Annotated in this window: 43 protein-coding genes (2 of these 43 running past the window's edge); 25 read left to right on the top strand and 18 right to left on the bottom strand. The window is 32.8% G+C overall.

Features of this window, described 5'->3' with window-relative positions; translation table 11 throughout:
- Positions 1-493, bottom strand: partial view of a RagB/SusD family nutrient uptake outer membrane protein gene (locus tag F0000_RS01735; RefSeq protein WP_149622970.1) — the start only. The gene continues 851 nt to the left of window position 1, outside the view; only the first 493 of its 1344 coding nucleotides appear in the window; its start codon is at positions 491-493; its stop codon lies beyond the left edge, outside the window.
- Positions 494-503: 10 nt separating this feature from the next.
- The gene (locus tag F0000_RS01730) at positions 504-3545 is read right to left on the bottom strand and encodes a TonB-dependent receptor (protein WP_149622969.1); all 3042 of its coding nucleotides are present in this window, start codon (positions 3543-3545) and stop codon (positions 504-506) included.
- An 830-nt stretch (positions 3546-4375) separates the two neighbouring features.
- Here F0000_RS01730 and F0000_RS28550 point away from each other — a divergent pair.
- Complete coding sequence (locus F0000_RS28550; protein WP_149622968.1) at positions 4376-4726, top strand: IS3 family transposase; 351 nt, start codon at positions 4376-4378, stop codon at positions 4724-4726.
- Between the two features lie 192 nt (positions 4727-4918).
- Here F0000_RS28550 and F0000_RS01720 read toward each other — a convergent pair whose 3' ends face one another.
- The 3 genes from F0000_RS01720 to F0000_RS01710 form a co-directional block, all read right to left on the bottom strand.
- Positions 4919-6370 (bottom strand): T9SS type A sorting domain-containing protein, encoded by a 1452-nt coding sequence (locus F0000_RS01720; RefSeq protein ID WP_223148863.1) that lies wholly within the window; start codon positions 6368-6370, stop codon positions 4919-4921.
- 617 nt (positions 6371-6987) lie between these two features.
- Positions 6988-9681, bottom strand: coding sequence for a M56 family metallopeptidase (locus F0000_RS01715; RefSeq protein WP_149622966.1), 2694 nt, complete (start codon positions 9679-9681; stop codon positions 6988-6990).
- Positions 9681-10040: a BlaI/MecI/CopY family transcriptional regulator gene (locus tag F0000_RS01710; RefSeq protein WP_149622965.1), complete on the bottom strand. Its 360-nt coding sequence runs from the start codon at positions 10038-10040 to the stop codon at positions 9681-9683. Before F0000_RS01710 ends, F0000_RS01715 begins: the two co-directional genes overlap by 1 nt.
- A 407-nt stretch (positions 10041-10447) precedes the next feature.
- Here F0000_RS01710 and F0000_RS01705 point away from each other — a divergent pair, with 407 nt between their 5' ends.
- Positions 10448-10894, top strand: coding sequence for a hypothetical protein (locus F0000_RS01705; protein ID WP_149622964.1), 447 nt, complete (start codon positions 10448-10450; stop codon positions 10892-10894).
- Between the two features lie 767 nt (positions 10895-11661).
- Here F0000_RS01705 and F0000_RS01700 read toward each other — a convergent pair.
- On the bottom strand, positions 11662-12597 hold the full coding sequence (locus F0000_RS01700; RefSeq protein WP_149622963.1) for a pyridoxal-phosphate dependent enzyme: 936 nt from the start codon (positions 12595-12597) through the stop codon (positions 11662-11664).
- Between the two features lie 224 nt (positions 12598-12821).
- On the bottom strand, positions 12822-13106 hold the full coding sequence (locus tag F0000_RS01695) for a hypothetical protein (protein ID WP_149622962.1): 285 nt from the start codon (positions 13104-13106) through the stop codon (positions 12822-12824).
- Between the two features lie 630 nt (positions 13107-13736).
- Here F0000_RS01695 and F0000_RS27585 point away from each other — a divergent pair.
- The 5 genes from F0000_RS27585 to F0000_RS01675 all read left to right on the top strand — a co-directional run bounded on the left by F0000_RS27585 (position 13737) and on the right by F0000_RS01675 (position 21865).
- A complete protein-coding gene (locus F0000_RS27585; RefSeq protein ID WP_188111994.1) occupies positions 13737-13883 on the top strand; it encodes a hypothetical protein in 147 nt (48 codons plus the stop codon).
- A gap of 332 nt (positions 13884-14215) precedes the next feature.
- Positions 14216-14533 carry a helix-turn-helix transcriptional regulator gene (locus F0000_RS01690; protein WP_149622961.1) on the top strand — a complete coding sequence of 106 codons (318 nt, stop codon included), beginning with the start codon at positions 14216-14218 and terminating at the stop codon, positions 14531-14533.
- 65 nt (positions 14534-14598) lie between these two features.
- Positions 14599-15159: a carboxymuconolactone decarboxylase family protein gene (locus F0000_RS01685; protein WP_149622960.1), complete on the top strand. Its 561-nt coding sequence runs from the start codon at positions 14599-14601 to the stop codon at positions 15157-15159.
- Positions 15160-15798: 639 nt separating this feature from the next.
- Complete coding sequence (locus tag F0000_RS01680; RefSeq protein WP_149622959.1) at positions 15799-16893, top strand: serine hydrolase; 1095 nt, start codon at positions 15799-15801, stop codon at positions 16891-16893.
- Positions 16894-18091: 1198 nt separating this feature from the next.
- Positions 18092-21865 carry a T9SS type A sorting domain-containing protein gene (locus tag F0000_RS01675; protein ID WP_149622958.1) on the top strand — a complete coding sequence of 1258 codons (3774 nt, stop codon included), beginning with the start codon at positions 18092-18094 and terminating at the stop codon, positions 21863-21865.
- Between the two features lie 284 nt (positions 21866-22149).
- Here F0000_RS01675 and F0000_RS01670 read toward each other — a convergent pair whose 3' ends face one another.
- The 7 genes from F0000_RS01670 to F0000_RS01640 form a co-directional block, all read right to left on the bottom strand.
- Entirely contained in the window at positions 22150-23466 is a 1317-nt protein-coding gene (locus F0000_RS01670) for a T9SS type A sorting domain-containing protein (protein ID WP_149622957.1), read from the bottom strand.
- A gap of 580 nt (positions 23467-24046) precedes the next feature.
- Positions 24047-24502 (bottom strand): GyrI-like domain-containing protein, encoded by a 456-nt coding sequence (locus F0000_RS01665; RefSeq protein WP_149622956.1) that lies wholly within the window; start codon positions 24500-24502, stop codon positions 24047-24049.
- A gap of 45 nt (positions 24503-24547) precedes the next feature.
- Positions 24548-25276, bottom strand: coding sequence for a YafY family protein (locus F0000_RS01660; RefSeq protein WP_149622955.1), 729 nt, complete (start codon positions 25274-25276; stop codon positions 24548-24550).
- Positions 25277-25354: 78 nt separating this feature from the next.
- The gene (locus F0000_RS01655) at positions 25355-26548 is read right to left on the bottom strand and encodes a DUF1501 domain-containing protein (RefSeq protein ID WP_149622954.1); all 1194 of its coding nucleotides are present in this window, start codon (positions 26546-26548) and stop codon (positions 25355-25357) included.
- A gap of 11 nt (positions 26549-26559) precedes the next feature.
- On the bottom strand, positions 26560-27954 hold the full coding sequence (locus F0000_RS01650; RefSeq protein ID WP_149622953.1) for a DUF1800 family protein: 1395 nt from the start codon (positions 27952-27954) through the stop codon (positions 26560-26562).
- Between the two features lie 251 nt (positions 27955-28205).
- Entirely contained in the window at positions 28206-28673 is a 468-nt protein-coding gene (gene coaD, locus F0000_RS01645; RefSeq protein WP_149622952.1) for a pantetheine-phosphate adenylyltransferase, read from the bottom strand.
- 74 nt (positions 28674-28747) lie between these two features.
- Entirely contained in the window at positions 28748-29737 is a 990-nt protein-coding gene (locus F0000_RS01640; protein WP_149622951.1) for a D-alanine--D-alanine ligase, read from the bottom strand.
- Positions 29738-29831: 94 nt separating this feature from the next.
- Here F0000_RS01640 and F0000_RS01635 point away from each other — a divergent pair, with 94 nt between their 5' ends.
- The 3 genes from F0000_RS01635 (at position 29832) to F0000_RS01625 (ending at position 31807) form a co-directional block, all read left to right on the top strand.
- Positions 29832-30419 carry a PASTA domain-containing protein gene (locus F0000_RS01635; RefSeq protein ID WP_149622950.1) on the top strand — a complete coding sequence of 196 codons (588 nt, stop codon included), beginning with the start codon at positions 29832-29834 and terminating at the stop codon, positions 30417-30419.
- A 26-nt stretch (positions 30420-30445) separates the two neighbouring features.
- Positions 30446-31492: an RluA family pseudouridine synthase gene (locus F0000_RS01630; RefSeq protein WP_255452591.1), complete on the top strand. Its 1047-nt coding sequence runs from the start codon at positions 30446-30448 to the stop codon at positions 31490-31492.
- Positions 31493-31615: 123 nt separating this feature from the next.
- Positions 31616-31807: a cold-shock protein gene (locus F0000_RS01625; RefSeq protein WP_034244160.1), complete on the top strand. Its 192-nt coding sequence runs from the start codon at positions 31616-31618 to the stop codon at positions 31805-31807.
- A gap of 84 nt (positions 31808-31891) precedes the next feature.
- On the opposite strand, the gene F0000_RS01620 is transcribed toward F0000_RS01625, so the two are convergent.
- Positions 31892-33259, bottom strand: a complete 1368-nt coding sequence (locus tag F0000_RS01620; protein WP_149622948.1) for a glycoside hydrolase family 71/99-like protein — start codon at positions 33257-33259, stop codon at positions 31892-31894.
- Between the two features lie 491 nt (positions 33260-33750).
- On the opposite strand from F0000_RS01620, the gene yaaA reads away from it, so the two are divergent.
- On the top strand, positions 33751-34512 hold the full coding sequence (yaaA, locus tag F0000_RS01615; RefSeq protein WP_149622947.1) for a peroxide stress protein YaaA: 762 nt from the start codon (positions 33751-33753) through the stop codon (positions 34510-34512).
- Positions 34513-34866: 354 nt separating this feature from the next.
- Here the strand turns inward: yaaA and F0000_RS28175 are convergent, their stop codons facing one another.
- Positions 34867-38352 carry an Ig-like domain-containing protein gene (locus F0000_RS28175; RefSeq protein ID WP_255452590.1) on the bottom strand — a complete coding sequence of 1162 codons (3486 nt, stop codon included), beginning with the start codon at positions 38350-38352 and terminating at the stop codon, positions 34867-34869.
- Positions 38353-38597: 245 nt separating this feature from the next.
- On the opposite strand from F0000_RS28175, the gene F0000_RS01595 reads away from it, so the two are divergent.
- From F0000_RS01595 to F0000_RS01580, 4 genes are all read left to right on the top strand, one after another.
- The gene (locus F0000_RS01595) at positions 38598-39101 is read left to right on the top strand and encodes a TRAP transporter small permease subunit (protein ID WP_149622946.1); all 504 of its coding nucleotides are present in this window, start codon (positions 38598-38600) and stop codon (positions 39099-39101) included.
- A complete protein-coding gene (locus F0000_RS01590) occupies positions 39101-40447 on the top strand; it encodes a TRAP transporter large permease subunit (RefSeq protein WP_149622945.1) in 1347 nt (448 codons plus the stop codon). The genes F0000_RS01595 and F0000_RS01590 overlap by 1 nt, the downstream gene beginning before the upstream one ends.
- An 18-nt stretch (positions 40448-40465) precedes the next feature.
- Positions 40466-41608, top strand: a complete 1143-nt coding sequence (locus tag F0000_RS01585; RefSeq protein ID WP_255452589.1) for a TRAP transporter substrate-binding protein — start codon at positions 40466-40468, stop codon at positions 41606-41608.
- 169 nt (positions 41609-41777) lie between these two features.
- Positions 41778-45230 carry a pyruvate carboxylase gene (locus tag F0000_RS01580; RefSeq protein ID WP_149622944.1) on the top strand — a complete coding sequence of 1151 codons (3453 nt, stop codon included), beginning with the start codon at positions 41778-41780 and terminating at the stop codon, positions 45228-45230.
- A gap of 95 nt (positions 45231-45325) precedes the next feature.
- Here F0000_RS01580 and F0000_RS01575 read toward each other — a convergent pair whose 3' ends face one another.
- Positions 45326-46114: a M57 family metalloprotease gene (locus tag F0000_RS01575; RefSeq protein ID WP_149622943.1), complete on the bottom strand. Its 789-nt coding sequence runs from the start codon at positions 46112-46114 to the stop codon at positions 45326-45328.
- 432 nt (positions 46115-46546) lie between these two features.
- On the opposite strand from F0000_RS01575, the gene F0000_RS01570 reads away from it, so the two are divergent.
- On the top strand, positions 46547-47188 hold the full coding sequence (locus F0000_RS01570; RefSeq protein ID WP_149622942.1) for a peroxiredoxin-like family protein: 642 nt from the start codon (positions 46547-46549) through the stop codon (positions 47186-47188).
- Positions 47189-47396: 208 nt separating this feature from the next.
- Here F0000_RS01570 and F0000_RS01565 read toward each other — a convergent pair whose 3' ends face one another.
- Complete coding sequence (locus tag F0000_RS01565) at positions 47397-47597, bottom strand: hypothetical protein (RefSeq protein WP_149622941.1); 201 nt, start codon at positions 47595-47597, stop codon at positions 47397-47399.
- 619 nt (positions 47598-48216) lie between these two features.
- Here F0000_RS01565 and F0000_RS01560 point away from each other — a divergent pair.
- The 9 genes from F0000_RS01560 to F0000_RS01520 form a co-directional block, all read left to right on the top strand.
- The gene (locus tag F0000_RS01560) at positions 48217-48939 is read left to right on the top strand and encodes a CDC27 family protein (protein WP_149622940.1); all 723 of its coding nucleotides are present in this window, start codon (positions 48217-48219) and stop codon (positions 48937-48939) included.
- A 481-nt stretch (positions 48940-49420) separates the two neighbouring features.
- Positions 49421-49882, top strand: coding sequence for a hypothetical protein (locus F0000_RS01555; protein WP_149622939.1), 462 nt, complete (start codon positions 49421-49423; stop codon positions 49880-49882).
- A gap of 109 nt (positions 49883-49991) precedes the next feature.
- Positions 49992-50252 (top strand): hypothetical protein, encoded by a 261-nt coding sequence (locus F0000_RS01550; RefSeq protein ID WP_149622938.1) that lies wholly within the window; start codon positions 49992-49994, stop codon positions 50250-50252.
- Positions 50253-50560: 308 nt separating this feature from the next.
- Complete coding sequence (locus tag F0000_RS01545; RefSeq protein WP_149622937.1) at positions 50561-50806, top strand: hypothetical protein; 246 nt, start codon at positions 50561-50563, stop codon at positions 50804-50806.
- Positions 50807-50995: 189 nt separating this feature from the next.
- On the top strand, positions 50996-52531 hold the full coding sequence (locus F0000_RS01540) for a lipase (RefSeq protein ID WP_149622936.1): 1536 nt from the start codon (positions 50996-50998) through the stop codon (positions 52529-52531).
- Positions 52521-53798: a GDSL-type esterase/lipase family protein gene (locus tag F0000_RS01535; protein ID WP_188111993.1), complete on the top strand. Its 1278-nt coding sequence runs from the start codon at positions 52521-52523 to the stop codon at positions 53796-53798. The genes F0000_RS01540 and F0000_RS01535 overlap by 11 nt, the downstream gene beginning before the upstream one ends.
- Entirely contained in the window at positions 53791-55449 is a 1659-nt protein-coding gene (locus F0000_RS01530; protein WP_149622934.1) for an MBOAT family protein, read from the top strand. The genes F0000_RS01535 and F0000_RS01530 overlap by 8 nt, the downstream gene beginning before the upstream one ends.
- Positions 55450-55892: 443 nt before the next feature.
- A complete protein-coding gene (locus F0000_RS01525; RefSeq protein ID WP_149622933.1) occupies positions 55893-56546 on the top strand; it encodes a uracil-DNA glycosylase family protein in 654 nt (217 codons plus the stop codon).
- 918 nt (positions 56547-57464) lie between these two features.
- Positions 57465-57671, top strand: partial view of an Ig-like domain-containing protein gene (locus F0000_RS01520; RefSeq protein ID WP_149622932.1) — the start only. The gene runs 2136 nt beyond the window's last position; 207 of the gene's 2343 nt are visible here — the first part of the coding sequence; the start codon lies at positions 57465-57467; the stop codon falls past the right edge of the window.

Here is a 57671-nt window from a genome sequence, read left to right as displayed (position 1 = left end):
AATTGGTTTGACCATTTTGATATGGTACTGCAAAATTACGTATCAAATCAAAATAGGAAAGTGATCTTAAAAACCTTGCTTCTCCTTCAATTCTATTTTTTTCATCTTCACTACTCGTCACAATATTTAAATTATCAATAACTAAATTAGATTGGTTAATTACTTCATAAAGGTTTCTCCAAATTCCTTCAACAAAACCATTGTCTATCAAAATTTCCTTGGTAAAAGCTTGTCTAGGCGCAAGGAATGATCCATTCCAGTTTACTTCATTTGTTGCTCCAATTAGATCTACAAACATTTGTAAGCTTCCTCCTAATGATGCAGCTTGTCCTGCTTCATCATACGTTCCTACTAAAATTGATGCAATATTTGCTTCTGATTCAAATGCTACCTCTCCTTGTAAATTATCCGTTGGGCTAATTTCAAGTTCTTTTTCACATCCCATTGTAACCACCAGGAATAGAAATGTGTATAAAATTTTATATGCTTTCATTTTTGAGTCTTTAAAAATTAAAATTAACACCTAAAGTGAATGTTTTTGCAGGTGGAGCAGAATAAAACGCTACTCCTGGATTATTTTGCCCGTTTACATCACTTCTAGCTTCAGGATCATTCCCTGTATAGTCAGTAAAAGTCAAAAGATTCAAACCTGTAAGATATACTCGTATCTTATCAAATCCAATTTTATTCAGTAATTGATTGGGGAGACTATATCCTAAGGTAACATTACGAAGTCTTATAAAATCTCCATCCTGAAGATACCTTGTTGAGTGTGCTGTACCATTACCGCCAAAAAGTCTTGCTTGTGGAACATTGGTGATATCACCTGGTTGTTGCCATCGATCTAATTGATCTCTGGTTTGATTATCATAAAAATCGCCACTAGTAGATTGAAAACGACCGGCAGCATTATAAATACTTGCTCCCCATTCTCCCTGGAAAGTAAATGAAAAGTCAATCCCGTTATAAAAAATTGTATTGGTTAATCCTGCTATAAATTCTGGAAAAGGATTTCCTGCAACAATCCGATCTGCATCATTTGGGTTGGTCGTTGTACTTCTATCAATTGATCCATCTGCATTAACTGTATTTAGATAATATAAGGCATCACCATTTGCAGGATCAACTCCTGCATATTCTCTAAGAAAAAATGCTGCCGGACTTTCTCCAATTCTGTTAATGTTTCGCCCGCTAATAATATCTGCATTATCATTTGGCAACTCAATCAATTCTACATTATTTGTACTAAAATTAAGATTTGTGGTCCATGTCATTTTTGTAGTTTGAATGTTTTTAGTATCAATGCTAACCTCTAATCCTTTGCTTTCTAATAATCCAATATTTTGATTGATATTTTGGGCCCCACCACTAGGTACTAGAGGAACTTCAAATAATAATCCATCTGTTTCTTTAAAATAATAATCCATATTCAAAGAAATTGCATTATTAAGAAATGCCATCTCCAAACCAATATCAGTTTGGGTAGATTTTTCCCAGGTTAGATTAGAATTTCCTGGTTGGATAGGAGCCAAACCTGGACGTTGATTATAGGATACTCCTGAAAAAAGAAATAATGATGGGTAATCTCCACCTAAATCTGCATTACCTAATTTTCCCCAACTTCCTCTAACTTTTAAAAACGATAATAGATCATTGTCTTTAAGAAACTCTTCTTCAGAAATAATCCATCCCGCAGAAAATGCAGGGAAATTACCAAATCGTACTTTTGATCCAAATCTTGAAGAGCCATCTCGCCTGATGCTAGCACCTAAAAGATATTTGCCCATAAAATCGTAATTGGCTCTTCCGAAATAAGACAGGAAACTACTAGACAGTTGAACGCCACTTCCTGCTGTGACTTCTGCTCCTCCGCTTACCGTAGGTAAATCATCTGATGGAAATTGTTGGCTTGTAACATTAGTAATTCTTCTGTTGTATTTAGAAAGTTCTGTACCCACTACTATGTTGATATTATGTTTTTCTGCAAAACTTTTATTAAAAGTTGCAAAATTAGACAATGTATAACTTTCAGAAGTTAAGTCAGAAGCAAATGCCTGACCATTTGTAGATTGAAAAAGTGCATTTTCCCCTGAAAAACTATCCTCTGTCTGAGCAAATAAGTCATAAGAAAATTCACTTTTAAACGATAAAAAGGGCCAGAATTTATACTCTCCATATACTTTTCCAAGCGTTCTCCTCACAATTGTTTTAAAGAATACATTATCGGCATTAAAAAGAAAATTACCATATTGCGTACTAGAATTCGGAGTGCCATCAGGCAATCGAGCAGGTGCTAATGGCGTTTGGGCTACAGCCTGCAATGGTGTAGAAAACACAGCATCATTTGCAATGCGATCTATTTCAGTCCTTGAAAAACTCAAATTCATACCTGCTGCTAATCTAGTATCAAAATTATGACTTAGATTGGTTCTTGCAGACAACCGCTCAAGTTCATTGTCCTTTATGATTCCTGTAGTATTGTTATGAGCACCTGAGAAAAAAAATGACGTTTTTTCATTTGCTCCAGATACAGAAAAATCTGCATTACTTTGAAAACCATTTTGGAATGCTATATCTTGCCAATCGGTATCTACTTCTCCATTTCTCCAATCCGTTCCATTAGCGTATCTGTCAAATTGGCTTTCAATAAAAGCAACAGGGTCGGGAATACCTATACTAGCTAAAAGATCGGTTGAATTTACAGCTGCTTCGGTGAATAATTCAATATATTCTGACGCGTTTAACCATTCTCTTTTATTTGTTGGTTGGCTTAACCCCTGAGATATATTTAAAGAAAATTTAGCCTTTCCTTGTTTTCCTTTTTTTGTGGTAATAATTACTACTCCATTAGCCCCTCTTGCGCCATAAATAGCAGCAGCAGATGCATCTTTTAGGATATCGATCGACTCGATCTCATTGGAGCTGAATGTAAGTAAAGGATTTGTTGGAGCCCCATTGCCAAGTTCACCTCTATTATCAGTTGGATCTATTAATGGAATACCGTCAACTACATACAAAGGCTGGGTACCTCCACTAACACTGGCTGTACCTCTCACTCTTATATTAATCCCTCCTTCAACCTTACCGTTGGTTTGGGTAATCTGTACCCCCGCAGCTTTACCTACAAGAGCATTCTGTACATTAGGATTGGGAACTTCATCAATTTCATTAGCACTTATTCGAGAAACACTTCCCGTTAGTTTCTTTTTGCTTTGTGTCCCGTACCCTACAACCACGACCTCACTTAGCGTACTAATATCTTCTTGAAGTGTGATGTCAATTTCTGATTGTCCTGATACTTTGATCTTTTGAGTTAAAAACCCTAAATACGAATACACCAAAATCGCTCCCGTTTCTACATTTATAGTGTATTTTCCGTCAAAATCTGTTTGTGTCCCAGTAGTTTTACCTTTCACAATAATGTTTACCCCTGGTAACGGAAGTCCATTTTTTCCCTGGACGATACCCGAAACATTTTGTTGGGAAAACAGTAGGCTTGTCATAAAAAGAGCAAGCACTAATAATTTGTAATGATTTAATTTCATAAATGATTTTTCAATAAAGTTATGTGACTAGTTATTTTTACTATTAGACTGAGGGGGCAGTACTGCTATAGTCAAATCCTGATAGATTTAATAAAAAAAATAAAGCATGTGTTGAGCTGATAAAAATTGATTTTTTCATTCTTATTGATTTTTTATGTGTTTGAATATATAACAGCTAAAAAGTGACTATCCCTAAACACAATCCAGAGTATTTTATAATTACTTAGTTCTTATTTTTGATAGTGATCATTATTAAGTAATTGATTTTTAGGTGATTATGACGTATACTTGATGGAGTAAGTTTCTTAAATTTTTCAAAAAAAATAATAATATATTTAATTAATTGATTTTAGTGTTTTAATATTATTTTCTTTCATTCTTATTGATTTTGTATATATTTTAGTATAATACTCCCCATTTTTAAGACAGCTACTTACATTGTAAATTTAATGCTGTGGATATGAAAAAATCGAGAAGAAAATTTAGCTCATCCTTCAAAGCCAAAGTAGCTTTAGAAGTGATCAAAGATCAATTTACTCGATAATCGAGATTTAAATGCTCCGAGGCTTGCCTCGAAATCAAAATGTTTTTTTCAATAAATGCCTCTTGGGCTTGCCCCGAGGTAGTTTACTTTACAAGAAATCGTCTCAAAGTTTGATATCCATCCTACCCCAATATTCATTTGGAAACAAACGTTTATAGAAAATTCTTCAAGAATTTTTGATTCCCAAGATCAAAACAGAAGAGACAGATAAGGAAAAAAGTGCTCTTTATAGTAAAATAGGTCAGTTACAAGTCGAGAATGATTTTTTAAAGAAAGTCTTGGAGAAATGAGCAGTACTCAGAAACGGCAAAAAGTTGTAAAATCTCATCCGAAACTAAGCCTTAATAAACAATGTAAGTTATTATTAGAAATTAATCGTTCAGGCCTATATTATAAGACCAAAGGAGAAAGTTTATTGAGCTTAACCTTAATGAAAGAAATCAACAAGCACTTGGCTCCCCCTTGTTATGGTGTAGAACGTATGACTGATTATCTCAAGTTGGATTTAGGGTACAATGTCAATATTAAGAGAATTAGAAGACTTTACAGGTTAATGAGACTTCAAACTATATATATATATATGAAATCCAAGACAACCATAAGGGATGAGACTAGTATATATACCCTCATCTATTGAAAGATCTTAAAATTGATCATTCTAATCGGGTTTGGCAAACAGATATCACTTATATTCTAATGTTTCGCGCGGGTATGTATATGGCCGCTATCATTTTTGCGATCAAAAAAAGTCGGAATGAGTTCTATATAAAAAGACTACTAATTTTTAGTTTAGTAGCCTTTCTTTATTTTTTAGTGAATCACACCATCATTAATTAAATATTTTTTTGGTAAAATCACCACTATCATTTTTTATCTTAATAATATATAGCCCTTTAGCTCCTAACAAGGTGCTGTTAATTTGATATTGATTTTCTGTAAACTGCTTATCAAGAATCATACGTCCTTGTATATCATATACTTTTAGGAGATTCATTCCTGCGTTTGCTCCTACATCAATAGTTACTTCTTTTCCTAATGTAGGATTAGGATATACACTGAACCCTACAGATTTCTGACTATCGATATCATTTGCTCTAGATAGCCCATATTGAATATTAAATCTTTCCTGATTTCCAATATTAGTTTTACTACAAGTCATAGATCTGGTCCCATTTTCTGAACTTAGATATTTGCCATTATTTCCTTTTAGACTGTAAACTTGATTTCCATGATGTATCAGTTCGAATTTTTCCCAGGCTCCTACACGAGGTCTATCACAAGTGATTGGTTTAGTTCCATTTTCTGAGCTCACATAGTTTCCATTGTTGCCTTTTAGCGTGACAATATCATTACCATTTGTACTACCGATTACTTTAATTTCGAATTTTTCCCAACCGCCTATTTGATTGCGGTTACAAGTCATTGGTTTAGTTCCATTTTCTGAACTCACATATTTTGCGTTATTTCCTTTTAACGCAGCAACAGCAGTATTTCCTCCATTGCCCCCACCTGTTGAATTTCCATTAACAAGCTTATAGGTTCGTACCCAATCATAATAAGCCGTGTTTTTATTTCCATTGTTCATATCGGCATTTGATGGTAATCCAGGACCCCAGGTAAATGCTTCCATATCAAAAAACATAAACATGTCTTCATTAAAATCATATGGCAACGTAACACTTGCTACCTGACGACCATCGCGATACCAACGAATGTTTCGGCTATCTACCCACCATACACCATATACGGCATATGCTGATGAGTTGCCTACATTCCCAGGGTTTTTATAATGTTTTTGAGTGGTTTTATCACAATCAAAACCACAAGGTTTAGGGAAATAGTGTGTGTTCATTTCCATGGAGTAGTCCAAATGCCTCCATCTATTGTTTTTAACTTCTCCCCAGTTTTCTATGACATCAATTTCTGTCTCGCTGCCTTGCATCCAAAAGGATGATACGATCGCCATATCGGCGTTTTTGATACGCGCTTCTGCATACATTCCTTTTTTAAAACTTTTTGATTTTGAAGTAAGACAGGCTGTCCAGATAAAATCACCTTGTCTGTTAGAATTGCGAAGCGACCCTTTAAGACGTAAATTTCCATTTTGCCAGGATAAATTGTTATTATTAAATTGACTTGGTGATCGTCCACTCCAGTAAGGATGACCTTTTTGCCATTTACTACTGTCAAACGAATTAAAATCATCTGTAAGCTGATTTACTTTTTGCCATTTTTTCCCTGATGGTGGAGTTGGTTGTGCGGTTAATGTAATACAATACATGTAACTGAATAGGATAGACAGAACTACCCTATAAAAAGAATACCTTTTCATAATTTAAGTTTGTGTTGAATATGTTATATAATAGTTAGTACAAAATTACATAAAAAAAATCCTATATTTTTAAAGGGATATAATTATTTATAACAACAAATGTGTTAAATAATAGAATATATGATATGTTTGATCTGTTAATTATGAGGATTTTGTATGGGTGTGTTTTTTTTGTGATGTGTTTTTTTTATGCTGGTTTTGATGACAAAAAATCAATAATTATGAGGAATTTTTATAAAAGTAGTTTTAATATTACTCCTCAATTTTTTCTCTGAGGTGAAGCAGCTTAACATTTTTGAGGTATACAAGAAAAAGATCAAATTCGAATGGATAATTTTATGTCAGAAGAGATGGTGTGCTAAGAAAAGAATTCTATAAAAAAGAGCTATCAATTAGTATTAATTGATAGCTCTTTACTCGATAGTCGAGATTTGAATGTTCCGGGACTTGCCTCCAGATAATTTACTGATTTTTGATTGATGAAATTTTGTTTTATTCGATAATCGAGATTGAAATGTTCCTGGGTTTGTTCAGAAGTAGTGTACTGGTTAATTCATTCCCGATGATCAAAAATGAATTTTTATTCTGATAGCCTGTTCGATTGATATCTCAGGGTCTTGTTCTTTTAAGGACTTGATAAACCCTGGAGTTACATTATGAATCTTAAGACTTTGAGCTTGATCAGCGGTAATATTCTTGTATCCTATATCTTCAAAGGAATTTATAAACTCAGGCGTTATGTTATGAATCTTAAAAGACATAATAGCGGCTAAAGGAAGATCATCAAACATTGTTTTTTTGAATTGACGAATATATTCCGGGCTTATATTGTGTGTTTTTAGAGACATAGCATCTTCTATAGAAATGTTCTTAAATCCTGCTTTTTTAAATGTATCGATAAACTCTGGAGTGACCTGATGTATTTTTAGTCCCACGATATCATCTAATGGGATGTCTTTATATCCGGCTTTATGATAACGCTTGATAAATTCTGGTGTAATATTATGGATTTTGAGAGCTATAATTTCATCAATTGAGGCCTGTGTATATCCTAATTTCTTGAACTGTTCTATAAAATCATTTGGCATCTGCTGATTATCCTGAGATGCATTGCCAGAATTACTTGTCGAACTGGATTGAACATACGTGTTGTTATGCCAATTAGAAGTGTGCTGTGTAGAGATTTTAACCTGACCAGGAGTAATGTCATGAATTTTCAACTTGATAACTTCTTGTACAGAGAGATTCTTTTGTCCGGCCTTCTTATAGGATTCAATGAGGTTTGGAGTCACATTGTGCACTTTTAATTTTTTTGCTTCTTTTAGAGTAATATTGGGATATCCTACTTTTCGTAAGCTTTTAATAAATGCAGGTGTGACATTATGTATTTTGAGTTCTTTAGCTTCTTTTAGTGTTATGTTTTGATATCCGATATTTTTGTACTCCTCAATATATCCGGGAGTCACATTATGTATTTTTAGATTTTGGGCTTCCTTTACAGAAATATTTCCATATCCTTCTTTCTTAAAATCGCTAATGAAATCTGGAGTGACATTGTGTATTTTTAATTTCATATAGTCATCAAGTGACATGTTGAGATGACCATTATCCGTATACGATTTAATAAAGTTTGGCGTAAGATTATGTATTTTAGCTTTTATAACCTTTTTTAATGATACTTTCTGCTCACCTATTTTATTAATAAAGGATATATAGGGGATATCAACATCAAAAAGATTCAGCTTACTTATTTCCTTTATCGTATACGTATTATATCCAAGTTTTTTTAGTTCGTTTCGATACATTTTTAATGTATCCAAAGGAAGTGATTTATGAATAATATCTTCAAAATCATCTTGATTGATAGCAAGTCCTTCATTTTTTAGATAGGTAAGATAATTCGTGTCAAAATCGGTTAAAAAACAGTGTATTAGCTTTTTTTGATTACCTCTTAGTCCATAATTTTGTAAAGATTTTATAAACTCGGTATTAGGTGTAAACGTATACCTGCCATTGCCAATCGATCCATCAAATGTTCCAATAAGAGTCATAGTCCCGGCTTCTTTGGTAATTTCGAACTTTTGTTTATCTCCTTTAGGGAAATCATCAAAGAAAGAAGCGTCATAGCATCTGGTAGTGGACCAGAAACTTTGCTTAAGTGGTTCTGCACTGCGATACATAATACATAATTTTCCAGCTCCGACTTCTGCATCCCATACGCCTTTGGTAACATCATTTTTGTTTTTTTCTTTTTGTTGTAATTCTCGTGAGCTGGTGTCTGGTTTTGCAGAGGTAAAATCCTCATTTTCTGAAGGTACTTTATTAGAGATAACCGGATTAAAAGATAATACAGTAAATACTAATAATGGAATAATGATTAGATATTTCCATCCTGATTTTGCAGTTGATTTTTTAGAATTCATCATGAGTATTCGTTTTTTGAGAAATGATTGATTGTAACTTGTTGCCAGTCCTGTAGGCATATCTGGAGTTGAGACTTTTAATAAATTCATTTGGTATACTTCTTTGTTTTCACCGATGTTTAGCATACCATTATCGGTGAGGTATTCTAGGTTATTATCAATAGCTTTTCTGTAGAGCCAGGCAAACGGATTAAACCATTGTATAGTAACCAACAGTTCTACAAGAAGCATGTCCATACTGTGTTTACCATCTATATGTATTTGCTCATGCTTTAGAATTTGCAGATATGTTTCTGGTGTATACAGATTAGGATTTATAAATATTCTATTCCAAAAAGAGTAGGGAGCGTGATGGGTAGTTGTTTCTACTATTTTGTATTTATCAAATTCTATAGTTGGATATTTAAACATTCTATACAATAAAACACCTAATTGTAATAAAAAGTTACCCCCAAAAGCCAGAACTCCAAAGAAATAAATATAGATTATAATGGACTTCCAGTTTATGTTTATAGAAGCAGGAGTTATATTAGTTTTTGTATCTTCTGTATGAGTAGTGACCATATGATCAGGAACTAATGCTTCCTCTTCCATATTTTTGAGATTGATATTCTCTGATTGTTTTGTAGAAGATGTCTGAAATATTGGTTCTTGAAAAAAAATAGTTTTCAGAGAAAGATTTTCTGGAACTGACAGAAACGGTAAGGCAAATGATATCAGTACTAATGAAAGTAATGTCCATCTGTTTAGCTTATAAAACGTTTCTTTAGATAGAAATAAAATATAAATAACATAGGATAAACCTATAAGAGCTGAACAATAGATGATATAAGTCATTATTTATTATTTTTGATGAGTTCAATAATTTCCTCTAGTTCTTTTGTGTTTATTTTTTCCTCTTTGGCGAAGAATTTTACTAATGCGAGCGGAGAATTATCAAAATAATTAGTAACCACTTCCCCCAAAACTTCTTTTTGATATTCATCTTTAGATATTACAGGATGATATTGAAAACTATTTCCGAAGGCTTTATGATTAATAAAGCCTTTTTCTTCTAAGATCTTCACAATCGTAGCTGTTGTATTATAATGCGGTTTTGGATCAGGAAGCTCTTCAATAATTTCTTTTATGAAAGCTTTTTGTAGTTTCCATAAACTTTGCATGATCTGTTCTTCTCTTTTAGCTAATTTTTGCATACTCCTGTAATTTGATAGAACAAATCTACTACTAATTAATTAGTTTTACAACTAATAAATTAGTAGTTTAACTAATTTATTAGTATTTTTTATATTAAATATTTGATTTTCATTTGTTTAGTATGGGTGTGTTTTGAAAATATAATGATTTAATAAGAAAGGATTGTTAACAAGAGGCGTGTTGCAAGAAATTATTTGTAGAAGTATTAGGTTCATAATTTTGACATAAAACATTATGATTAAAACTATTCTTAGTTGTTATGTTTCTTTAAAAAAGAATCATTTATATAAAGTTTTACTTAGATTTTTTTTTAAAAGAATTTCATAAAATAAAATTGAAGTAAACCTACTATATATAATGGGCATAGTTACGCTGTGGTAGCTATCTAAATACAGACATATTTATTTTGAAAAAACTAGTAATGTTATTACTGAAGGCATCTTCTTTACCTCGTTTTTTTCTGTTCAAACAAAAAGGCAAAAAAGAGATTCATAATGTCTCAATAATAAATTTAATAACAACCCCTGATTTATATCATAATACAAAAATAAATATCATCGGATATATTGGTGTTGAATTTGGCAGAGATGCTATATACCTCCACAAAGAAGATTATGAAAATGGTTTGATGATAAATAGCATAGAATTGTTTCTAAAAGAATCTCAAAAAGATGATATTCAGTATGGTCTCAATTATAGATACGTGATTTTAGAAGGAATCTTTGATAAAAACAGTACACACTATAATTACCTTTTTAATGGATGTATCAAAGAGATTTCCAGAATTGATAAGTGGCTTTCCAGATCTGAAATAAAGAAAATCACGATGGATTGCAGAGAAGTTAACAGTTAATTATGATCAAAGATCTTTATAACTTTGGTAGAAGTTAATGAATCAATTGTTTCGATATTAAATGGCGATGAATATGAACCATTGCCATTAAAAAAAGCAAGCACAATTTATTTTTATAAAGGGAAATTTTAGTTTAAAAAATGTTAGGTATCTAACATTTTTAATTTAAAATTTCCCTTAATATTGTATAACCGATTTAAATATACTATCACAATGGGTACCTGGAAGTTTATAAGATTAATTTTTTAAAGAATAGTTTTTTTGCAAATAATAGGTTTCTTAAGTAAAACAGGTGTAAATTAATGTTTTTGCAATTTTAATTTTTAAAAAACTTTCGGGTACCACTGATAATAGTATAGTCAAGCTTTAATTTTTTATGTAAAGATGTATAAATATTGTAGTAATGTAATTCTTTTTTAATAATATTTTTTGAATTAAGAAAAAGTATCTAGTAGGGCATAATTACAGTATTGAATAACATGTACTTTTTTAAGATTTTTTTTATTTTTAGATTAAAATGTAGTAACTTATATAGTATTCTTACTAAAAAAAATGATTACTTTTTTTGATAGCCAGTAAATTTCTCCGAGGTAGACTCACTAAGTGTTTTTTGTTTTAACCATTTCTTATGGGACATGCCTCGGGGTATTTTTAGATAATCGAGATTTAAATGCTAAAGGGGTTTACCTCGAAATCGAATAGTTTTTTCTCAATAAATGCCTCTTGGGCTTGCCTTGATGTAGTTTACTATTGCAGCACAAAATTTCTTAGAACGGTAGGTTACTAAGATCAACATTTCCACCGGAGAGAATCATTCCTATTTTTTTAGAGGAAAATCTTTCTTTTTCCTTTAATAAAGCAGCAAGAGGTACGGCACATGAAGGCTCTATAATAATTTTCATTCGTTCCCAAATCAATCTCATTGCGCTGGTAATTTCTTCTTCTTCTACCCTTATAATTTCTGATACATATTGCTTAATGATCGGAAAAGTGATATCACCAAGTGGCATTTTAAGTCCATCTGCTATGGTGTGAGTTGTTTTATTGGTTTCTAGTTTTCCGCTTATCAGAGAGCGGTAGGCATCATCAACAGCAAAGGGTTCTCCTCCAATTACTGGGCAATTCTTGCCAAAGAAAAAACTGGCTAATGAGGTTCCTGCAATAAGTCCGCCGCCGCCTACGGGAGCGAATATATATTGAAGATCTGGTTGGTCTTGTAATAATTCCATAGCGGCCGTTGCCTGTCCCAAGATTACATCGATACTATTATATGGATGTAAGAAAGTAGCTCCTTTTTCCAGTTTTAGTTGATTAGCAGTCTGTTCTCTGCTTTTATGTGTAGGGACACATTCTATAATTTCACCCCCATATTCTTTTACGGCATCTTTTTTTACTTGTGGTGCATTTGATGGCATAACGATATAGGCTTTTACAGCTAAGTTTTTTGCGGCAAGGGCAAGTGCTTGTGCAAAATTACCTGATGAATGAGTTACAACTCCTCTTGCTCTTTGTTCATCTGATAACCGAAGAATGGCATGGGTAGCTCCTCTCATTTTAAAAGCTCCCATCCGTTGAAAATTTTCACATTTAAAATAAAGTTCTGTCCCTGATATTTTGTTGAGCAGCTGTGAGGTGAGTACGGGAGTTCTATGTATAAAAGGGAGGATTCTTTTATGGCAGTTTTGTAATTCCTGTGATGTCATTTCTATATGAGTTTACAGCGACTAAAAGTAAACTATTTACTTAAAACCAGTATTTTATATAGACAATTTTAACTCGACAATCAGAATATTTTTTTCCAATAAATACCTGGTGGACATTACCCCGAGGTAGTGTACTCATAAAATAGCATAGGTGTCATCGTACATTGCTTTATTGATGATCATCAATACTATTGTTTGGATATAAATCAGATGAATAAATCAAGTTATTTTTTGTTTTTATGTCTATTGGCGCGCTTATAATTTTGGAGATTGAGGAGGTGTTGTCCAATATCCTCAATAAGGATAGATGCTGTAGATAGTTTAGATTGTATAGAATATATTTCTTTTTTTTGAATTCCAAAAATGCCAGGTGTACTAGTCTTTATATAAGAAGTCTTGCTAATAGTTTCTTTAGAATTTATATTAAGATTGTTTACAGACGATTCCGTTACTTTTCCGTCCTGACATTGAATTGATAAGAAAATGATTAAGATTCTAAGTTTTTTCAAAAAAATAAATTTAATTTTTAAAATTGATATAGCTTATCATAAAGATGTATACACTATGTGACCAGAAGTTCATTTTGAGAAATGGATTGCCTTTCAAAATTTACTTTCCGCACACAGGGAGTAGTTTTTTGGACGTATTTTATAACAATACTGAAAAAACCTACTTCATTATAATACAGTAGTCAAACTTTTCGGTGAAAAACCACTTCTTAGGATGAACTCATAATAAAAACAGGATTAAAAGGTATTCCCCTAATTGATTATTGTTAAAATTTAGTTAATACTTAAGAATTGAATAGTTTTTTTCTAAGTGACCGCTAGTGATGAGTATCATCAAATCATTTTTAACTTAAATTTTCACCATTTCCGATTTAAAAGATACAGTAAGATTTCCTCTTTTTTGTGTATACAAGAAATTACTGTTTCGTATATGAGCTTTTATTAAAACAGGTGATATAACTTAAAAAAATAGGGTAACAATTCTTAGCCCACAGGGCTATATAATATAGATTCGTTGATACATATTGGTTTATGATATATAGATCACTATTAATTTTAAAACAAAATAAAATGTCAAGAGAAAATTATGAAGCAAAGGAAGCAGTATTAGAAACATTATGACAAGACTAGGTGAAAGCACCCTCAATTCCTGTAGATGTTGGCTTATGGGAAGCAGAAAACCTTTTTGTATGGGCTACAGAGGATCAGAAAACTTTGGTAAGTAGTGGATTAGATTGGGAAGTGTATGTGAATACATTTAAAACTGATAAAATATAATTAAATAAAGCTTTCACTAAAATTTGTTCTTTTCCCCTTATGCTTCAAAATAAAAATTAAACTAGGGGCTTAGGCTGTGCTGAACTTTTCTTTTTTGCCTAAAGAAAAAACAACTGTATTTTATTTGGGTAATTTTAAAGCAAAAATGGTATTATATCTCGTGCATCATCTATTTTTAGACTAGAAATAAACAAAAACCAAGAGGCGAGGATGTTTTTTTATGGCAATTCTTTAGGTACTTTTGAAGGAAATTTTGCAGATATGTAACGCCTGTTTCCCAATGTGGATTTTCAGATTTACATTTACCTGATATTGTAGTAGAGATAAAAAAAATGGAAATATTAGAAAAATTTAAAGCATTAATTGAAGAACATTTTATGGAAGAGCATGATATAGCTTTCTATGAAAATAAAATGAAAATAAAACCAAAATACTTAAGCAAAGTATCTAAAAAATTTAATCAGCCTCCACCTTGTCAGCTATTACTTCAAAAACAGATTGATCATAGTCGGCACCTTCTAATACATACAGAAAAAACTGTAAAAGAAATTGCTTATGAAATGAATTTTCAGGATCCTTATTACTTTAGTCGGGTTTTCAAAAAAAAAACAGGAGTATCACCAACACAATATAGAGAAATTCATAAGTGAACCTTTGTCTATTGTTTCTCCTACTTATCAAGATTAATTTTGCATCATAATTTTAATCTTAAAACATGAAACAATTTATTAAGCATACCATTGAAAGTGCTCCAGAAGCATCAAAAGATTTACTGAAATACGGAGAGAAAAAGTATGGAATTTTACCCAATCTGTTCCGATATATGGCAGGAGCTCCAGCGGCTTTAGAAAGTTATATTGATCTATTTAACACTTTTTCCAGAACATCGTTTACAGGAGGTGAACAACACCTTATTTTATTGTCGATTAGTATCATTAATAAATGTGACTACTGTATTGCTGCGCATACACGAGCTGCAAAAGCCAATGGCATTTCTTCTTCTATTTTGAATGCAGTACGAAAAAAAAACGGAATAGAAGATCAACGCCTGAACATGTTAATTAATACCGCTCAAAAAATAGTGGAAACAAATGGGAATATGGACGCTGAAGACTTAAATAGATTTTATGATGCAGGTTTCTCTCCTGAGAATCTTATGGAAATAATAGTAGGAGTTTCATTAAAAACTATAAGTAATTATATTAATCACATTACAGAAAATGTAATCAATGAACCACTAGAGCCTTTTGCTGTAGGTAAAGAAATAAAGGACTAATACTGTTTGTTGTTTGAATATTCTTTTACCGAACTCATCTTGACTTTTTTTATTCCCTGAAAAATGCTTCAAATTCATCCATATTTCGTTACTTCTTTTGTCTGTAATGCTATTATAAACTACAAAAAGTGCCTCATCTGGCCAAATTTCAACTCATTTTCGGTTAAAAATAAAAGTCAAGATGAGCTCACAGTAACTTCTGAGGATGGTATAATACAATAAATAAACAGAGAGTTTTTGATTTATTACAAAGGCTCTCTGTTTACCATATTGTGTTTATAGGCGGTCAAAGTGATTTGATTTTTTTAAAACAAAAGGCAAATAGTCTACACCACTTCGATAAGTATTTTCTATTCTTTAGAAAAAAAGAAGCATTCGTTTACTAACCAAGAACTATGTATCCTGAAGAAACCTTACCAACCCTTTTAATGATGAAGCATGAATCAGAGTAGGGGTATGTGCATTATTTTTTCTAAAGATGCTGTTTCTTTTAAAAGACAGGATGGGAATCACAATATATGTACATATGTTCGAGTTGGATATAATTTTTAGCATAAAAGAACAACTAATAAAGAGAATGATCGGGTATAATGGTAAGGTATTTGTGGTGGTGTTTTTATCAATTTGATAATACTTTCTATGATAAAAAACAGTACGATATTAGTAAGTATCATTATAGTAATAAGTTCATTTTGTTACGGTCAAAATACGTATTCATATTTGCAGCCCAAAGAACTCGGCGATGGATGGAAAACGAACAGTTTACAATCTATAAAAGTAGATACCACCAGGATACATAAGGTGTTCGATCACCTGAAACATACCAAGAATAAAATCCATAGTGTTTTGTTAGTAAAAAATGAACAGCTAATACTTGAGGAGTATTTCAACGGGTATTCAGCAGATCAGCCGCACGACCTTCGTTCTACGACAAAAAGTATACGGTCGATTTTAATGGGAATTGCTATTGATAAAGGATTTATAAATACAGTTGATGATCCGATATCAAAGTACTTAAAAACTATCGTACCTCAAAAAAACCTTGATCAGAGAAAGAATAAAATTACAATTAGAGATTTGTTGACTATGTCCAGCGGACTTGATTGTAATGATTGGGATAAAAAATCAAAAGGGCAAGAAGATAAAGTTTACAAAAAAAAGGATTGGTTACAATATACACTGGATTTGCCTATGATCCATGAACCAGGAACCGTTTCAAATTATTGTTCTATGGGTGCAGTGTTACTTGCAGAAATAATAAGTAAGGCTTCAGGAATGACAATAGCTCAATTTGCAGAAAAGTATTTGTTCATCCCATTGGGGATTGATAATATACGTTGGGGGCATACTTCTGATAAAAAAGTTATAGCATCAGGAAAAAGACTCTATATGACTTCCAGAGATATTGCCAAAATAGGACTATTGGTTCTCAATAAAGGGCGGTGGAATGAAAAACAATTGGTTTCCAAAGAATGGATTGAAGAAGCAACTACGCCAAAAACAAAAATTACAGGAATTGATTATGGTTATTTATGGTGGAACGTTCCGTTTATAGTAGATGATAAAGTGATTATATCTAAGACTGCAACAGGAAACGGAGGGCAATATATTATGGTTGTTCCGGCATTGGATATGGTAGCTGTTTTTACTGGTTACGCTTACAATTCTCAAGAGGATAAACTAGCTTTTGCCATAATGAATGATATATTTTTACCAACATTCATAGCAAAGTGACAGGGAGCGTATTCATGCTTGCTGAGGTTTGAGCATATAGAAATAGAGAGTATTTCAAGATATAATATTATAATTATAACCCGTTGTACATTTAGGCATTTTTGAGATAAAATTCGTCAGTTTATACACTGGATAAAATTTTTATTGGATCTCTACCATTGACGCTTTTTTTAATATAGAACACAAGATGAGTTCATAATTATTTCTAAATGCACAACAGGTAATTTTAGTAGTTTTTTAAGTTTTTTTTAAAATAAGGGGTAGGGTAAAACATGTAATGTTCGTTTTCTTATATGAAATGTCTAGACAACATAATATTTTAATGTAAATAAAACCTTAAAACCTATGAAAATTCTTAAAACCTTTTTAACATATTAATAGCCGTGATTGCATTCATATCTTGCAAAAAAGAAGAAAAACCAAACAAAATTTTGATAGGGTAACTAATATCGATGATCCACTTATCGATATAAGCATCAAAAATGATTGTGCAATCAAATTTATACATTATTCCAGTGTTGCAGTTATTGATGCTCAAGGAGCTTTTTTCTTATAAGAGATTCACGTTCTTACCATATCCTGATTAATTGATGGGGTTGTAGTGCTCTCAAATATATTGACATGATCAGTTTTTTATATAATGGGTATCCTTATAAGGATATATAAATTCTGTTTTGAATCAAAATTTTCTTCTTGTGAGTTTTTATAACAATGTATTGAGATTAGTGTATGCTAATTAAATGTAGTAGGCAAAGTCATAATGAGTAAACTAACTCGATGCAAGCTTCGAAGCATTTAAATCTCAATTATCGAGTAATAGTATATTCTATGATGTCATGCTATAAAGCTAAAATATTTGATATAAAGAATGCTCTAATGAGTGAGTATATATCAAAAAAGGAGTTTTACTTTATATAATGACCCTTGAGTTTACCATGCCTGTAGTTTCTATAGATTATAAGGTCTATTCTCTAATTTATTTTGATGTAATACATTTTGTTTTTTTAAAAGAATACATATCACAGCTATAAAGAGCAAGATCTTACAGTATCCATTCTACCTATATTTTATGGAGCAATGGTATGATATCAAGATACAGTTTACTCCGTGTAATAAGGTTATTCATTTTTTTTTCAGGTACGAGATTTCATTTTTAAAATTAAAATAAGTGTATCAAAAAAATAGTAAAATAAAAAACATGAAGAATCTATACAAAATTATAGTAGTATGGTGTACATGCATCACAGTATTCTACGCACAATCTACACCAAAGTCTCAATTACCAAAGGGGCATCAATTGTATAAACAATTAAAATTAGCTGATAAACAAGCTAAAGTGAAGAAGGATACTGTAAATCCCTTTAAGACAAAAGATCGTGCAGCAAACCGAATTTATTATGAATTGGATCGTACTTGTGATCCTGTGACGAGAAAAATCCCGAATAATATATACAAGAAAGAACAGGCATTTGTAAAAAGTAAAAAATCTCTAGCATTTAATAAAACAACTTTACAGAAATCAAATACCGATTGGGTAAACCGAGGTCCTTACAATGTGGGTGGCCGCACCCGTGCATTGGCAATAGATATTAGTAATGAAGATATCATTCTTGCGGGAGGAGTTTCTGGAGGTATGTGGAGATCAGAAGACGGAGGAGAAAGCTGGCGCAAGGTCACCCGGCCATTTCAGAATCCCAGCGTGACTGCAATCGCTCAGGATCCAAGACCAGGATATCAGCATATCTGGTATTACGGAGGTGGAGAGCAGCTGGGAAGTTCTGCAAGCAGTAATACCCCCAATCTGTATACTGGTGTAGGGATGTATAAATCCCAGGATGGGGGAAGAACCTGGGAGATACTTACTGCTACTCTAGATAATTCTGTCAATACAGTGTCTCCCTTTGATCTGATTAATAAGATAAAGGTACATCCAATTACTGGTGATGTCTATGTAGCGACTATGAATGGAATTCATCGCTCACAAGATGGAGGTAGAAGTTTTGAAGAGGTATTACCTGCGGGAGCTAATCATATTACAGAAATTTTAATCACTTCTTCCGGAAAATTGTATGCCTCTGTAGGTGTTAATATTTCAGAATTTGCAATAAATCCAATAGAAGGGATTTATACCTCAGATAACGGTAAAGATTGGGTAAATATTTCTGACAAAGAAGGAGTGTTTTTAAAAGACATTTTTGACAGATCTGTGCTGGCTGTGAACCCTACCAATGACAATGAGCTGTATGTTATGTCAACTAGAAGTTCTTTTGTCCGATTATATAAGTATAATGCTGATAACAGCCAGAAATGGACAGATCTGTCTGCTCAGATTCCTGCCCTAAATGGTTTTATTGGAGGTTTAGATACTCAAAGGGGATACAATATGGTCTTAGAAATACATCCGCAAGATCCGGATTTTATTATTTTTGGAGGAACAAACTTGTTTCGAACTACAGATGGATTTGTATCAAGGGTAGATGATACTCCTAATAATTGGATAGGAGGATATTCGCCTAAGAATGATATTTCCTTATATCCTGACCAGCATCCGGATATGCATGCAGTAGTTTTTTATCCTTCTGATCCTGATCGAGTATTAAATGCCAACGATGGTGGAGTATTCAGAACAGAAAATATCAGAGAGAGTCGCTCTTTTGAGGAGCCAGTGGATTGGGAGTCTTTAAATAATGGATATTTAACTACGCAACCTTATGCCATTTCTTTTGATCCAGAAACAGAAAGTGAAGAATTATTGGCAGGTTTTCAGGATAATGGAACCTGGTATACAGATACAAATAATCCAATAATTCCCTGGGAAGAAGAATTTGGAGGAGATGGTAGTTTTAATGCATTTGCCGATAAAGGACGTACTCGTTATGTATCTACTCAATTTGGGAATATTATTCGCATTAATTATAATGAAGATGGAGATCTGGTTTCCTATGCCAGAGCACAAGCTCCCGCAGGAGGTTTTAGTTTTATTACTCCTTTTGTATTGGACCCTAATGATGATAATATCATGTATGTTCCTGCTTTCAGATCCCTATTCAGAAATAGTAATATGGATGAGTTACCTACATTTACAGATATTGATAATGCTCCAGAAGTATCTGATATCAATTGGAGAAGTATAGCATTGGTACCTTCTGTCAAAGATCAGTTTGATAGAGAATTAAATCAAATTACGGCAGTAGGAGTTTCTAAATTTCCTGTGCCTCATAAGGTTTATTATGGCACGGGACAAGGACAGCTTTACCGTATGGATTTTGCAAACCTTACCTCTTCAGAACCCGTAGCGATCTTTAAAGATAAAGGGTTTCCAGCGCGAGGGTTTATTAGTAGTATAGAAGTAGACCCGAATTATTCGGATAGGGTAGTAATCGCTTTTTCTAACTATAATGTTAAAAGTATTTTTTTGACAGAAGATGGAGGTAACACCTGGACTGATATCAGTGGTAATCTGGAAGAGAACAGAGATGGTACAGGTAATGGTCCATCTGTAAGATGGGTTAGTTTTTTGGGGAATAGAGATGGGCTACTGGCAGCTACCAGTACTGGTTTATATTATACCAACCGAACATTGGGAGATCATACAGTATGGCAATTAGAGAGTCAACAAATTGGAGATGGAGTCGTTATGCAAGCCAAAACCCGAAAAGATGGATTTGCAGTATTGGCAGTACATGGTAATGGAGTATTTAGCAAAAAATTTAATGTAACTCCTCCTGCAGGATCTCAAACATTATTTGTTAATGAATCTCCAGAAGATATAGAGTTTACATTAGATGAAACCCCAAAAAGGATAAAACTGGATTTGAAAGATGTTTTTAAAAATGAAGATGTTACAGGAAGTATATCTAATGCTTCTATACAGATATTTGCAGAAAATACAAATACTGACTTTATAGATACCCGTATTGATGCAGATAATTTTTTATGGATAACTTTTAAAAGACTTAATCGACCTGTTCCTGATTATGATAGAGAAGGCGAAGCGATCATACGCTTAATAGGAACATCTGATGAACAAAAAATTGCAACAGAATTTACAGTTAAATCACTACAAGAACCTTTTTATGATCAAATAAAAGATATCAATAGTTTTACAATAGATTCTAAAAAAATTCTTACTTCTATCCAAGTGGAAGAACCTAATGCAACGTTAGGAAAACTATTTGCAGAAGTAGCTGATGATATAACGGTGCCAAAAGGAGAAAAATGGCGAATAGATCGTATAAGAGGATTGATACAATCATCAGCATCTTTTGGTAATAGAGGAGAAAATTCTGATATCGCAACCTTACGTATTTATGGAGATGATCAAGGAAAACCTGGAGCACTTATTATAGAAAGAACAAGCCAAATGCGTGTAAATCCTCAAGGTTTAGTTATAAGAGGATATTTTGATCATATTTTGTCAGAACCTATTGAACTTACTGAAGGTATCTATTGGATTGTTTGGATAAAAGAAAATAAAAGTTCGATACTTAATTCATACGGTTTTTTATCCACGGATATTCCTGAAGGTGATCCCAGGTATGAAGAAGCAGGAGCCAATGCTCATTTTAGGGCGAGTTTTTTTAATGTTGGAGATCCGGTAATTTGGATGCCTGTCAATGCATCAATAGGTAATGATTTGACTACCAGAAGTAATCTTGCATTTTCCTTATTTGGTGATGTCGTCAATAATGAAATAGAGAACAACGGGAAAGGAAACACGATAGTAGCTGATATGTTTAGGCTCTATCCGAATCCTACACACGATTCTTTTACGATTGATTTTGTAGATCAGATTAGTAAAGAAACCTTTGTAAAAGTTACAGATATGACAGGTAAAGAAGTGTATAAAAATAATTTACTTCATAATGATACTGGATTAATTATTGACACGTCCCGATGGTCTAAGGGAATGTATTTGGTAAATGTAAAGAATGAGAATATAGAACGCACCTCAAAAATAACAAAATTATAACCTATGTTGATTCATTTTAAATTTTTTAAAATTGATTTTATACTATGATTATGGTATATGATACGGATTAAAAGTATTGAATAAATAAAAGAGGGTGTTTGACTTTTCAAACACCCTCTTTTTATTATGAATCTTTCAAAAGATTTTTTTGTTGAAATGAATTAGCATTTTTAGTCCTTTAATTGGGGAAAATTTATTAAAGATTAACCAAAAAATACTTTCAGATTAAATAAAATAAAGACTAGATATGTATATTGTTTTTTGGGGACTAAGCAATTTTTAGATTAGCTATTCACTAATATTTTTTTATTGATAACAGAGTTATTGTTTGAAATTCTAAGGATGTATACCCCTGTACTTAGGAATGAGGGTAATTCTAATTGATATTCACGATCTCCCATTTTTATGTCTTTATGCAAAACTTCAACTCCTTCCATAGAATAAAGTGATGTAGTATAATGACCTTTTGGTAACTTATGAATAGATAAAATATCGCTCATAGGATTTGATATAAGAATTGTGTTATCCATAATATTTGCTACAGATGAATTTGAAAGAACCGGAGCGGTGTCTCCACAAAGTACAAAGTTGTCAAACCCAAACCCCCAACCGGGTTGAGATGCAGAACCTCCATCATCATACTCTATTGTAACAGATAGATTACTGGTATCTAAATCTGTTGGAATAAGTTCATTAAATATTGCATCAGAAGTAATAGCGAATTGAGTATCATCATCATCTAACCAGGGAGATAATGTAGTTGTCCAGGTTAGAAGATCTCCTCGCCAATAGTATGTTTTTGTACCGTCTGTTATGGAAAGTCTTGTTTGATCACCAGTGACAAAAATAGTTTCATCAAATCCATAATCAAAAAATAATTTTATGTTTTGCTGATCAGAGAGATCAACAGTTGGAGTAGTGGCGGTGGCTACGTTATTTTGAAAACTTTCACCGATAACAAAATCATCAAAACTTGCCCAATTACTGCTGCCAGCATTCGTAACACCTACGCCAAAGGCACTATTATCAAAACGCCATTTCCTAATATCAGGATCACCACTACCAGATACTGTAAAAGTCCAGTCAGATGGTTCTCCATTCTCAAATGTTTCTACAAGTCCCGAATTATTACTGCAAAGAGGTGTGCAATTTATGGTGAGTGTGTAATCAGATATTGCTGTTTTGTGTCCTTCAACTGCAATATAATAGGTGTTTTTAGCATCAAGGTTTGCTACAGCCCTCTCATCTACAGTACTACCTATTTCAAAACTTCCGGTCACCGCTTTAGGATTACTACAATCTGAAAAGATCACCAGTTCCAGATCATCTGTAAGGTTTGTTAGTGTAACCTCTACCGTAGATGGTTCAGTTAGTATAAGTTCATAAATTTGTTCTACTCCTGTGAGTCCTGTAAAAAACTCTCCATAAGATTCTATATTATTTTCACCGTCTTCTAAATCTCCTGTAAGACTCATACCACATTGTATGATGAATGGATCAGAGCAGATCCCTGCATTTTGACCCTGAGCAGGTGAATACAAAAATAAAAATGACGATAGAAATAAAAATGTTTTGTGAAATGTGTAAAAGATAATTTTCATTAGTAGTGAGGTTTAAAAAAGATTGATTTTAATAGTAAACTACATTCTTTGATCTTTAAATAATTAAAACCCTTTAAAACAGCTTCATACTATAGTTTTAGTTTCTTTTTATTAATCTAAAAAAAAGAAAGTCATCACTAAAATTTTCAGACTTTATTAAAGAAAGCTGCTCTTTAATTATTAGAATAAAAAGCGTCTTATTTACTTAATCCAACAATGCTAGTCTACTTTATATACTACTAACAGTGTTGTGTAATATTTCCCTAATCTAAAATCGTTAAAAATTAGTTAATTTTATTGAAATAATGATTTCAAAAGAGGAACTCATCCCCAGTCATGCCGTGACCTGCAAAATTTACATTTTGTACTTTAATTTTATCGTTTTTTTTGACCTTAAGGCTGTGCTGAAAAAACATCAGTTTTATGACTGTACAAAAGCTAAAATTTTCGATGGAATCGACCACTCAAGATGAGTTCATTTTCTGTTTTCCTACATTGGAATATTTTAGATCAATTGCCGTATTATTTGCCTAGATTAATAATGGAATTGGTATTGTTTTATATAGATATTGTACAGAGATTAGATAGTTGCTATAAAAATATCAACTTCTGCATCTTGCGGGTTCTGGGCTTTAGCTCCGTAAACTTCAAAATCCGTAATGTATAGTCTCTGTATATCAGATTTCCAGATATTTTCCCATTCGCTATAGATAACACCTTTGGTAATATCGCCTTTGGCAGTAAATTGCGTATAGTTTCCTTCTTTTATGATGGTACTCACCATTTTTTCAGGAATAGTATCCGTGTTTTCTACCCGACAACCCAGAATCATCGTATATCCTTCGGTATAATCACTTTCATAATCAGTATAGATCGCATAGACCGTGTCATTGATTCTATTTGGGATTTGGGTAAGGATATCTTCTGACATAAAAGTATTCCATAAATCTCCAATATCTTTTGCAAAATCATCGCTCTTTTTGTTAGTTCTTACAGAAATACCAGTTACTGTGAATGAATCAAGTTTTGTAGTCATTATTATTTTGTTTTAAGTTAGAATCAAAACAAAAGTACACGTGTATTATGACAGAGGTGTGTCAGGGGGATACTTATATTTTTTAGCACATTCATTAAAGTATTCTTGTAAGGTGAATGGATGGGGTGTAAATGTTTGATGGAGCGTACTGATCGTTTTGATATGGTCTAATCTGAAGGCTCTGAAATCTTTACGAAGCCTACAAAAAGCAATTAAAATCCAGTTTTCTTGTGTGCTATATAGCGCAAAAGGCTCAATCTCTCTTTGGGTAATATTGCCAGGTATAGAATGGTATTCTATATGCATTAGATTAAAATTGGTAATAGCAGATTGAATCGTCATCAGATTTGTACTGGTAGTCTGATTTGTATGAGTACCTCTAATGATAATTCTTTCTGAGAGTAATTCTGTTTTTTCTTTTTGATTGTTGCGCAATACTGCTTTCATTTTTGTGATAGCGCTTTTATAATCTTCTACAAAAGAATTATCTTTATTCTTAAGAATGAGTTGTTCTGCAGTAATAAGTGCATTGGCTTCATTTTGTGTAAACATAACAGGAGGAAGCGTAAATCCTTCCATCAACGAATACCCTTTTCCTTCTTCGGTAATTATCGGAATACCAGAATTCTCCAATGTTCGTATATCTCGATATACAGTACGAATACTTACCTGATGCTTCTGCGCTATTTCTCTTGCAGTAAGAATCTGTTTAGACTGTAATTGGGTTAGTATGGCTGTCAATCTAGAAAGTCTGGGTTTTTCCTGAGTACTCATTGGCTAGAAATAATTTATGAGAATATGAAAACGAAGGTACTTGTAAAATTCTAAATAGTCAACCTTAAGAAAGTTTTGTTAAATGAATCCAAGTTTTCTGAAATCTTTATTCAAAATAGGAATATCACTAACGTGCAACCAATGATTTAGTATAGTCGCGTATATACTTCTAAAATCCACGCTGTACTTTATATCACCATTATGATCCAGATCAGATAAGTTAGGCAGCTCATTATATATTCCAGCTTTTTTTAGAGCACCGCCAATAATCACTACATTATTTGCTGCTCCATGATCAGTTCCCCGACTTCCATTTTGTTTTACCCTGCGACCAAATTCTGAAAAAGTAAGAATTAAGGTATCTTTAAACCGATTATTCTTTTTTAAATCTTTTACAAGTGCACTTATAGCTTCTGCATATACACCCAGTAATCGATCCTGACTATTTAATTGATTTACATGGCTATCAAAACCACTGAGAGAACTATAAAATATTCTGGTTTTTAATCCAGAAATAATGAAATCAGCAATGGTTTTTAGATGCTGGGCAAATGGAGATTGTGGATAGTCCGTATCTGTAGCAAAGATTTTGGAAGTTTCATGTATGTATGAGGCAGAAGAATATGTCTCTAACATGGTTTTATAAAGATATCCCTGATTGTCTTCATCCAGCATTTCTTTGTTTGTGGTAGAAACAAGGTTGTTAAAAAAGGGTTCCCGGGTAGTTTGATATAATTGATTAGGGTTAGAAACAGCAATGCCATTCATACGATTTCCTTTTAGCGCAAGAGAGAGTGCAGTATCTACTTCTATCGCCTGATGCGGGTGTTGGCAGTTGGCATCCAGATATCTCCCTATCCAACCGGTTGATAGATATCGATTTGTATCACTTGCAGTTTGCCAGATATCAGTGCTCCTAAAATGAGATCGGTTGGGATTAGGGTATCCTACATTATTGATAATAGATACTTCTCCCAGGTCGTATAGTTCTTTAATAGCTTTCAGGTTACTATTAAAAGCCAGATCATCTGTTATTTTGAGTGTATGATTGTTTTTTTTGGCGATATCAGGTCTCGAGCTATGATAGATATCATTACTAATGGGGATAATGCTATTGAGTCCATCATTTCCTCCCGAGAGTTGAATAATAATTACATTTTTATATCCAGATAATTGATCGGGTGATAAAAACTCCATTCCTTTTAGAAAAGAAGGAATCAATGTTATTCCTGAAGCAAAAACGGATTGTCTTAAAAAATCTCTTCTGTCCATAGTTTTTAGTCTTAACAAAGTTGATATTCAGGTAAACTCATTAATTCAATAATAAAATTTTTGGTGTTTTTAGCCTTTAATGTAGAGATTACGGCTGCAGCTCCCATAGATACTGTAGGTTGTATGATAAAATCGATTAAAGATTCTTTATCTTTTTGATACAACTCAGTAAGAAAAGTATTCCAATCAACTTGAGTTTTTACTTTCTTTTCTATTTGAGATTTTCTCTTTTTATAACTGTTTTGCTTCATCTTTATGCTTTCTGGTGTGTCATTTTGATCGTACCATTCTATAACACCATTATTGAGAATGACAGAAGCTAATTTCATACGGAGCATTAGTGTAGAATTGTCAATCCAGGTTTTTCGACCAGGCCAACCTGCTACATTGGGTGGGAAGAATAATAGTTGGTTTAGTTTTCGTTGTAGGTATATCAGTACTTTTGAGTTCGTGTAGGTTACATCAAAAGCTTTATTGATGCCTACAATAAGTTCGACTGGGGATTTGATTTTGACTCCAATATTTTCTGTAGTATAGAACCAATTGCTATGTAGTATTTTTTTTAGTAAGATTTCCAGATTATAATTAGCATTATAAAAAATATCGGTCAGTTCTTCAATATGTTTAGCGTTTATTTTGTCATTAATAAAATAACGATATATCTTCTCTGTGATGTACCTGGCAGTCTGTTTTTCTTCGAGTATTATTTTTATGATATCTTCTCCAGTAAAACGTCCAGTCTTTCCCAGAAAGGTTTTAGTACCATTATCGTGATGGTTTTTTCTAAATACAAACAGACCTTCTTTGTTAAAATTCCAACCGGTAAAAGCTCTGGCAGCTTCTTTTATGTCTTTTTCGGTATATCCGTTATCTCTTCCTAGAGTAAATAGCTCCATGACCTCACGGGCAAAATTCTCATTAGGGCGATCCTTTCTATTCTGCCGATTGTTTAGGAAAAGGAGCATGGCTGGAGATTTTGAAACTTCTAGTAACATTTCTCCAAAATTTCCTAAAGCGTGTTTTCTGATGATATTATTAAGATGTAAACAAGCTCTGGGAGATTTTAACCGTACTGCAAAATGATCATGAAAAAATAAGGTTAGCTTTTCTCTAAGTGTTTGTTCTGTACTGGTCAATTGTGTAAGCCATCGTACTGAGAGTTCTAGCATTTTTTCATTGCGAAGCTTTCTTAGTTTTTGTCTTTCTTCTCTTGGTAAGGTTTTAGGGTCTTTTTCTAATGTTTTAAGATCAAGGTACAGGGGAGTTTCTTCTTTGCTTCGATAAAATAATTGCTCAATGATTTGTTCTTTAGAAAAGTTTCTGATAGTTTTTAATTCTACTGAAGTAATCCCAAAACCAGTTCTCCAATAGAGGTGTTGTATCTCTTTATCACTAAGATTATGCATACGTATAGCTTTCTTGTTTTGACTTAGAAAACTATAAAAGGTTTAATCAAGAAATTGTATTTGTGATGAAAAGCAGAATGAATCTCAGATATTCCGGGGATAAGAAACCGTACTATAGTGTAGACAACATGTAAAAAGACATTCAAAGAAAAATGGATTTAATTTCTATAACATTACATTATATTCAATTGTCCTTTTTCTTTACGGCAGATAGTATTATCGGGCGATTTTGACAAAAAGTGTTGATGTTTTTAACTTTTTTGGTTATTTACTTTTACCGTATCAGGTACAAAACTGGTATAATCGCCACCATTGCGTATTACATCTCGAACGATAGAGGAGGAGATGAAACTTTTTCCCGAAGAAGTTAATAAAAACACAGTTTCTATCTCAGTCATTTTCCGGTTAGTATGCGCAATTGCTTTTTCAAACTCAAAATCCCCAGGATTACGTAAACCTCTAAGAATAAATTCTGCATCTTGTTTTTTACAAAAATCAACAGTAAGCCCCTTATAAGTCATGACTTTAATCTTGGGTTCATCTTTAAAAGCTTCTTCAATAAAATGCTTGCGTTCTTCAAGAGAAAACATATATTTTTTCTCTGCATTTACGCCAATGGCAAGGATTACTTCATCAAAGAGTGTAAGCCCTCTTTTAATAATATCATAATGTCCTAAAGTAATAGGGTCAAACGAACCTGGAAATACAGCTCTTCTCATGAGTTATAATTTTTGTAGGGACACAAATATAGAATTCCTAATCGATAATCAAGAATTCTGAATCTCAATTTTTATTAATTATATTTTTGTGATTTTATACTTTCCTCAATAGTATTGGTTAATAATTCTGTGAGACTGATACCTGCGGCAATTGCTTGTTGAGGTAAAATACTCGCTTCGCTAAACCCCGGATTTGTGTTCATTTCTACAAAATGAGGTTCTCCATTATGAAAAATATATTCACTCCTCGAAAATCCTTTCATCTTGAGTATCTGATATATTTTTAATGCTAATTCTCGTACCTTTTCTTCTTGTTCTTTGGTCAATCTGGCAGGAGTAATTTCCTGAGATTTACCAAGATATTTAGCTTCATAATCAAAGAACTCATTTTCTGAGACAATCTCTGTAATGGGCAAAACAAGATCCTTCCCTTTATAAGTTATAACACCTACAGATACCTCTGTTCCGCTTAGAAAAGATTCGATAATAATCTCATCATCTTCCTTATAAGCAATATCAATGGCTGGAAGCATTTCTTCTTTTGTGTTCACTTTAGAAACGCCATAACTACTACCTGCTTTATTGGCCTTTACAAAGCAAGGCAATCCTACAGTATGTATGATATCGTTCACAGCTATCGCATCTCCTTTATTAAGAAAATAATTAGTAGCTGTTGGAATTCCGTAAGGTTTTAGGGCACTAATACAGTCTCTTTTATTAAATGTTAGTGCAGCCTGATAAAAATCACAGGCAGTTTGTGGAATCCCTATGAGCTCAAAATAAGCCTGAAGTAAACCATCTTCACCAGGGCTACCGTGAACAATATTAAAAGCTGCATCAAATATTATTTTTGATCCGTCTTTAGATAATGAGAAATCATTTTTATCAATAAGGGTTTTTTGATCCTGATCATCTATATAAAACCAGGAGTCTTTGGTTATATGAACTCTATACGGATTGTACAGACTTTTATCCAAATGCTTATATACTACATTTCCGCTTTGTATCGAAATATCAAATTCACTGGAGTATCCGCCCATTAGGATGGCAATATTTTTTTTCATTCAGTAAGGTTTACAAACAAAAGTATCATTTATCCTACAACAAAAGCTAAAAACTCTTCGTTTTTATATCTTTGCTCAAAATATCAATCAATTTATGGAATTTTTAAAAGGTCTTTTTAAATTTATTTTCAGTAAAACATTTCTCATTCAGCTAGTACTTGCTATAGCCACGGTTACTATATTATGTTATTTGGCTTTACAATGGTTAGAAGGTTCGACAAATCATGACCAGCGCATTGTAGTACCAAGTTTGAGTAAGAAAACGCTGGATGATGTACAAATTGTTTTAGAAGATAAGGGGCTAAGGTTTGAAGTTCAGGATTCAGCTAATTTTAACCCTAATTTTCCAAGGTATTCTGTAATTGATCAAAACCCGGTTGCAGGTAATATGGTTAAAGAAAATCGTAAGATTTATGTTACATTAAATCCGTCTGGATACAGGAAAATAGAAGTGCCTAAAGTTGTACAAAGGACATTGAGGCAGGCAGAACCTAAATTAGTTGCTCTTGGGTTTAAAATAGGTACTATTACCAGAGTGCCGGATATGTCTAGCTTGGTATTAGAGTTAAGACATAAAGGCAAGAAGATTAAACCAGGAGATAAGCTAACCAAAACTTCTGTTATTGATTTGGTTGTAGGTGATGAAAGTGGCGAAAAAGTAAATCTTTCAGCAAATAAATAATTTACATAAATAGCAACATATTAATTTTGGAGGAAAACCCGGATATAGAAAGTATTGACAATAATGATGACCTATATGAACATCATCGTTTTGTAGCTGGTGCAGGGCAAGTCCCGCTAAGAGTAGACAAGTTTTTAATGAATTTTGTTGAAAATGCAACCCGTAATAAAATACAACAAGCAGCAAAAGAGGGGAGTGTTTTTGTAAATGATGTGGCGGTTAAATCAAATCATAAGGTTAAACCTAATGATATAGTACGCGTTCTTTTTTCTCATCCGCCATATGAAAATCTACTTACTCCAGAAGATATTCCGTTGGATATTGTGTATGAAGATGATGTATTGTTGGTTGTGAATAAACCTCCGGGAATGGTTGTGCATCCTGGTCACGGTAATTATTCAGGAACTCTTATAAATGCATTGATTTATCATTTTGACAATCTGCCAAATAATAGTAGCAATCGTCCGGGATTAGTACATCGTATTGACAAAGACACAAGTGGTTTATTGGTGATTGCCAAGACAGAAGAAGCCATGGCACATTTATCAAAGCAATTTTTTGATAAAACATCAGAGCGGGAGTATGTAGCAATTGTTTGGGGTAATATGGAGGAAGACGAAGGAACGATAGAAGGGAATATCGGGCGTCATCCTAAAAATCGATTGCAGAATACGGTTTTTGAAGGCGATGATGCCGAAAAAGGAAAGCCGGCTGTTACGCATTATAAAATTATAGAACGTTTAGGGTATGTTACCCTGGTTTCCTGTAGATTAGAAACAGGAAGAACACATCAGATTCGCGTGCATATGAAATATGTAGGACATACCTTATTTAATGATGAACGGTACGGGGGAGAAAAGATTCTTAAAGGAACCACTTTTACAAAATACAAGCAGTTTGTAGAAAATTGCTTTAAAACGTTGCCAAGACAGGCACTTCATGCAAGAACATTGGGCTTTATACACCCGGTCACTGGAGAGAAATTACATTTTGAAACTATAATTCCTGACGATATACAGCAATGTATTGAGCGGTGGAGAAACTATGCTAAGAATCAGTTATCAGAGGGTTAATCAACAATTTGACATTATTGTTATGCATATTAATCATTAAGGATATGTTACTAAAAACTTTATTTTTAAATAAATAGGGATTCTTGACGAAATAATATTATCTTCGCTTTTTAATTATTTATAATGAACAAAGGAACAGTAAAATTTTTTAATGACTCCAAAGGATTTGGATTCATCACAGAAGAAGGATCAAACAAAGACCATTTTGTACACATCTCAGGCTTAATCGACGAAGTTAGAGAAGGTGACGAAGTTGAATTTGATCTAAAAGAAGGTAAAAAAGGAATGAACGCGGTAAACGTGAAGGTATTATAATATACATTTTTTGACTTTTTTAGAACACAAGCCTATCAGTTATGATAGGCTTTTTTTGTACTATAAATATGAATATTTTATCTTTTAATAAAACCTCGTGATTGCTTTTATTATTTTATTAGCACGTTTTAGATTACGTTTTTTGACATAAAAATAGGCGCGGTCGAGGTATTTTTGAATCTTCTTGTTATTTCGATAATTTTTACGAGCTTTATATAGTTTTAATGCTACTTTTAGATCATTGGGTGTGAATTTAACACCAGTGTACTGCTGTAAAAGTTGTAGGTATGTAAAACCAAATTCTTTTGTAGGTTCGATCATTGTTCCTTCTCCAAAATCATTCCAGGTTATGATCTGGATAAAATCAGATAATTCATGATGCGTATAGTTCAATGTTTCAGCAAAAGTTTGCCCCGCATCATGGTCAATACTCCAATTGTTTATACCTTCAGTCCAACCGCCATCCGCATAAAAACTCCTAAATCCGGGATATGAAGATCCAACAGTTGTCATGTTTACTATATCATAAGTATTATAATAATTTTCGTGAGTTGATAAATGCCCTTTATCAACCCATAAAAATTCTCCGGTTGCGTTTTTGCCCACCAGATTATTAGATGCCCATAATGTCAAAAAATCTGGGTGATTTTCTATAGGCAATGCGTCAAAAATAGTATTCCATTCATTTTGAGTGGTGATATAATGAGGTCCAAATATGAATAATAAGTTTTTATTATTATGTTTTATATATTTTGGGCTAGAGAAATAAGTGTCAATAATATATAAAAAATCATCTTGTGCAGCTTTTACAATACTGGGAGATATTTCTTGGTTATATGCATGGACTGCCGCTCTGTCTTCATACATAATAGAAAAACCAAGACCTAAGTCTTCTAAGGTAGTTATAAAAGTTTCGGTTGCAATTTTAATTTTTTTATAATCGTGCAGGTCTTTACTTCCATACCAGTCAAATATAACTCCATCTACTCCTGCCAGTTTCATCATTAAAAAGTGATACTCGTGCAGATCTGGATCATTAGAAGAATAAGGACCTATAGCCGGATAGTAATAGGAAGCAATTTCTCTTTTGCCGTTGCTATCTATATTATCGGGATTTTGATTGGCCATAGTCCAATGTTTGCCCCAATATCCATCAAAATCCTTACTCTGAAACCATGGCATGTAATGAACATATATTTTTTTTGGATTCGTTTTTTCCACATCCATACCAGATATATCCCTAATATATCCTTTTCTAGTTACTTCTATAAGTTGCTTTTCTTCTTCTAGTACTTGTTTAAGCTGTGTGTCAGTATACGTAGTATCTTGCACCTGTATTACTTGAGGAGATGTTTGTTCTGTATTAATAAAGTGAGACTCTTCCTCTTCACAAGAATAAAAGAAAATGATAATAAGGAGTAAGGCGATTGATTTAATTGTAGGTTGTACCATGTCATAGTCGGGTTGTTATTAAACAAAAAATTATTAGCAAGTTTTACTTTTTAATTAGATTTTTTGTGTGAATAGCAATTGATTAATCAAAAGACTATATGACAATAGTGAGGTTTTAATCTCGGAGGAGTACGTTAATAGTGTCAAATATAGGGGATTTTTTATGTTAAAAAAAATAAATCGTATCAATTTGCAGATTTAGTTGGTTAGTAAAGAATTGATTGTTATTTAATAAGATCTAAAAATTTTGATCGTTTTTTTTAGAAATAGATCTTTCTAATAGCCGGATAGATAAGAAATACGAGTGTGGATTTTAATTATCAATTGACTATTGTATTTTTGATACGCAAAAAAAGTAATATGAAATACGGTATAATGACTATATTGATACCGACCGAAACCAAAGGATCAACGACACTCTAAAAAACATGAAAGGTAGTTAAACGTTCAATGGCGAATTCTATCTGATAATTAAAAAATAATAAAAATAGATGAAAATAGTAATATCTCCGGCTAAATCATTAGATTTTGAAACCCAATTACCTACCCAGAAGTTTACAGAATCCGCATTTTTAGAGGAATCAGAAAAGTTAAATATGATTCTTCAGAAAAAGACACCAAAGAAACTTTCTGATTTAATGGGGATTAGTGATAAATTAGCACAATTAAACTGGCAGCGTAACCAGGAATGGCACATGCCTTTTACAGCAGAGAACGCAAGACCTGCCGTATATGCCTTTAATGGAGATGTATATACAGGATTAGACAGTTACACGATTCCAGAAGATAGATTAGAAGCGTTGCAAGATAAACTCAGGATACTTTCTGGGCTTTATGGTATATTAAAACCACTGGATTTAATACAGCCATATCGTCTGGAGATGGGAACAAAACTAAAGGTAGGGCGTAAGAATAATTTATATGAATTCTGGAAAAAACAATTAACTGATAAGCTCAATGAAGAGTTGCAGGATGACGAATTATTCGTAAATCTGGCAAGCAACGAATATTTTAGTGCCATCGATACCAAATCACTAAAAGTTCCGGTAATTACTCCACAATTTAAGGATTGGAAGGGAGATAAGTTAAAGATAATTAGTTTTTTTGCCAAAAAAGCAAGAGGAATGATGGTTCGATATATTATAGACACTAGAGCAGAAACTATAGAAGATTTAAAAGGTTTTAATTACGAAGGTTATGGTTTTAGCGAAGCGCATACCAGCAAACCTAATGAGTTGGTTTTTATAAGATAATCTGTTTCTAAGAAGTTGTATGTTTTGTACACAAGGTAAAAAAATAGAACTGTTGATTAATAACTTATACCACTCTCAAATTAAAATCATTTCTTTTTGTTTCACACCTCGAAATAAAAATATTAATAGCACTGCTATCTATGAATTTTCTTTGTTGTCTGAATTAAAAAATAATTCGATTCAGTTTACGGTGATTTCATCTAAGAACTGGTATTATTTCTGACATAGTTTTTATATAAAAAAAACCACTTAAACGAGTATAGATTTTAAAAATCAACTCATGTAAGTGGTTTTTTATGAATTTTAATAGATCTTTTTATTGAGCCCAAAATTAAACTCATTAAGAAATAGCTATTATTGCTTGATAAGCTTTTTAGTTGCTATTACTTCATTAGACTTTTCTGTGTCCAAAATATTTAGAAGGTAATATCCTGATTCTAATACGCTAAGATCTAATGTGTTTTCTCCTTTTTTGAAAACAATATTCCTTTGTAATCTTCCTAACATATCATATAACTTAATTCTCTTATTAGTCATGTCACTAGTGAATGTAATGATATCTTCTGTAGGGTTGGGATAAATTTCAAAAGAATTAATCAATTCATTATTTTCTCTACGAGTACCTTCATAAGTTAATACCAGTTCTGGTTTTGCAGCAGATCCGTGTTCTTTTGAAGCAAATGCAAAGTCATTACCAGAGACTGCTTCCAAGATAAAGGAAACTTTATTTCCTGAAATGGATGCTGGCTGAAGGGAAACTGTCTTAGTATTACCAATAGCGTAAGTGCTATTAATCGAACCAAGTACTCCTGATTTTGCGGGCTTGTTATTGTTAGACAGGTTTTGTTCTGTCCAATTATTGTTATTTCCTTTATAGATGGTAACTTCGCCGTTTCCAGCATCAGAATTTACTGTAAAATTAAGTGAGGCTTCTTTTATAGTCCCATTCACTGAAGAAAGGTCAAACATTAGATATGCTACTCGTTTATTTTTTTCTAATCGTATAATATTGATGTTCTGACGGGTATTTCCTTGCATATAGGCATCATGAATCGGAGCTAAAGTTACGGTGGTAGATTGTCCATTTCCTCCGCCATCATTTCCTCCAATTCGTCTTAATACAATTTTATCTAGATTCCATTGCCAAGGATTAGATCCAGATGCTACTACACGAACAGTATGTCTCCCCGAACTCAGGTTTGCAATTGTACTTGAAGATACTAAAGCAGTATAATTATCCCAATTACCATTATTAGATACATTATCTGTAGCGACTAAAGTATCATCAATTAATAATTGGATCTGTGCATTATCAGAAGGAGTAGATATCTGATAAGTAATACTATATTCTCCAGCAGTACCTACATTAATAGTGTACTCAGACCAATCTCCGCTATTAACATAGTTTACACCTATAGCAGTAGCATTCATACCTAATCCCGGACCACCGTCACTTTCATCATTAAATGTACCATTAGTATTTGTGAAAGTTTCTGCTTCTATCACAATGTCTCCTCCTGATGGAGGTGGTGGTGGAGAAGTATTGTCGGTAACATTTATAGTACTGGTAGCCTTTTTATTACCATCTGTTGTGGTTACCGTTATTATTGCCGAACCTTCTGATATTGCTCTTACCAGACCATTTGAGTTTACTGTGGCTATAGAAGTATTATTAGATGACCAGGTTACAGATTTATCAGTAGCATTATCAGGGATTACTGTAGCATTTAAATCTCTGGTTTGGTTAATGTTTAGAGTAACATTATTATCAGAGATATTTACTGCCGTCACAGAAGCCGTGTTTCCACCACCACCGCCAGGGTTACAATTCGTAGCTTCACCTGGGAGTCCATAACACCCTAATCCAGTTGGTCCGGAAGCTATGTTCCAGTTTATTCCTGTTTTAAAAGGAGGGAGCCCCGACTCATAGGCACCAGCATCAGGCTTTCTTCCTTGGAATCCATCTGTATATCCTGCTATTACTCTACCAAAATCTATTGCCTGTGCACCTCTTTTTAATGTATAATCATTATTGTTGTAGTTATTAAAAGAAGCTCGACTGACCAGGTTATTCTGCTTATCTGATTGCGGCTCCCAAGTGCTTTCGCTTTCCTGGTTTCCTTGTTGATCTACGGCCTCTTTGTCTGTGATATTATTCCACACCTGTACATTACTAAATCTTGTTCCTGCCTTATGCCATGCTCCCATAGTGGCCGAACCTTTTGCAAAAGTGTTGTTATAAATTTTGAGGTTGGTTCCGTTCCAATTGATTTGAATGTTAGTCCATTTTGTATTCCAAACTACATTATTATAAACATCCCAGTTTTTTGAGTCATTGTCTAGATAAATTCCTGTTCCTTTAAACCTACCATTTCTTGCTTGCGAGTCGTGAAAAGTATTATGATGAATACTTGATTTTGTTGCTCTCGCATTGGTAGTATATAGTAATCCGCCATCATCGGCTACAAAATTATTCAGGCTGATATCATTGTAAGCAAATTCACCTCCATCAACGTATGCCTGAATAATATCTTTTCCTGATCTGGTGAGTGTATTGTTTCTATACGATCCTCTTTTTGCTCCACGGGTGTTTAATACACAATCATAATTTCCTAAATAATTAAAATCGTGAACATAAGAATTCAATAATTTGTTATCATCTCCTTTGTCATATACTCCATTACCAGCACCCCAGGCGATTTCACATCGTTCTATTGTATTTTTATTACCAGTAATCAATACACTCTGTCTTCTGGAGTCAAATCCATCAATCACACCTAATGTATGATTCCCATAAAAACTTGATACTCTGGATAATTTATTGTTATTACCACTAATATCTATGGATCCACCAAAAACAGCTAAGTTCTCAATATGGATATAGTTTTTATTCAATTTAATGGTTTGGGTTCTTCTTCTAAAACGAATAGAATTAGCAGCCGGTGCACCGCCTCCATCAATTTGTACATAAAGTGTTTTGTTATTTTTATCATAAAACCACTCATTTTTATAATCCAGGGCTTCTTTAATCCCTTGAAGGAAAAACTCACCTTTTTTAACTCCATGGCCCGTATATCCAGGGTGATGTCTGAGTTGAATCCAATTTTGTCTTCTTTGTAATTTGAAATCAATCCTATTCGAAGATGAATTGGTTATAAAATCTGTCCAGGCTAAAAAACCTGCTCCTCCATAAAAATGAATAGAACCCCCGTTTTTCCATTTACTGGCATGAGGAATACTATTTGCGTGACCATTTGATTGACTACCATTATAATTCATCCAGGTTTTTCCACCACCAGCAGCACCTCTGTTACAGGCTGGTAAATAATCGCGTTTAAATAAGTTTTGAGGTACATTATTTGGCCACCTTGCAAGATCCATAAGATTGTCATTATGAAGCGCCATATTATCCTGACCTAGGTCCCAATTGACAGTTGCCTTATAAATATTACCTTGATCAACGATCCAGTTGTTAACAGCCTGCATAGCTGTAATAATTACTTTTTCTCCTGTTTTGGCTCTATAAACTATTGGATTACCGGGTGTTCCTGATCTTGCAGGTTCTAATAACTCTTCGTAAGTTCCTGCACCGATAATGACAATATCTCCAGCTCGGGCAACGGATGAAGCTTTTGCTATTGTTTTAAAAGGAGCATTTTGGGTTCCGGCATTAGAGTCACTTCCATTTTTGGCTACATAAATATCTTTGGCTTGTAGCGAAAAAGATAGTGTTAAAGCGATAAGAAGTGAGAAAAAAGACTTTTGATAATTTCGAAAAATTTTTGCGTAAAGAATTTTCAAAAACACCTGCTTTTCTAAAAAGCTTTCTAGGGTTTTCATGGGTTTTTAAGTTTAGTTAATATAAAAGTAAATAAAGACCTAAGTTTTTTTTTAACCAAGGTGTTAAAAATAAAGTTTTAAAAGAGGGAGGGGTGTTAAAACTTAATTTTTTAGATAATGTAATTATGTATTTAGTTATTTCAAAGATATTGTTTTTTTTCGAGATAATCAATTTTGACATAATCATAGTCAAAATGTGTTTTTAATTTCATTATCTTCAACATTTATACTTCACATAAGATATAATGCAAAAAATTATTAAATTCTTTGATTGGGTTGGCGAGAAAACAGGAGCCCTTGTTAGTTGGCTTTCAGTATTGTTGGCTATGATGATAGGATTGGATGTTATTATTAGATACGTATTCAAATTTACCTTTATATGGATGATAGAAACAGAGATTTATTTGTTTGGAATACTATTCCTTATTGGTTCAGGATTTACATTTAAACACGGGAAACATGTAAGAGTAGATGTTTTTTACACAAAAATGTCTGTAAAACAAAAGGCTTGGGTAGATGTGTTGGGGGGAGTATTTTTGTTAATTCCGTGGTGTTACGTGGTGATAGTCTCTTCCTGGTACTATAGTTTATCGTCATTTATGATAGGCGAGGGTTCATCACAAGCGGGAGGGCTGCCAGCATTATATATACTTAAATTTTGTATTACGCTGGGATTTTCTTTTTTATTATTACAGGGGATTTCTCATATGCTAAAATCAATTCAGATCATTATTAATAAAAGAGCTTAATGGAGTTTTTGGCAATACTACTGTTTATCATTATTTTTATAGTAATACTTAAAGGATATCCGGTAGCTTTTACATTAGGAGGTATTTCTATTGCTTTTGCTTTTGGGATATCCATCTTCGCTCCGGAATATTTTACTATGTCAACATTTTATTTATTGCCTTCCAGGATTATGGGGGTGGTAAATAATTATGTATTGATGGCTGTTCCTTTATTTATTTTTATGGGGATTATGTTAGAAAAGTCTGGTTTAGCTCAGCGTTTATTAGAAACGATGGCTATGATGTTTGGGCGTATTCGTGGAGGGTTGGCGATCTCGGTGATTATAGTAGGGGCGTTATTGGCGGCATCTACTGGGATTGTAGGGGCAACTGTAGTGACTATGGGTTTGATTAGTCTGCCTACAATGCTTAGTAGAGGATATAAAACGGAGTTGGCAACAGGAGTGATTGCTGCTTCCGGGACTTTGGGACAGATTATTCCTCCTTCAATTGTTTTAGTATTATTAGCAGATACTATCAATAGTTCATCCAGAGGAGGAGGGTCGGTCGATGTAGGAACGCTATTTTCTGCTGCCTTATTTCCAGGATTATTATTAGTAGGTCTATATGTGTTTTATATTTTAATAAAAGCATGGATTCATAAAAATGATGCGCCAAGTATTCCGAAAGAAGAAATAATAGCGTTTAGAGCAGATAATTTGACCTCAAAAATAGTGAAGGTATTATTGCTGCCATTATTACTGATTGTACTTGTTTTAGGGTCTATTTTTACAGGAGTGGCGTCGCCAACAGAGGCTTCTGCAATAGGAGCAATAGGAGCAACAATACTTACTATAATTCAAAAGAAATTTTCATTCACAATTTTAAAAGATGTAGCTCAAGAAACCACAAGATTAACATCTATGGTGTTCTTTATTTTATTGGGAGCGACCACTTTTACATTAGTATTTAGGACATTAGGAGGAGATCAATACTTGCAAGATTTAATTTTATCATCTCAGCTTACTCCATTAATGTTTCTATTGCTGGTTATGTGCGTGATTTTTATAGCAGGCTTCTTCATTGATTTTATAGAGATTATATTTATTGTTGTGCCTGTAGTGACTCCAGTTTTTAATGCATTGGATATGAATATGCTTTGGGTAGGTATTTTGATGGCTTTGAATTTACAAACATCATTTCTAACACCTCCTTTTGGATTTGCCTTGTTTTATTTAAAAGGTGTTGCGCCAGAAAAAGTAAAAACAAGTCAGATTTATAGAGGTATCATTCCTTTTATTGTGATACAACTTATTGTAATAGGTATTGTCATGTTTTATCCAAAGCTTATTTTTATTTCTGTATAACGGCTTAGAAATTGTAATATGAATAGTACTATTAATTGTGGTAAAGTAAATAGGTATACTATGGTAAGATTTTTTGCAGGGATGGTGACAGTGTTATTATTTTTTTCTTGTTTGGGAGATCCTCCGGGAAGTATGAATCCTGTTTCGTATGATACGTCAAAACCGAATAAAGTATTTCATTGGAAAATGACGACTACCTGGCCGCCAAATTTCCCAGTTGTTGGTGAAGTTGCAGAAAAATATGCAACCTGGGTTGATGAACTCTCTAATGGTCAGATAAAAATTAAAGTGTATGGAGGAGGAGAATTGGTGCCTCCGTTAGAAGCTTTTGATGCGGTATCACAGGGAGCTATTGAAATGGGGTGTGGTGTTTCTTATTATTGGGCAGGAAAAACTCCTGCAGCGCAGTTTTTTGCAGCTGTACCCTTTGGGATGAATGCTCAGCAAATTACTTCCTGGTTAGAAGTAGGAGGAGGATATGAGTTATGGAAAAAAACGTATGCAAGATTTAACCTGGTGCCTTTTATGGGAGGAAATACAGGAGTACAAATGGGAGGGTGGTTTAATCGTGAGATCAATTCTATAGAAGATTTTAGAGGATTAAAAATGCGTTTGCCCGGTATCGGGGGTAAAGTATTAGAAAAAGCAGGTGGTGCAGCAGTACTCGTTGCAGGCAGTGAAATTTATACAAGCTTGGAACGGGGAGTTATTGATGCTACAGAATGGATTGGTCCTTACCATGATTACAAAATGGGGTTTCATAAAATTGCAAAATATTACTACACCCCAGGTTGGCATGAGACAGGATCACAGCTGGAATTTTTTATTAATAAAAATCTTCATGATGGATTACCTCCACACTTACAAGCTGTTTTGATGGCAGCATCAAAACGTGCACAGGTTTGGGTATTATCCGAGTTTGATAAACAAAATGGGATCTACTTGGATAAATTAATACGTGAAGAGCAAGTAGAGATTAGAGAGTTTTCAAAGGAAACTATGGATGCTTTGAGAGTGCATACAGAAGAAGCTTTACAGGAAATGATAGGAGATGATCCCTTATCCAAAGAAGTGTATGAAAGTTATGCTAATTTTCAGGATAGAATATCAAAATGGTCTGAGGTAACAGAAAAAGCATACTACAATAAAATTCAAAAATAGAAGCAATACTCTTTTTACATCGCGCGATACGTATTTTAATTAAAATGAGAAATTAGAGGATAATTTTTTTTGACGTATTCAGGATAAAATGTATTGCAATATAGAACCCTAATCTATATATTTAGGAGGGCATATTTATTAAAGATTATTAAAACACAACAACTACACCATGCAAATCAAAAAAGTTTTAGTAGCCAATAGAGGAGAGATAGCTATTCGTATTTTTAGAGCCTGTACAGAAATCGGATTACAAACTGTAGGTATCTACACTTATGAAGATCGATATTCTTTGCATAGGTATAAAGCAGATGAGGCATATCAGATAGGAGAAGATCATGAACCTCTAAAACCTTATCTAAATATAGCTGCGATCATAAGGGTGGCAAAAGAGAATCAAGTGGATGCGATTCATCCTGGATATGGTTTCCTTTCAGAAAATGCAGATTTTGCAGTACAATGTGAGAAAAATGATATTATTTTTATAGGCCCCAAAGTTTCTGTTTTACGTTCTTTGGGAGATAAAATTATGGCAAAAGAAGTTGCTATTGCTAATAATATTCCAATTATTCAAAGTAATGATCAAGATCTTATCGATGTTAAAATTGCAATTAAAGAGGCAAAAAGGATAGGATTTCCCGTTATGCTGAAAGCCGCATCTGGAGGTGGAGGTAGAGGTATGCGTGTAATTAGAAACGTCGAAGAACTTGAAAAAGCATATCCAGAGTCGCAAAGAGAAGCTCTAAATGCTTTTGGGGATGATACTGTTTTCCTGGAGAAGTTTGTTGAAAATCCAAAGCATATCGAAGTACAGATAGTTGCAGATCATTATGGCACGATGGTACATCTTTTTGAACGAGATTGTTCTGTACAGAGACGTTATCAAAAAGTAATTGAATATGCTCCTTCTTTCGGTGTCTCTGATGATATAAAACAAAATTTATATGCCTATGCATTATCCATTTGCAAGGCAGTAGATTATAATAATATTGGTACAGTAGAATTCCTTGTTGATGATGATGACAGTATTTATTTTATAGAAGTAAATCCAAGAGTTCAGGTAGAGCATACGGTTACAGAGGTTGTTACGGGGATCGATTTAATCAAAACTCAGATTTTTATTGCAGGTGGTTATAAACTATCAGACAAACAGATCAAAATAGAAAGTCAGGAAAGTATAAAGACGAATGGCTTTGCATTGCAATGTAGAATTACTACAGAAGATCCGGAGAATAATTTTAAACCTGATTATGGCACAATAACTACCTATAGAAGTGCTTCTGGATTCGGAATCAGGTTAGATGCTGGTAGTGTGTATCAAGGGGTTACTATATCTCCATTTTTTGATTCTATGCTGGTAAAAGTTTCAGCCAATAGCAGAACACTTGATGGCGCATGTAGAAAAATGCGTAGAGCACTCTCAGAATTCAGAATACGGGGGGTGAAAACAAACATGCCTTTTTTAGACAATATATTGAAACATGATACCTTTAGAAAAGGAGCAGTAACAGTTAACTTTATTAGAGATACAAAAGAGTTATTTACAATTAAAGAAGCGCGAAATCGAGCTACAAAATTGGCAAATTTTCTAGGTGATATTATCGTAAATGGCAATCCGGATGTCAAAAAAATAGATCAGACAAAAAAATTTGTATCCCCCCAAATTCCTAAATTTGATGAATCCAGCGAATATACCAAAGGAACTAAAGATTTATTAACAGAATTAGGTCCGGAGAAATTTGCAACGTGGTTAAAAAATGAAAACAAAATTCATTTTACTGATACTACAATGCGAGATGCACACCAGAGTTTATTAGCCACAAGAATGCGTACGTATGATATGCATAAAGTGGCAGAAGGATTTGCCAAAAATCATCCAGAAATATTTAGTATGGAAGTATGGGGAGGAGCAACTTTTGATGTATGCCTGAGGTTTCTAAAAGAGAACCCTTGGGAGCGACTGCGTACACTTAGAAAAGCCATGCCTAATTTACTTCTGCAAATGTTAATTAGAGGATCTAATGGGGTCGGTTATACTGCCTATCCAGATAATTTGATAAGTAAATTTGTAGAACAGTCATGGGAGAATGGTGTGGATGTGTTCAGGATTTTTGATTCTTTAAACTGGATGAAATCAATAGCTCCTTGTATAGAACATGTAAGAACTCGTACTCAGGGACTAGCAGAAGGAGCACTTTGTTATACAGGAGATATTCTAGATCCAAAACGTACAAAATATACTTTAAAATATTATATCCAATTAGCAAAAGATATTGAAAATGCGGGAGCACATATTTTGGGAATTAAAGATATGGCTGGATTGCTAAAACCATATGCAGCCTATGAATTGGTAACTGCTTTAAAATCTGAAATTAATATTCCTATACATTTACATACCCATGATACTTCTTCAGTACAATCGGCCACATATCTCAAAGCAATTGAAGCTGGTATTGATGTTGTAGATGTGGCTCTGGGCGGGCTTTCTGGACTTACCTCACAACCTAATTTTAATTCTATTGTAGAAATGATGAGGTTTCATGAGCGGGAGAATCCAATAAATATTTCTAAACTGAATGAATACTCTAATTACTGGGAGGCTGTTAGAGAATATTATTATGTTTTTGAATCCGGTCTTAAATCCGGGACTGGGGATATCTATCAGCATGAAATTCCAGGAGGACAATATTCTAATTTAAAACCACAAGCCGAAGGATTGGGATTAGCAGATCGTTTTCATGAAATTACTAAAATGTATGGAGAGGTCAATCAGCTTTTTGGAGATATAGTAAAAGTAACTCCCAGCTCTAAAGTAGTTGGAGATATGGCTCAATATCTGGTAAGTAATAATTTGACCATTGAAGATGTAAAAGAAAAGGGTGAAACCATATCATTTCCGAAATCCGTTGTGAACTTATTTAAAGGAGAGCTGGGACAGCCCGTTGGAGAATTTCCAAAAGACCTTCAGAAATCGATATTAAAAGATCAAAAACCATTTACCAATAGACCCAATGCACATTTAGAACCAGTAGATTTTGAATCTGAGTTTAAGGATTTCATAAAAGTGTTTAAAAAAGGAATGGGACGAGAACTGGATATTACAGATTTCCTTTCTTATAAATTATATCCAAAGGTATTTACCGGTGCTTATAACCACCATCTCAAATATGGTAATGTTATGAATATTCCAACAAAAAACTTTTTTTATGGAATGACTCCCGGAGAGGAGATTATCATAGAGCTTGATAAAGGAAAAATACTACTAATAGAATTGATCTCTATAGGAGAAGCACATGAAGATGGTACGGTAACGGTGTTTTTTAAAGTAAATGGTCAGACTCGTAATGTAGAGATACAAGATAATTCTATCAAAGTTACCAAAGTGACTCATGCCAAAGTAGATAAATCAGATGATAAACAGGTAGGAGCACCGCTACAAGGGGCTTTGTCATCTGTACTTGTAAAAACAGGACAGGAAGTGAAAAAAAATGATCCTCTTTTTATTATTGAAGCCATGAAAATGGAGACAACCATAACGGCTAATCAGGATACAATCGTTAAAAAAATAGTGTTAAAACCAGGAACTATGGTAGAAGCAGATGATCTTGTAATTGTGATGAAGTAAATAGTTTAAGTAATAGATACTGGTTTGTTTATTAATTAGATAGACCAGTATCCTGAGAGTGCTTACCTCTGAATCATTGATGTTTCTAATAAGGATTATGAACAAATGTTATCTTCGGGTTTTCCTCCGTATAATTTCCTTAAAGCTTTCTTTTCTCCGTTACTTAGATTAACAGACTGAAAGGTTTCTACAGGTAATGATTGTCGATTCATTGCAGAGTTTGAATCTCTGTTTGGTGTACCAGAAATTTGTTGGGCACCAGTTTCATCTAAATTAGTATGGGCAAAACCTATATTATGACCTAGTTCGTGCCTAAGTACCCATCTTATTATTTTGTTTCTTTTATTTCTATCTTCAATCTCATCATATAATGTATGGTCAAAATTAGCTTCAGATCCTGGTTTTCCATTGCTGGCAGGGAATTCTCCTTCCCCAAAATTTCCTCTGTCAAAACGTATGGTAATATCTTCATTGCCATTGACTAATCGAAACTTAAGAAAACTTCCATTGACATTATTCCAGTCATTGATTGCATTACGTAATTGAGTATCGATTTCTGGTATATCGAAATTTCGTACCGTAATATCTCGTGCTTCGCTACATTTTAGAATCGTATTTACTCTTGTCTGTTTAGTAGTTGTTTTGTCATTGGATGCTGCAAGAATCGTCTCGGTAGAAACCTTAATATCTCCTTCTACCAGGTATCCATCTTCTTTTTGAAAAACTGGGAAATTGTTAGTGTCAAAGCCCATATTATGCAATCCTTTCATGATGTCATCTGGGATTGAGGCATTGATTGTTTGTGGTTCTTCGATGCCTTCATTTTGGCATTGCGTCATAAGTACTGCTGCAACAAATACTGCTGAGATTTTTAAATACTTCATTTTTATTTAAGTTTTAAGATTAAAATTTACTTACAATGTCTTTATTAGATCAGTATAATCAATATATAGACTTATTTGTTGAGTGACTATTTTTGAAATAATTAGCTACAAGCATAGAGGGAATTTTCAGTAACAAATGTTAAGTTTGTAACATTTTTTTAAGGGAATTTTACTTATAAGTAAATACTGATTTGTCAGAAGGTATGTGTGTAATTGTGTTGTTATCTAAGTAGTTAATGATTGATATGAGTCGAGTGTTAAAAGAATAAAAAGTAATTAAAAAATAATATTAAAATAGAGGGTCGATATTGAAAATGAGAAGTATTTTTTATCGTAACTAATAATTTTAAACATTGTTTAACAATAGTGCAAGAAAGGAGTCAAGTTTCTATCGACAGATTAGAGGAAATTTAACTCTAAAAAATTAAAACTATGTCATTATCAGAAACGTTGTTAAAAGCTAATCAGGAAAATAGAACTAAAATTCCGAACGAGATACTAGACATTATGGATAGTGCGACAAAGGATCTTATAAGCAAAGGTATTTCGGGTATAGCTATTAAAGAAGGAGAAGTGTTTCCTGATTTTTCATTGCCTAACAGCCGAAAAAATGAAATTGCATTAAAAGATTTATTAACGTCTGGATCAGTTGTCATTTCTTTTTATAGAGGTGGATGGTGTCCTTATTGTAATATAGAACTAAAAGCGTTACAAAATGCTCTTCCAGAATTTAAAGAAAGAAAAGCTACCCTTATTGCCATTACTCCGGAAACTCCGGATAATTCTCTAACAACAGCAGAAAAAAATTCATTAACCTTTGAAGTGTTAAGTGATATAGATAATACACTTGCAAAAAAAATAGGATTGGTATTTAAACTGCCAGAAGCTCTACAGGAAATCTATAACAAATTTGGACTTGATGTAGCAAAACACAATCAAAATGATAATTTTGAACTTCCCGTAGCTGCAACCTTTGTTGTAAACAGTACTGGAGTTGTATCATATCGTTTTGTTAATGAAGATTATACTAAGAGAGCGGATATTGAGGATATCTTAAAAGCTTTAAATGAATAAGTTTTAGACAATAATATATATCCCCTTAGTTAGATACAACCTAGCTAAGGGGATTTTTTTAGAAGTGAACTCAGCTATTACTAATACTCAAATAAAAAGCAGTAATTCTTAGGCATAGCTAAGATTTCCGATCATTTTTGTTTTCAAGTTCACAAGACAAGCAGTAAATTCAGATAAAAACCTTATCTATATAGGTTTCTTATAATTTTTATTGGTTTCGCTTTTCAATAATATAGATTTCATCATTACTGGCATTTTTTGAAAGTTGTGAAGCTTTTTTAGTCATATATTCTCTGTTTTGATTTTTTGAATGTAAAAGCCATTTGCAACTGTTGGAATAGCCATAAACTGCCATTTCTCCGGCAATCATCTTTAACTGATCCAGGCATAGAAGTAATGGTACAATCAAAGTATTTATTATTTTTTACATTTTTGATAGGATAAGATCACCTTGAGCAATTAAATTAAATAAGAAGTTATACGATTTATAACTAAAAATTTCGCATATTCATCGTTTCTTTTTCCTTTCTACTTCGTTTAAAAAATAAACCGTAGCTATAGCTATGCTTGATTTTTTTGCCTTGCATAAAGAAAAAATAATTCAATGAATTTATACGAATTTTTTAATCACAAATCGTATTAGGAGATTCAAAATTATGATACATTTTTGTATCATGATCATTTCTAAATTCATTATTCGCTTGATTCTTTAAAGAAACATAATCTGGCATTGATATGTTTTTTTAGTTTTAAAAGTTATATATATTAATAAATTTAGTTCGGATAGCGATATCAGTTGCTAAGTGTAAACACTTGTTTTTTGAGAATTACAACATATTATCAAAATATTTTATATCATATAAAGCTGCTGTAGTACTTATTTTATGATGATAACTACGCTCCAGCCATCACGTTATCGACTGGAGTGTTTTTAATTTCTTACCCAATAAAATTTTCCAGACAGTTCGTTGTGAATATTATTTACTTTAAGTGAAGAAATTATAGCTGGTTTGCATTATTTTTGTGGCATGCCATACTTCCTAATTATCGCTTTACAAGGATTCTGCGTTTATCACGCTATAAAGACCAGAAATGAATACTATTGGTTTTTTGTAATTATTTTTTTACCGGTTATCGGCAGTATTATTTATTTGGTTACTCAGGTGTTTAATAAAAAAGATCTGGATACAGTGCAGAAAAGTATTGTAAATGTCGCGAATCCTACTAAAAAAATAACTGAGCTTAAGAATCGCGTAGAATTTGCTGATACTTTTCAAAATAGGGTAGACTTAGGAGATGCTTTGTATGAGATAGGTGATTATAAAGGAGGTATAATAGAATACGAAGTGGTACTACAGAGTAATTATCATACGGATATCGGGGTAATAAAAAAAATACTTGAAGGGTACTATCGAATAGAAGCATATGAAAAAGTTATTTTATATGCAGAAAAAATAATTAATGAACCAGGTTTTAAAGGTTCTACGAGCCAGTTTCTATATGGATTGTCTCTGGCAGAAGAAGGAAAAACAAAAGAAGCAGAGGAGCATCTGAGATCAATTGATCAGCGATATTCTCACTATGAAGAGCGGTACACATTGGCTCAATTTCTCATCGAAATAGGAAAAACGATGGATGCGCGAGAGATTTTGTCTGATATTGTATCAGAATCAGAACACATGTCTAAAAATAACCGCAATCAATATAGAGGAGTAGTCAATGATGTGAAGAAACTGCTGGATACTTTATAGACTTTTTTATTGTGCATTATACCTTGTAAGAGGTATTTAAAAACAGAAAAAGCCAAGATGAGTTCAGTATAATGATAGACAAAAGTCAATACAATGAATTCAGTAAATTTCTGATAAAAAAGTAACATTTTGTTCTACTAAGACATACATATCTGTATAGGAGTGGTTTAAGCTTTTTTTCAATTCGCTATAAAAATGCTATTTTGACTCAATTTCCATCTTTTCTTACTTCACAACCCTACTATGAAGTAAAAAAACTTCAATTGATCAAAAAACAACTATTTTCACCAGAATCAAAAAGTTTAATCAATAGAATTCCCCGATGCTCTGCATCGGAGGTTTTAGAGGAAAGTTTGAAAACGGATGGTTTTCATTAAATTGTAAAACTTTCTTCCGTTGAATACCTCTATGGCTCTGCCTCGGGGATTCTTTATTAAATACATTTAACGGATCTGGATAGATTCATGTTTTAAAATCACTTATGAAAGAAAGAATATTTTTTGGGTTATTGCTTCTTGTTACTGTTTCTTCTTTTTCACAAATTAACTATGAAAAAGGATATTTTATAGAATCAAGTGGAGATACATTAGAATGTTATATTAAGAATAGAGGTTGGTTAAATAATCCAACTGAATTTGAATATAAGTTAGCAGAGAATACTGATTCTAAGATTAAAACTATTAAAACAGTAAAAGAATTTGGTGTCGGAGATCTGATGTATAAAAAATTTTTAGTAAAAATTGATACCTCCAAAGAGCGTATAGAAGATTTGGATGAAGATAGAAATCCTAAATTTATTGAAAAAACATTGTTTTTAAAAGTATTAGTAGAAGGAGATGCCAATCTTTATCATTATACAGGAAATAGTTTTTCTGATCGCTTTTTTTATGATTTTATGGGTTCTGAAATAGAGCAATTAGTTCATAATACGATTTATAACTAAAAATTTCGCATATTCATCGTTTCTTTTTCCTTTCTACTTCGTTTAAAAAATAAACCGTAGCTATAGCTATGCTTGATTTTTTTGCCTTGCATAAAGAAAAAATAATTCAATGAATTTATACGAATTTTTTAATCACAAATCGTATAAAAGCTTTAAGACACCTGATGATCGTATTGGAGAAAATAAATATTACCAAATGCAACTTTGGAATAATCTTAAATGTAATAAAATTTCTATACGTGATGCAGAGAATATAAGGTATCAAGAAAAAGATTTGATTGCGTTTTTGATAAAATATAATGACTGTATTAATCCAGATGTTGTTGTTCAAAGAGATGATAAAAAAAGACGCGCGATATTTTTAACTTAAATGTAAGAGGAGGAGTAAGCAGTGCAGGTTTTAAGTTTTTTAATAGTGCTTTAGAAAATTCTAGTTATAAAAGTGATAAACAGCTGACAGCTAGAGTTGGCGTAGAATTAGAATACATACTAGGGTTTCAAAAAAATAAATGGACTATTGTTTTTGAACCTTCATACGAGTATTTTAATGAAATAGAAGAGAGTCTTTCGCCAAACTCTACCATAAAAGCAAGCTATAAGGCAATTGATTTAGCCTTAGGTGTCAGGCATTATTTTTTTCTAAGTGATATATCAAAGATATTTGTTAATGGAGCTTTTATGTTTGATTTTCCATTTGATTCGACCGTAGATTACGACTTTTTTCTTGGTGGTTCAGTGTTTTATAGAGCAATATTTGATATAGAAAATAAGAGTACATTTAATTTTGGTGTAGGGTTCAAGTATAAAGATAGCTATAGTTTAGAGTTAAAATTGGGAGGATTCAATGGAAACTCTCCTGTATCAAATGCAGGTGAGATTAGTTATAATACTGTTTCGTTGCTTTTAGGATTTACTGTTTTTTAAGAAAATCATTATTTTATGTAGATATCCATGAAATCTTTAGAAATCTTTTTTTTATTTAATCATAGTATTTTAATTCTCGTCAGCTCATGATGGTTTAGAGGACTGCCATGACTATACGTATAGAAAAACCTTTGCATTTCAGAAAAACTTTCTATTTTTACAAAAATGAAAAAACTCCCCTAAATAACCTTGAAGATTAAACCTATCCAAATAGCTCTATTTTTAATACTCATATTGGGAGTATTATTCGGACTTATGTTTTTAAGTGAGAAAGGAGGAATCCAAAAGACGCAGACAAAAGAAGATGGATTTTCATATGAAGGAGTTTCTTTAAAGTACCCTACATATAGAACATTTTTGGAGTTAGATAAGGATACAACTGCGATATCAAGACAAGATATTCTGGAAGTTACCCAAATTGTTGTTCCGTTAGAAGAAGAACCAGAAGAAGAAGGATCAGAGGAAGAGCTGGAAGAAGTCATTGCTTCTGAATCTATAAAAAAAGATAGTGTACAATTACCTGATTTTTCAAAAATAGATACCACCCGTATTGTAAGAATACGATACCCCGATAGTAATCCGGATTTTGTAAATGAATTAAGAAAAAAATTATCTTCCCGGTCATGTAGAATTATTCATTATGGAGATTCTCAATTAGAAGGAGATCGTATTACGGGATATTTAAGAAACAGACTACAGCGCATGTATGGCGGTAGTGGTCCTGGATTTATTCCTGTAAAACCTGTTTATAACCAAATAGCAGCGACAGTTGTACCCAGCGAAAACTGGTTGAGGTATGCAAGATTTGACCCGACTATAAAGAAGTTTAAGCATAGAAAATATGGAGCATATATGTCTGTTTCTCGATTTACAGAGCATAGAGAAACTTTACCGGATAGTTCATTATTAGATTCACTACCAATTGTAAAAGCTTCAGTTACTATAGGCAAATCAAGAAAAGCTTATTTTAAGTTCAGAAGGTTTAGAAATATTGGCTTACATTATGGTAATTGTAAAGTTCCTATAAAAATATCTGTGTATAATGATGGGCAATTAATCCAGCAGGATAGTCTGATTGCCGATGGTAAATACCATAAATACAAGATTAAAACACTTAAAACTCCAACGGATCTAAAAATTGAGTTAGAAGGCAAAATAAGTGCTGATTTTTATGGGTTAACACTAGATGGAGGGTCAAAGGTGCAAGTGGATAATGTGGCAATGCGTGGATCATCAGGAACTATTTTTTCTAGTACCAATGCCTCTATTTATGGAAGCATGGCAAGAACTTTAAAGCCTAAGATCATTATTATGCAATATGGAGGGAATACAATGCCATATCTAAAAGATTCTACATCTGTAAATAATTATGCTAAATCTGTGGTAAATCAGGTAAATTGGATTAGAAGGCGTGCCAAAAATGTTAATTTTATATTTATTGGCCCTACAGATATGTGTATTCCGGTTAATGGAAAAATGGAAACATATCCTTTATTGCCATATCTTAATTCTAAATTGATAGAAAGTTGCCTTGAGAATAATATAGCCTATTGGAGTATGTATGATGCTATGGGAGGTAAAGGATCAATGGAGTTGTGGGTAGAAGAAAAATTTGCAGGAAATGACTACACACATTTCACCAGAAAAGGAACAAAAATTATTTCAGAGTTATTTTTTACAGCGTTATACCTTGACTTAAAAGAAAAACCGGATGATGAAACATAGAGAATTGCTTTACTGCCTGTTACTATTGAGTTTCTCATTAATCGCTCAGGATTATACATTAGATACAGTTCGGACTAAATATTCATTTGTTAATTGGGAAGCCAATAAAATTAAATTTGTAAAAAAAGCCCCTTCTTTTAAAAAATTATTTCATAAACTGGATGTAGTAGCAAAAGGAGGAAAAGAAGATATCCATATTTTTCATATTGGAGGATCCCATATCCAGGCAGATATTTATTCTAATAGATTAAGAACCTACCTCCAGCATATGAGTCCTACATCAAAAGGGCAGCGAGGCTTTATTTACCCGTACCGTATCGCGAGTACCAATAATCCCAGTAATTATAATGTGGAGTTTGATGGAGAATGGAAAGGATATCGCTGTTCTATCAGAAAAGATAGTGTTGCCTGGGGGATGTCTGGCGTTACGGCAGTTTTTAAGGATTCTATTTCTAATATAAAAGTAAAAGCTAATTATAGGGGATATGATGCTCAACATTATAATTTTAATAAGATTCGGATTTTTTATGATAACTGGAGTAATGATTATGAAATCTATTTTAAGGAAAATTCGATTATTGCAAATACCAAAATAAATAAAAAAGCACATTATATAGAGTTTACACTAACCAAAACACTGGAGGAGTTAGAGTTTTGCATTCAGCGAGTTATAAATGCAGAAAACTCAGAGTTTTTAATGATGGGCTTAGAATTAATGAATGATAATAGCGGTATAGAATATACAACAATCGGTGTAAATGGAGCCAGTTTTGACTACTATAGCAGGTGTCATTATTTTGAGGAGCAATTGATGCTGTATAAGCCGGATTTGTTTATAGTTTCTGTTGGTACTAATGATGCGTATCACCCAGATTTTAGACCAGAATCCTATAGAGCGTCTTATGAAGATTTAATACTAACCGTTCAGAAAGCCAATCCTGATTGCGCTGTGTTACTTACAGTGCCTAATGATTCTTACTATAAAAAACAACATCCTAATCCCAGAACCAGGATTATGCAAAAGATTATTTATGAACTCGCAGAAAAGCATAAGATGGCAGTATGGGATTTTTATGAGATTATGGGAGGGTTTAATTCATCAAGAGATTGGTATCAACATAAACTGATGCCCAAAGACCGCATACATTTTACACAATTAGGATACAGAATAAAGGCAGATTTACTATTACAGGCAATAACCAATTCCTGGGAAGAATCGCTACAATTAGAACATAATTCTGTTCTGAATCAAATAATTAATGAATAGATTACTGGACATATTTTCATTTTCAGAAGATTTCCCGCTTATATTTACACAGGCGAACTTCTGGATATTTTTTGCTGCGATTTACTTTTTGTATTCCTTATTATATAATAAGAAAGCCATTCGTAGTGCCTATTTATTTGCGATTAGTTTATTGTTTTATTATAAAACCAGTGGGCTGTTTATCGGTATTTTATTATTTAGTTCTGTCAATGATTTCTTTTTAGGAAAAGCTATTTATCATAGTAGTTCGGATCTGCTAAAGAAAGCGCTGGTAGCTTTTAGTGTATTCATTAATTTAAGCACACTTAGTTATTTTAAGTATGCCTATTTCTTTACGGAATCATATAATAATCTTTTTGATACAGAATATGAGGTGATTAATTATCTGGCGCAATGGGCAAACACCTGGGGAGAAATTGATTATTTTACAGTAGATACTATTATTCTCCCTGTTGGGATTTCTTTTTATACCTTCCAGACCATAAGCTATAGTGTTGATATTTATAGAAAACAGATTAAGCCATTAGATTCTATTATAGATTTTGGTTTCTTTGTTAGTTTTTTTCCACAGCTAGTAGCAGGACCAATAGTACGTGCTGCGGATTTTGTTCCTCAGATTCGCAAAGAAATTAATATAACTAAGGCAGAGTTTGGTACTGCTACCTTTATGATTCTAAAAGGGTTAATCAAGAAGATGCTTTTTGCTGATTTTATAGCAATGAATTTTATGGATCGTGTTTTTGATATGCCCGAGATGTTTTCTGGTTTCACCAATATTATGGCTATGATAGGGTACTCATTACAGATTTATGGTGATTTCTCCGGATATACAGATATAGCCATTGGATTAGCACTGCTGATGGGGTATCATCTCCCTGTTAATTTTAACTCTCCTTACAAAGCAATACATTGTGGAGATTTCTGGAAGCGATGGCATATATCACTTTCCAGTTGGTTGAAGGATTATTTGTATATCCCTATTGGAGGTAACCGTAATGGTACAGTCTTTTCATATGTCTTTGTGCTCTTATTTATCTTTTTAGGAAGTTTTGTAGCCTTTGGATATATGATTGCATTTTTTATTGCTGTTGGTTTTGCTGTTTTACTGATTATCACTCTTTTTTCTAAAATATTAGCATGGCATTTTAACAGGAATATAAATATTATGATCACCATGCTTATTGGAGGTTTGTGGCATGGAGCATCGTGGAAATTTGTAATTTGGGGAGGTCTTAATGGATTAGGGGTTGTCACCTATAAGTATTGGCGAAGAATTAGTCCATATGAGGATTCAAATACATGGATTGCGACACTATGGAAAATAACATTCACTTTTATTTTTATCACCTTTACCAGAATTTATTTTAGAGGAAATAGCATGGATCACATTGATCGCTTTTATCAATCTGTGATGACCAATATGGATTGGGTAAATGCGCTGGCGGTATTATACGAATATCGGGCGGTATTTATCGTAATGTTGATAGGGTATATAACACATTGGTTACCTTACAAAACTAAAGGTTGGTTAGAAAATCAATTTATAGAAAGTCATATAATTATAAAAGGAGTAATAGCTACTGTAGTGGCAATTATTTGTTATCAAACCTATGCAGCTGATTTTCAGCCATTTATTTACTTTCAGTTTTAGAGGGATACCAAGGAGTGTGTTTCTCTTTGGGTCGGGTTATCGGGTATACAATTTATCCTTTGAATTTACTCGATAATCGAGATTTAAATGCTGCGAGGCTTGCCTCGAAGTCAAAATGTTTTTTTCAATAAATGTCTTGTGGGCTTACCTCGAGGTAGTTTACTGTGAGGAAATAAGATTTTTTTATGTGCAATAATTCAGTATGATAACAAATAAAAAAGGATGCCATGTCTGTCTCTAATACAAAAGTATTATAATCAATAACGACTAGGAGAAGAATAGCAATTCTTTTTTAAAATACTCAAATAAAAACCATGTAGCTTCTTTTTATTTTCAAGCTTCGGTGAAAAAGAGCAAGTTTTGATGGGTGATTTTAAATCGGAAATGAGGTAATGCAATATGTCGCTTATTGTTACCTTGGTGTTTATAAAACGAAAGAAGACATGTTTCAGCATATACATCCATATGAACCCTTTTTTCCAGAAGGAGCTACCAAACTTATTGTTGGAACCTTACCACCACCTAGGTTTACCACAGGAAAGTTAAATGAAAGAGATGTAGACTTTTGTTACGGTAGTAGTAATGGATTGCTATGGCCGGTTCTTGATCGTATTTTTAATTTGAAATTAAAGTATGAAACGACACTTGATGCCGCAAATCAACGTAAAGAGTTTTTGACTACCCGTGGAATAGGAGTTTGTGATATTGTTCAAAGTTGTGAACGTAACAAGATTGATGCTTCAGACCTCGGGATGCAGAATATCACTCTGAGAGATCTTATTTTTTATGTAAAACAATATCCTAAAATAGATACTTTACTTTTTACCGGAGGGAATAGTAAAAATGGCCCTGAATACTTCTTTAGAAAGCATATTAAAAAGTATCAACTGAAATTAGAGGTAGTTTCTAGTGAGATACCAAGAATACATAGGTTTGAGCTTCAAGACAGAATTGTTAGAACTATTTCGTTAACAGCACCATCCGGAGCGGCTAATCGTTCTATAGGAAGTCTTCAGTTTTACAAAAACAAAAAGAATATGAACCCGGAGTTCAATACATTAGATTTTAGAGTCGCGCAATATCGTGAATTTTTTTAAGCTCTATTTTTTTGTTTTTAGACTCATGCTAGAGTGAATCGTCTAAACGGCGGTTTCTTTTATATCCAATATATCGAAGAATCAATTAAAAAAAGAAAATTTGAATAGATACTTTTAAAACAGAGTTGAATTTGTGATATATAAGTATTAATCAGAATTGGAAATAACCATTTTACACAATTAAACTTCAGTGATACGATTTGTGATTAAAAAATTCGTATAAATTCATTGAATTATTTTTTCTTTATGCAAGGCAAAAAAATCAAGCATAGCTATAGCTACGGTTTATTTTTTAAACGAAGTAGAAAGGAAAAAGAAACGATGAATATGCGAAATTTTAGTTATAAATCGTATGATTACCTAAATAGCCTAAATAGTAAAATCAGGTGTATATAACCGTTCAATTCCAATTATTGCACTCGATAATCAAGATTTAAATGCGCCGTGGATCGGCCTCGAAAAATTTGTTAAGAAATTGTATATATAGCATTATCAGGTAAATTAAAAAATTATCAAGCTTTACTACATTCAAAAAAATTATAAAAACATATGATCTTTATGTATAATTTTTTTGTTAAAAATTCACATAGGAGCTTTTCCGTTTTCTTAGCTAAAAAGTATAGATTTTTAAGACAATGTTAAGAAAATATATTTCAAAAACTTTGTGACTAAGCTGTTGATTCATATCTTCTTTATGTAAGAAATTGATTAGAATTATTTGTTATTTTCTACTAGATTCTTATCCAAAAAAACACGTAGAAAACCTCTTAAACTACAAATATCATCATTCATCAAATTCTTAGCTATTCTATACAGATAATCAAAATATCAATACACTTAATAAAGAAAAGCATTTATATTCAATATTTTACAATAATTTTACTACGATTTAACACAACTAAATTAAACTCACTAATTATGAAAAAGCTAATCATACTAAAATTACTTTTTCTTCCTTTATTTTTGAATGCTCAATTATATTGGGAGGATAATTTTAGTTCTTCTAACTGGAAGAAAAATTATGACATGAATGCACCGAAAAACTTTGCACATATTTCTAATGGCGGACCTGGAGGAAATGGATGTGTAGAGATTACTATAAAGAAAGGAACTCACCTGGGGGGT

This window comes from Aquimarina sp. RZ0, assembly GCF_008370685.1.
In the GTDB taxonomy this organism is placed as follows: domain Bacteria; phylum Bacteroidota; class Bacteroidia; order Flavobacteriales; family Flavobacteriaceae; genus Aquimarina.
The sequence above is the reverse complement of the archived record's forward strand: the minus strand, read 5'-3'. Positions and strand labels throughout refer to the sequence as shown.

Bases quoted from the DNA above. Each gene is read 5' to 3' on its own strand.
- F0000_RS01730 (WP_149622969.1), bottom strand. From the start codon at position 3,545: ATGAAATTAAATCATTACAAATTATTAGTGCTTGCTCTTTTTATGACA.
- F0000_RS28550 (WP_149622968.1), top strand. From the start codon at position 4,376: ATGAGCAGTACTCAGAAACGGCAAAAAGTTGTAAAATCTCATCCGAAA.
- F0000_RS01720 (WP_223148863.1), bottom strand. From the start codon at position 6,370: ATGTATTGTATTACATTAACCGCACAACCAACTCCACCATCAGGGAAA.
- F0000_RS01715 (WP_149622966.1), bottom strand. From the start codon at position 9,681: ATGACTTATATCATCTATTGTTCAGCTCTTATAGGTTTATCCTATGTT.
- F0000_RS01710 (WP_149622965.1), bottom strand. From the start codon at position 10,040: ATGCAAAAATTAGCTAAAAGAGAAGAACAGATCATGCAAAGTTTATGG.
- F0000_RS01700 (WP_149622963.1), bottom strand. From the start codon at position 12,597: ATGACATCACAGGAATTACAAAACTGCCATAAAAGAATCCTCCCTTTT.
- F0000_RS01690 (WP_149622961.1), top strand. From the start codon at position 14,216: ATGGAAATATTAGAAAAATTTAAAGCATTAATTGAAGAACATTTTATG.
- F0000_RS01685 (WP_149622960.1), top strand. From the start codon at position 14,599: ATGAAACAATTTATTAAGCATACCATTGAAAGTGCTCCAGAAGCATCA.
- F0000_RS01680 (WP_149622959.1), top strand. From the start codon at position 15,799: ATGATAAAAAACAGTACGATATTAGTAAGTATCATTATAGTAATAAGT.
- F0000_RS01675 (WP_149622958.1), top strand. From the start codon at position 18,092: ATGAAGAATCTATACAAAATTATAGTAGTATGGTGTACATGCATCACA.
- F0000_RS01670 (WP_149622957.1), bottom strand. From the start codon at position 23,466: ATGAAAATTATCTTTTACACATTTCACAAAACATTTTTATTTCTATCG.
- F0000_RS01665 (WP_149622956.1), bottom strand. From the start codon at position 24,502: ATGACTACAAAACTTGATTCATTCACAGTAACTGGTATTTCTGTAAGA.
- F0000_RS01660 (WP_149622955.1), bottom strand. From the start codon at position 25,276: ATGAGTACTCAGGAAAAACCCAGACTTTCTAGATTGACAGCCATACTA.
- F0000_RS01655 (WP_149622954.1), bottom strand. From the start codon at position 26,548: ATGGACAGAAGAGATTTTTTAAGACAATCCGTTTTTGCTTCAGGAATA.
- F0000_RS01650 (WP_149622953.1), bottom strand. From the start codon at position 27,954: ATGCATAATCTTAGTGATAAAGAGATACAACACCTCTATTGGAGAACT.
- coaD (WP_149622952.1), bottom strand. From the start codon at position 28,673: ATGAGAAGAGCTGTATTTCCAGGTTCGTTTGACCCTATTACTTTAGGA.
- F0000_RS01640 (WP_149622951.1), bottom strand. From the start codon at position 29,737: ATGAAAAAAAATATTGCCATCCTAATGGGCGGATACTCCAGTGAATTT.
- F0000_RS01635 (WP_149622950.1), top strand. From the start codon at position 29,832: ATGGAATTTTTAAAAGGTCTTTTTAAATTTATTTTCAGTAAAACATTT.
- F0000_RS01625 (WP_034244160.1), top strand. From the start codon at position 31,616: ATGAACAAAGGAACAGTAAAATTTTTTAATGACTCCAAAGGATTTGGA.
- F0000_RS01620 (WP_149622948.1), bottom strand. From the start codon at position 33,259: ATGGTACAACCTACAATTAAATCAATCGCCTTACTCCTTATTATCATT.
- yaaA (WP_149622947.1), top strand. From the start codon at position 33,751: ATGAAAATAGTAATATCTCCGGCTAAATCATTAGATTTTGAAACCCAA.
- F0000_RS28175 (WP_255452590.1), bottom strand. From the start codon at position 38,352: ATGAAAACCCTAGAAAGCTTTTTAGAAAAGCAGGTGTTTTTGAAAATT.
- F0000_RS01595 (WP_149622946.1), top strand. From the start codon at position 38,598: ATGCAAAAAATTATTAAATTCTTTGATTGGGTTGGCGAGAAAACAGGA.
- F0000_RS01590 (WP_149622945.1), top strand. From the start codon at position 39,101: ATGGAGTTTTTGGCAATACTACTGTTTATCATTATTTTTATAGTAATA.
- F0000_RS01585 (WP_255452589.1), top strand. From the start codon at position 40,466: ATGAATAGTACTATTAATTGTGGTAAAGTAAATAGGTATACTATGGTA.
- F0000_RS01580 (WP_149622944.1), top strand. From the start codon at position 41,778: ATGCAAATCAAAAAAGTTTTAGTAGCCAATAGAGGAGAGATAGCTATT.
- F0000_RS01575 (WP_149622943.1), bottom strand. From the start codon at position 46,114: ATGAAGTATTTAAAAATCTCAGCAGTATTTGTTGCAGCAGTACTTATG.
- F0000_RS01570 (WP_149622942.1), top strand. From the start codon at position 46,547: ATGTCATTATCAGAAACGTTGTTAAAAGCTAATCAGGAAAATAGAACT.
- F0000_RS01560 (WP_149622940.1), top strand. From the start codon at position 48,217: ATGCCATACTTCCTAATTATCGCTTTACAAGGATTCTGCGTTTATCAC.
- F0000_RS01555 (WP_149622939.1), top strand. From the start codon at position 49,421: ATGAAAGAAAGAATATTTTTTGGGTTATTGCTTCTTGTTACTGTTTCT.
- F0000_RS01550 (WP_149622938.1), top strand. From the start codon at position 49,992: ATGAATTTATACGAATTTTTTAATCACAAATCGTATAAAAGCTTTAAG.
- F0000_RS01545 (WP_149622937.1), top strand. From the start codon at position 50,561: ATGTTTGATTTTCCATTTGATTCGACCGTAGATTACGACTTTTTTCTT.
- F0000_RS01535 (WP_188111993.1), top strand. From the start codon at position 52,521: ATGAAACATAGAGAATTGCTTTACTGCCTGTTACTATTGAGTTTCTCA.
- F0000_RS01530 (WP_149622934.1), top strand. From the start codon at position 53,791: ATGAATAGATTACTGGACATATTTTCATTTTCAGAAGATTTCCCGCTT.
- F0000_RS01525 (WP_149622933.1), top strand. From the start codon at position 55,893: ATGTTTCAGCATATACATCCATATGAACCCTTTTTTCCAGAAGGAGCT.